32 protein-coding genes, 1 tRNA gene and 2 pseudogenes are annotated in these 41,262 nt (G+C 73.1%); 22 read left to right on the forward strand and 13 right to left on the reverse strand.

What is annotated here, in order from left to right; genetic code table 11:
* From EFE23_RS17280 to EFE23_RS17300, 5 genes and pseudogenes are all read left to right on the forward strand, one after another.
* A pseudogene (locus EFE23_RS17280) lies at positions 1-496 on the forward strand (hypothetical protein); the annotation flags it as partial.
* Positions 497-586: 90 nt separating this feature from the next.
* Positions 587-850, forward strand: a complete 264-nt coding sequence (locus tag EFE23_RS17285; protein WP_123241969.1) for a DUF6244 family protein — start codon at positions 587-589, stop codon at positions 848-850.
* Between the two features lie 285 nt (positions 851-1,135).
* On the forward strand, positions 1,136-2,980 hold the full coding sequence (locus tag EFE23_RS17290; RefSeq protein ID WP_123241970.1) for a M48 family metalloprotease: 1,845 nt from the start codon (positions 1,136-1,138) through the stop codon (positions 2,978-2,980).
* Positions 2,981-2,995: 15 nt separating this feature from the next.
* The gene (locus tag EFE23_RS17295) at positions 2,996-3,394 is read left to right on the forward strand and encodes an effector-associated constant component EACC1 (protein WP_123241971.1); all 399 of its coding nucleotides are present in this window, start codon (positions 2,996-2,998) and stop codon (positions 3,392-3,394) included.
* A gap of 220 nt (positions 3,395-3,614) precedes the next feature.
* Complete coding sequence (locus tag EFE23_RS17300; protein WP_123241972.1) at positions 3,615-4,412, forward strand: lipase family alpha/beta hydrolase; 798 nt, start codon at positions 3,615-3,617, stop codon at positions 4,410-4,412.
* Between the two features lie 142 nt (positions 4,413-4,554).
* On the opposite strand, the gene EFE23_RS17305 is transcribed toward EFE23_RS17300, so the two are convergent.
* Both EFE23_RS17305 and EFE23_RS17310 read right to left on the reverse strand, forming a co-directional pair.
* Positions 4,555-5,427 (reverse strand): aldo/keto reductase, encoded by an 873-nt coding sequence (locus EFE23_RS17305; RefSeq protein WP_123241973.1) that lies wholly within the window; start codon positions 5,425-5,427, stop codon positions 4,555-4,557.
* Positions 5,428-5,536: 109 nt separating this feature from the next.
* On the reverse strand, positions 5,537-11,317 hold the full coding sequence (locus EFE23_RS17310) for a PAS domain S-box protein (RefSeq protein ID WP_158675879.1): 5,781 nt from the start codon (positions 11,315-11,317) through the stop codon (positions 5,537-5,539).
* 230 nt (positions 11,318-11,547) lie between these two features.
* Here EFE23_RS17310 and EFE23_RS17315 point away from each other — a divergent pair, with 230 nt between their 5' ends.
* The 6 genes from EFE23_RS17315 (at position 11,548) to EFE23_RS17340 (ending at position 18,745) form a co-directional block, all read left to right on the forward strand.
* Positions 11,548-11,913, forward strand: coding sequence for a YciI family protein (locus EFE23_RS17315; protein ID WP_123241975.1), 366 nt, complete (start codon positions 11,548-11,550; stop codon positions 11,911-11,913).
* A gap of 313 nt (positions 11,914-12,226) precedes the next feature.
* Positions 12,227-13,675, forward strand: coding sequence for a pyruvate kinase (gene pyk / locus EFE23_RS17320; protein WP_123241976.1), 1,449 nt, complete (start codon positions 12,227-12,229; stop codon positions 13,673-13,675).
* The gene (locus tag EFE23_RS17325; protein ID WP_123241977.1) at positions 13,672-14,559 is read left to right on the forward strand and encodes an acyl-CoA thioesterase; all 888 of its coding nucleotides are present in this window, start codon (positions 13,672-13,674) and stop codon (positions 14,557-14,559) included. The genes pyk and EFE23_RS17325 overlap by 4 nt, the downstream gene beginning before the upstream one ends.
* Positions 14,560-14,632: 73 nt before the next feature.
* On the forward strand, positions 14,633-15,103 hold the full coding sequence (locus EFE23_RS17330) for an RrF2 family transcriptional regulator (protein WP_123241978.1): 471 nt from the start codon (positions 14,633-14,635) through the stop codon (positions 15,101-15,103).
* A 113-nt stretch (positions 15,104-15,216) separates the two neighbouring features.
* On the forward strand, positions 15,217-16,191 hold the full coding sequence (locus EFE23_RS17335; protein ID WP_123242001.1) for a sulfite exporter TauE/SafE family protein: 975 nt from the start codon (positions 15,217-15,219) through the stop codon (positions 16,189-16,191).
* 283 nt (positions 16,192-16,474) lie between these two features.
* Entirely contained in the window at positions 16,475-18,745 is a 2,271-nt protein-coding gene (locus EFE23_RS17340; RefSeq protein ID WP_123241979.1) for a rhamnogalacturonan lyase family protein, read from the forward strand.
* A 223-nt stretch (positions 18,746-18,968) separates the two neighbouring features.
* Here EFE23_RS17340 and EFE23_RS17345 read toward each other — a convergent pair whose 3' ends face one another.
* The 3 genes from EFE23_RS17345 to EFE23_RS17360 form a co-directional block, all read right to left on the reverse strand.
* Entirely contained in the window at positions 18,969-19,973 is a 1,005-nt protein-coding gene (locus tag EFE23_RS17345; RefSeq protein WP_233601034.1) for an LLM class flavin-dependent oxidoreductase, read from the reverse strand.
* A gap of 47 nt (positions 19,974-20,020) precedes the next feature.
* The gene (locus EFE23_RS17350) at positions 20,021-21,694 is read right to left on the reverse strand and encodes a glycoside hydrolase family 3 protein (protein ID WP_158675880.1); all 1,674 of its coding nucleotides are present in this window, start codon (positions 21,692-21,694) and stop codon (positions 20,021-20,023) included.
* A gap of 292 nt (positions 21,695-21,986) precedes the next feature.
* Positions 21,987-22,469 carry an Lrp/AsnC family transcriptional regulator gene (locus EFE23_RS17360; RefSeq protein WP_123241982.1) on the reverse strand — a complete coding sequence of 161 codons (483 nt, stop codon included), beginning with the start codon at positions 22,467-22,469 and terminating at the stop codon, positions 21,987-21,989.
* A gap of 102 nt (positions 22,470-22,571) precedes the next feature.
* Between EFE23_RS17360 and EFE23_RS17365 the strand changes: the two genes are divergently transcribed.
* On the forward strand, positions 22,572-23,726 hold the full coding sequence (locus tag EFE23_RS17365) for a trans-sulfuration enzyme family protein (protein WP_123241983.1): 1,155 nt from the start codon (positions 22,572-22,574) through the stop codon (positions 23,724-23,726).
* A 49-nt stretch (positions 23,727-23,775) separates the two neighbouring features.
* On the opposite strand, the gene EFE23_RS17370 is transcribed toward EFE23_RS17365, so the two are convergent.
* Positions 23,776-24,411, reverse strand: coding sequence for a transcriptional regulator (locus EFE23_RS17370; protein WP_233601035.1), 636 nt, complete (start codon positions 24,409-24,411; stop codon positions 23,776-23,778).
* 146 nt (positions 24,412-24,557) lie between these two features.
* Positions 24,558-24,641: transfer RNA gene (locus tag EFE23_RS17375), tRNA-Leu, on the reverse strand.
* 96 nt (positions 24,642-24,737) lie between these two features.
* On the opposite strand from EFE23_RS17375, the gene EFE23_RS17380 reads away from it, so the two are divergent.
* The 8 genes from EFE23_RS17380 to polA all read left to right on the forward strand — a co-directional run bounded on the left by EFE23_RS17380 (position 24,738) and on the right by polA (position 34,640).
* Positions 24,738-25,352: an ANTAR domain-containing response regulator gene (locus EFE23_RS17380; RefSeq protein ID WP_123241985.1), complete on the forward strand. Its 615-nt coding sequence runs from the start codon at positions 24,738-24,740 to the stop codon at positions 25,350-25,352.
* Between the two features lie 87 nt (positions 25,353-25,439).
* Positions 25,440-26,609 (forward strand): hypothetical protein, encoded by a 1,170-nt coding sequence (locus tag EFE23_RS17385; protein ID WP_123241986.1) that lies wholly within the window; start codon positions 25,440-25,442, stop codon positions 26,607-26,609.
* Positions 26,610-26,866: 257 nt separating this feature from the next.
* Entirely contained in the window at positions 26,867-28,027 is a 1,161-nt protein-coding gene (locus EFE23_RS17390) for a branched-chain amino acid ABC transporter substrate-binding protein (RefSeq protein WP_123241987.1), read from the forward strand.
* A 93-nt stretch (positions 28,028-28,120) separates the two neighbouring features.
* Positions 28,121-29,071, forward strand: a complete 951-nt coding sequence (locus EFE23_RS17395; RefSeq protein ID WP_123241988.1) for a branched-chain amino acid ABC transporter permease — start codon at positions 28,121-28,123, stop codon at positions 29,069-29,071.
* Positions 29,068-30,225: a branched-chain amino acid ABC transporter permease gene (locus EFE23_RS17400; protein WP_123241989.1), complete on the forward strand. Its 1,158-nt coding sequence runs from the start codon at positions 29,068-29,070 to the stop codon at positions 30,223-30,225. Before EFE23_RS17395 ends, EFE23_RS17400 begins: the two co-directional genes overlap by 4 nt.
* The gene (locus EFE23_RS17405; RefSeq protein WP_233601036.1) at positions 30,218-31,138 is read left to right on the forward strand and encodes an ABC transporter ATP-binding protein; all 921 of its coding nucleotides are present in this window, start codon (positions 30,218-30,220) and stop codon (positions 31,136-31,138) included. The genes EFE23_RS17400 and EFE23_RS17405 overlap by 8 nt, the downstream gene beginning before the upstream one ends.
* Positions 31,128-31,838: an ABC transporter ATP-binding protein gene (locus EFE23_RS17410; protein ID WP_123241990.1), complete on the forward strand. Its 711-nt coding sequence runs from the start codon at positions 31,128-31,130 to the stop codon at positions 31,836-31,838. The genes EFE23_RS17405 and EFE23_RS17410 overlap by 11 nt, the downstream gene beginning before the upstream one ends.
* A gap of 102 nt (positions 31,839-31,940) precedes the next feature.
* Complete coding sequence (gene polA / locus EFE23_RS17415; protein WP_123241991.1) at positions 31,941-34,640, forward strand: DNA polymerase I; 2,700 nt, start codon at positions 31,941-31,943, stop codon at positions 34,638-34,640.
* 67 nt (positions 34,641-34,707) lie between these two features.
* Here the strand turns inward: polA and EFE23_RS17420 are convergent, their stop codons facing one another.
* The 5 genes from EFE23_RS17420 to EFE23_RS17440 are packed head-to-tail and all read right to left on the reverse strand — an operon-like array spanning position 34,708 to position 37,425.
* Positions 34,708-35,112 carry a MerR family transcriptional regulator gene (locus EFE23_RS17420; RefSeq protein WP_123241992.1) on the reverse strand — a complete coding sequence of 135 codons (405 nt, stop codon included), beginning with the start codon at positions 35,110-35,112 and terminating at the stop codon, positions 34,708-34,710.
* Positions 35,113-35,143: 31 nt separating this feature from the next.
* Positions 35,144-35,893, reverse strand: a complete 750-nt coding sequence (locus EFE23_RS17425; protein ID WP_123241993.1) for an SDR family NAD(P)-dependent oxidoreductase — start codon at positions 35,891-35,893, stop codon at positions 35,144-35,146.
* 49 nt (positions 35,894-35,942) lie between these two features.
* Complete coding sequence (locus tag EFE23_RS17430) at positions 35,943-36,374, reverse strand: DUF3140 domain-containing protein (RefSeq protein WP_123241994.1); 432 nt, start codon at positions 36,372-36,374, stop codon at positions 35,943-35,945.
* Positions 36,361-36,579: a hypervirulence associated TUDOR domain-containing protein gene (locus tag EFE23_RS17435; RefSeq protein ID WP_123241995.1), complete on the reverse strand. Its 219-nt coding sequence runs from the start codon at positions 36,577-36,579 to the stop codon at positions 36,361-36,363. The genes EFE23_RS17430 and EFE23_RS17435 overlap by 14 nt, the downstream gene beginning before the upstream one ends.
* Positions 36,580-36,618: 39 nt before the next feature.
* On the reverse strand, positions 36,619-37,425 hold the full coding sequence (locus EFE23_RS17440) for a class I SAM-dependent methyltransferase (protein WP_123241996.1): 807 nt from the start codon (positions 37,423-37,425) through the stop codon (positions 36,619-36,621).
* A gap of 368 nt (positions 37,426-37,793) precedes the next feature.
* On the opposite strand from EFE23_RS17440, the gene rpsA reads away from it, so the two are divergent.
* Together rpsA and coaE are read left to right on the forward strand one after the other, a co-directional pair.
* Positions 37,794-39,278 (forward strand): 30S ribosomal protein S1, encoded by a 1,485-nt coding sequence (gene rpsA / locus EFE23_RS17445; protein ID WP_123241997.1) that lies wholly within the window; start codon positions 37,794-37,796, stop codon positions 39,276-39,278.
* Between the two features lie 458 nt (positions 39,279-39,736).
* On the forward strand, positions 39,737-40,915 hold the full coding sequence (gene coaE / locus EFE23_RS17450; RefSeq protein ID WP_123241998.1) for a dephospho-CoA kinase: 1,179 nt from the start codon (positions 39,737-39,739) through the stop codon (positions 40,913-40,915).
* Between the two features lie 6 nt (positions 40,916-40,921).
* On the opposite strand, the pseudogene EFE23_RS28210 reads toward coaE, so the two are convergent.
* Positions 40,922-41,262 (reverse strand): annotated as a pseudogene (locus EFE23_RS28210) (hypothetical protein); the annotation flags it as partial.

Here is a 41,262-nt window from a genome sequence, read left to right on the forward strand (position 1 = left end):
CGGCGGCGCAGCCGCCGCGCCGGGGCGGCCGGGGGTCGGGGCGTATCCGGAAGGGACGGTGCCGGCGCCGCGGACCGGCGACCTGGCCGCGGAGCTGGCCGCGGTCGGACAGCTCGCCGACGAGGCCGACCGGTACGGCCAGCAGGCCGAGGCCCTCGCCCACCGGCCCGTGCTGCTGCCCACCTGGTCGCCGCTCGGCCGGGCGGTCGCGGTGTACGCGGCCTGCGCGCTGGCCGGCTCGCTGCTGATGCTCGCCACCCTGGTCGGCTCGCCGATCCCGGTGAGCGGGCTGGACCTGGTGGCCGCGGCCGCCTGCGCGGGCGTGCCGCTGCTGTCCTTCCTGGCCGGCCAGCTCGTGCTGGCCCGCTGGGGTCGGCCGGTGCTCGGCGGCGACGCGCCACCGTCGCGGTACGTGCCGCTCGGGTTCGTCCTCTGTGCCCTGCTCTCCTCGGGCCTGTTCTGCCTCTACCTGGTGGCCTTCCGCCTGTTGTCGTGACGGACTCCGGCCCCGCCGCGGGCCGGCTCGGACCAGGATCCCGCCGCATTCCGTGGCGTAGGCTGCGGGCAGGCGAACCCGGGAGGGCCTGTGAGCGCGGCACAGATCATCGCGAGGCTGGCGGCGGCCGCCCAGAAGCTCGACGAGGCGAAGGCCAAGGCGGCCGCGGCGGCGCAGGACGCGGCCGAGGCCCGGGCGCTGGTCGCCGGGGCCCTGGAGGGGGTGGCCGCCGGTCCGCTGATCGGCGTCATCGACGCCTACCGGCAGGCCCTGGCCCAGGCGGCCCAGGGCGGCGAGCCGGCCCGCCAGCACGTCCAGGAGACCATCGGCAAGGTCCAGGCGCTGGGCAGCTGATCCGCGAGCCACAGTTACCGATCGGTATCGCAGGAAAGCGCCGACAATCGTTTCCCGGATCCGGCGACAACTATCCGACATTCGATCCGCGTGACCCGCGAATCTGATCGTCCATTGAGAACGGTGGTGGCGGCGGCCATTCGCAAACGGTAATGTGCTGCCACGTCGAAACCCGCTCTCGAGTGGTACGACGCGCCACCATTTTCGTGCATTTTCCCGACGGCCGGCCCCGCCGCCCGTCCGATCCGCCGTGCCCGTACGCCGCCGTTCCGCGCGTGTTCCGGAGTGGTCCTCGCCTTCGTCCTCGGCTGCCTGCTCGGGTTGCTGGCGGTCCTGGTGCTGCCCTGGCGGGACGCGTTCGACGAGCCGGTCAACCTGGTCACCGGCCTGGCCGGGGTGGTGCTGGCCGCCGCGTTCGTCGGGCTCGTCTACACCCTCCTGCGGGTGCTCCTGGAACCGTGGTTCCTGGCCGTGTCCGGCGCGCGTCGGCTCAGTCGCCGGGAGGAGGCCCGGCTCCGGCCCGTCCTGGAGGACTGCGCTCGGCGGCTCGACCTGCCGAACCTGCCGCGGCTGCTGATCGAGGACGACCCGGTGCTGACCAACGCCCGGGCGTACGCCCGGCACATCGTGGTGAGCACCGCGGTCCTCGCCGAGCCGGACGAGAACATCGCGGCGCTGTTCAGCCACGAGCTGGTGCACTGGCGTACGGGTGACGAGGTGACCAGCGCCTTCATCCGGGGTGTCGGACTGCCGCTGGTGCTGGTGCACGCCGTGCCCAGTTGGCTGATGCGCCGGTTCCCGCACCCGGCCACCGATTTCCTGGTGTTCCTGGTCTTCTGGCCGGTCCTGGTGACCATGCGGTTCCTCGTGCTGCCGTGCCACCGGCGCGATGTCCGGGCGGCCGAGTACCGCGCCGACGAGGGTGCCCTGCTGGCCGGGCACGGCGAGGGCATGCGGGCGCTGCTGGAGCACCGCCGCTCCTTCGAGACCGGCCGCAGCGGCTGGGACGAGGCGGTCTGCGCCACCCATCCCCCCGCCGAGCTGCGACTCGACCGGTTGGCGCGGCTCGCCGAGGAGGCCGGAGGCGTGGTGGCGGAGGGGGCCGGCGCGCCGCGCCCGGTCGACCACCTCTTCCGCGTGCCCGGTCCGGTCGGCTCGCGACGTACCGGGCTGGTGGTGGTGGCGCTGACGGTGGTGGGCTGCCTCGGCGGGGGACTGCTCACCGTCGCGCAGTGGGCGCTGTTCCGGCCGGAGGCCGCGGTCGCGGACTACTTCTCCGCGCTCGGTGACCACGACGGTCGGGCCGCGCTGCGGCTGCTCACGGCGGACCGGCGTCACCAGGTGAGCGACGTCGACCGGCTGGCCCGGATCGTCGGGGCCAAGGACTACCAGCCGCCGACCGACGTGCGGGTCACCTCGGTCGAGCGCCACGACGAGACGGCGACCGCCAAGATCTCCTTCGTGCTCGCCGGCCGCCCGGGGACCGCGGAACTGCCGTTGCGCCGCGACGACGAGGCCACGCTCGGGCTCTTCCACCGGTGGCGGATCGACCTCGGGCCGGCGTCGCTCGCCCTGCCGGCCGGGCGGTCCCGGCTGACCGTGGACGGGGTGCCGGTCGTCGGTGGTCCGGAGGGCGGCTCGGTGGCGCTGCTGCCCGGCGGGTACACGGTGGCCGGTCCGGGCAACCCGCTCAGCCAGACGCCCCCGCAGGTCGTCCTGGCCGTACCCGGCCAGGAGGAGGTGGCCGGCGCGGACCTGGTGCGGCCGTCCCTGGCGCCGGGCGCCCAGGCGGCGGCGGAGGAGAGCGTACGGGCCTGGCTGGACGGGTGCGCCGCGCAGCGGGTGGCCGCCCCGACCGGCTGCCCCTTCCAGCGGTACGGCGAGGTGAAGCGGATCAGCTGGAAGATCACCAGCTATCCCCGGCTCCGGGTGGAACTCGTCGACGGCGGCGATGGCACCACCGCCAGCGTGTCCACCGTGGACGGCTCGGAGGGGGCGGCGCGGGCGACCGGCACCGAGCCGGACTACTTCACCGGCAGCCGGCCGTTCACCGACGACGTCCCGTTCGACGTATGGGGGACCGTGACGGTCACGGACGGCAAGCTCACGTTCCGCCCCGGCGGCGAGTGAGAGGGGAGTGCCGAGGTGAGCGAAGCGTCGCTGCGGCCCGACCGGCCGGTCCGCCTGCTGCTGGCCACGCGGGCCACCCACCCACCCCGGGTGCCGCTGGTGACCTGGCTGCACCGGCGTCCGGAGTTCCGCGCCGCGGTACGCGACCCGGCGGCGGGCCGGGCGGGCGGTCGGCCCGGCTTCAGTGACGCGGTGATCATCGCGGTGGTGGCGCAGGGACTGCTGCCCGGGCTGTTCAACCTGCTGCAGAGCTGGGTCGACCAGCAGCGCCACGAGGTGAGCGTCCGGGTGCAGGTCGGGGACGCCGAGGTGGAACTCCAGGTCAACGGCCGGACGGATCCCGCGAAGCTGCTGGAGCAGGCGACCCGCGCGCTGTCCCGGACGGAGCCGGGCGGGGACCTGCCGCCCGCCTGAGCCCGGCGGTCCCGGGGGCCCGCTGCCGATCGTGTCGCGGCCGGCCGCGCACCGCGCCGGTATGCCGGTTTGCGCTTCCCTCGCGAGAACAGGTTACCGGCGCGTAACTTTCCATTGACGTGTGTGAAATCGGACACGCATCATCGTTCCCACGATCGATCGGATCCCCCCACCCGTCCCCTCCCGGCTACCCCGGGTGCCTCCCACCGGAGGTGCAGCCATGCTGCTCCGAACGATCCTGGCCGCCACCACCGCGGCCGCCGCCCTGCTCGTCCCGGCCACCGCCGCCCACGCCGCCCCGCCGCGCGCCACCACCACCAGCGCCACCACCGCCGACGAGACCAGCCTCACCGCGGCCGGGGCCAACCCGGTCATCGTCGTCGGTGGCCTGATCGGAATCTCGATAGCGTACGAGCCCATCGCCGCCCGGCTGCGCGCCGACGGCTACCGGGTCTCCATCTACCAGCTGCCCAACCTCGGTGTCGGTGACATCCGGGAGTCCGCCCGGGCCCTGTCGTCCTACGTGAACCAGGTCCGGGCGGCCACCGGGGCGGCCAAGGTGGACCTGGTCACCCACTCCGAGGGGGGCCTGGTCAGCCGCTGGTACGTCAAGTTCCTCGGCGGCGCCGACAAGGTCGACCACTACATCAGCCTTGGCAGCCCGCAGTACGGCACCTACGTCGCCAACATCATAAACTTCGTCGGCCTGGGCAGCTGCGTCGGCATCGTCGCCTGCCAGCAGATGTCCATCGGGTCGAGCTTCCTGGCCGACCTCAACGGCGGCGACGACACCCCGGGCACGGTCCGCTGGACCACCGTCCGGACCTGGCAGGACGAACTGGTCCGCCCGGTCGACAACGCCGTCCTCGCCGACGGCGCCAGCAACGTCCTGGTCCAGGCGTGGTGCCCGTTGCGGATCGTCGGCCACCTCGGCCTGGTGCTCGACGGCACCACGTACACCATCGTCCGGCAGGCGCTCGCCGACGCCGCGATCCGGCCCAACTGCTTCGCCCTCTGATCCGCCCGCCCCGGCCGGCCGCCCTCCGCCGGCGGCCGGCCGCCGGTCGGGCCGGCGCCCGGCCGGGGTTCCCGCCGGCCGACGCTGGGCGTTAAGAGGGGCCCCCTGCTCTACCGCAGGCGTTAAGAAGGGGCCCCTCCTTTCAGGCGGCCTTCGCGAGCGCCTCGAACTCGTCGTCGGTCAGCTGCACCTCGGCGGCGGCCACGTTCTCCTCCAGGTGCGCCACCGAGGACGTGCCCGGGATCGGCAGCATGACCGGCGACCGGCGCAACAGCCAGGCCAGCGCGAGCTGCGCGGGCGTCGCGCCGTGCTCGGTGGAGATCGCGTCCAGCGGGCCGCCCGGCCGGGCCAGGTTGCCGGTGGCGATCGGGAACCACGGGATGAACGCCAGGTCGTTGCGCTCGCAGTGGTCCAGCACGGCCTCGGCGCTACGGTCGGCCAGGTTGTAGAGGTTCTGCACCGAGACGACCGGGGTGATCCGCCGGGCCGCCTCGATCTGCTCCACCGTCACCTCGGAGAGCCCGATGTGCCGGACCTTTCCCTCCTGCTTGAGCAGGGCCAACTCGCCGAGCTGGTCCTCCAGCGGCACCTTCTCGTCGATCCGGTGCAACTGGTACAGCGGGATGCAGTCCAGGCCGAGGTGGCGCAGGCTCAGCTCGCACTGCTGACGCAGGTACTCCGGCCGCCCCACCGGCCGCCAGTCGCCCGGCCCGGACCGGGTGAGGCCGGCCTTGGTCGCGATCACCAGGTCGTCGGCGTACGGGTGCAGCGCCTCCTTGATCAGCAGCTCGCTGACGAAGGGCCCGTAGGAGTCGGCGGTGTCGATGAAGGTCACGCCCAGCTCGTACGCCCGGCGCAGCACCCGGACCGCCTCGGCCGGGTCCTTCGGGTCGCCCCACACCCCCGGCCCGGTGAGCTGCATCGCCCCGTATCCGAGCCGATCGACCTGCAGGTCACCGCCGATCCGGTAGATGCCCGAGGCCTTCGCGGGCTGGGTGCTGGCACTGGTCGCCATGCCGGTCCTCCTGTGCGTCGTCGTCGGCGGCGGACCCGCCACCGACCGGAGGACATTCCCCGGAATCGCCGCGCCCAACGTCCGGCCGCCGATTGTGCGTCCGGCCACCTCACCCGGTGTGCCGGAGCACGACCAGCGCCCGGTCGTCGTCCGTGGCCGGCAGGTCCCGCAGCAGCGCGTCCGCGATCGCCTCCGCCGGCTCGTCCCGCACCGCGACCAGCGCCCGGTGCAGCGCCGCCACGCCCTCGTCGTACGGCTGGCCGCGCCGCTCCACCAGCCCGTCGGTGTACGCCACCAGCAGGTCGCCCGGCCCGAACGGCACCGTGGTCACGCCCATCGGCGCGTCGACCATGCCCAGCGGCAGCGCGTGCGGCGTCGACACGGCCCGCGGCTCCTGCCCGGCCGGCAGCAGCACCGGGTGCGGGTGCCCGGCCCGCAGCACGTGCGCCACCCGGTTCGCCGGCTCGACCACCACGATCAGGCAGGTGCCGAGGAAGCCGACGCCGAGCAGCCCGGTCAGCCGCAGGAACAGTTCCTCCAGCGGGACGCCGAGCCGGATCAGGGTGTTGAGCACGGTACGCAGCTGCGCCATGTCGGCGGCCGCCTCCACCTGGTGGCCGACCACGTCGCCGACCACCACGGCGAGCCGGTCGTCGTCCCGCCGGACCAGGTCGTACCAGTCGCCGCCGAGGTGCAGGCCGGTCATCGCCGGCTCGTAGCGGGTGGCGATCTCCAGCCCGTCCGGCGTGGTCAGCGCGGAGCTGCGCAGCCGGCCGGCCAGCCGGGTCACCAGGTTGTGCTCGGCGGCGGCCAGCCGGACCCGTTCCAGGGTCTGCTCGCACAGGTCGGCGATGGTGTCCAGCAGCGCCAGGTCACCCTCCCGCAGCGGCCGCTCCCGGTACCAGCCGAAGCCCAGCGCGGCGATCGGCTGGCGCTGCGCGTCGAACAGCGGCAGCGCGACGGTGGTGACCACGCCGTGCGCGCCCACCGGGTCGGGCAGGCCGGGGAACCGGGCCGCGAAGTCCCCCCGGTTGCGCAGGATGACCCGTTCCCCGGCGTGCAGCGCGCGGACGACCGGGCGCGGGTCGTCCAGGGTGAGGTCGGTGAAGGTGGCGGCGAGGGACTCCGGCACCTCGTGGTACCAGAGCCGGACCAGCCGGCCCTCGTCCCGCATGGCCAGCCCGGGCAGCACCGCCCCGAGCGCGGTCGGCGCCGCGTCGAGGATCACGTCGATCGCCTCGCTCGTCGACCGGGTGACGCTGAGCCGGGCGGCGAACTCCGCCATCGCCTGCGCCGAGCCGGTCAGCTCGGCGCGCTGCAGGGCCTGGCTGCACAGCCCGGCCACCGCGTCGAGCAGGTTGCGCAGCGCCTCGTCGTCGGTGACCGGCCGGGCCCAGCGCACCTCCAGCGCGCCGAGCGCGCCGCCGTCGCCGTACCGCAGCGGCAGGCAGACGCCCGTCGCGCCCGCGGCGTCGCCGGCCAGCGGGAACGCCGTGTTCTCGCGTACCGCCCGGGCCAGCGGCTCGTCGGCGTCGACCGGCAGTTGCCCGGGCGGGATGTCGCCGCCGGCCACGTCGAGCCGGGTGGCGCCGGGCCGGGCGAGCGCCATCCGCAGCCAGGCGGCGTCCACCACCGCCGGGGCGACCGTGGTCACCACGTCCACGATGGCCGACCGGCCCCGGGCCGAGCTGAGCGCCCCGGCCAACCGCCCGAGCGCCTCCGCCTGCCGCAGCGCCCGCTGCCGGTCGCTGACGTCCCGCGCCACGGTGGCCACAAAGGCGGTGCTGTCCCGCCCGTCGCCGGTGGTCACCGTGAAGGTCTGATGGTCCACGTCGAGCTGCTCGCCGGTGTCCAGCCGAGCCAGGCGGCTCTCCGCCCGGTGGTGACCCGCCCGCAGGGCGGTCGGGATCAGCTCGGTGCGCCACCGCTCGCGGACGTCCGGGGCGGCGAAGTCGACAAGCGCCAGGCCGTCCACCCGGTCGGTGTCGCCGAGCCCGACCAGCGCCCGGCCGGCCGGGTTCACGTAGACCGCCCGGCCGTCCGGGGCGGCCACCGCGATGAAGTCGCCGGAGCGTTCCACCAACGCCTGGAACAGCCGCAGTTCCGCCTGGGCGGCCCGCTCCGCGCTCAGGTCCAGGGCGTACGCCAGCCACCGCAGCGGGCGCTGGTCCAGCGCGACCACGCCGATCTGCACCGGCACCCGATGGCCGTCGGCATGCCGGTACTCCTTGGCGTAGGCCCGGGCCCGGCCGGTCTCGGCCAGTTCGGTCAGCGCCCGCTCGTCCGCCTCCTCCCAGCCGGGGGGAGTGATGGCGGGCCAGGTCAGCCGCCCCTGCGCGATGTCCTCCCGGGTGTGGCCGAGCAGTGCCAGGAACGCCTCGTTCGCCTCGGTGATCCGCTCACCCTCGCCGCCGAACACCGCGAGCACGTCGGTGGCGGCGAGCCGCTCGTAGCGCGCCCGTTCCGCGCCCAGCGCCTCCAGCAGCCGGGTGCGTTCGGTGACGTCCACGACGCTGAACCCGAGCCCGAGCAGCTCGTCGGTGTCGCTGATCCGGATCGGGAAGTAGCTGGCCACCAGGCGCCGGGCCGTCTCCGGCGGGCCGGCGCTGAAGTCGACGCCGACCACCGGGCCGCCGGCGAGCGCGCGGCGCATCAGCCGCTCGATCCGCGCGCCATGCTCCGGCAGCACCTCGGTGGGCCGCCGGCCCAGGTGGTCCGCCGCCGGCACCTGGTTCATGGCCGCCAGCGCCGGGTTCACCTGGACGTAGCGTAGTTCGGTGTCGACCAGGCCGAAACCGACCGGCGCGCTGTCCAGCAACGCCCGGCTGATCGCGTCGGTCCGCCGCTGCTCGGCCCGGGCGGCGGCCTCGGCCTGCCAGGCACGTTCCCGCTCGGTGGCCTCCCGGACCGCGTCGCGCAGCCCCTCGGTGACCGCGTCCTGCTGGCGTACCGCCTCCAGGCGGCGCAGGGCCTGGCTGCCGGCGGCGGTGAGCAGGCCGCCGAGCAGCCGCTCTTCGGCGCGGACGGGGCGGCGCGCGGGAAACGCCACCCAGACCTTCCACTCCCCGGTCAGGGTGCTCAGCCGGCCGCCGACGCCGGGCGCCGATTCCTCACCGTCGCCGTCGCCGTTCGCGTCGGGCGCGGCCAGTCGGCCGGCGACCGCCGGGTCCAGCCGGTCGCGGTCGACCGGGCCGGCGGCGGTGTACGCCGCTCCGGCGCCATCTCGCCGGGCCAGGTACCCGACGCCACCGAAGACCCGCCCCAGCGCGTCCGCGACCAGGGCCAGCACCTCGGCCTCGTCGCCGGCGGTGGCGAGCCGGTCGGCCAGCGCGGCGGCGTCCCGGTGCCGCTGCGCGACGGCGCGCTCGGCGGTCACGTCGCGCACGGTGCCGACCAGCATGGTGCGGTCGTGGTCCGGGTCGGGCACCTCGATCGCCGAGACCGACACCCAGATCATCCGTCCGTCGGGCCGCTGGAACGGCACCTCGTACGCCCCGGTGTGCTCGTCGAGCAGGTGCACCAGCGCCCGGTCGAGCAGCGCCCGCTCCTGCGGGTACGCCGTCCGGTCCGGCCACCACGGGTACGGCGGCGGGTACGGCAGACCGGCCGCGCCGTACCCGGTCAGCCGCTCGAAGGTCTCGTCCACCTGGACGATGACGCCGTTCTCGTCGGCGATCCAGACCCCGTCGGTGAGCGACTCGATCACCTGGTTGGCCCACTCGCCCCGGCGCAGCCGGGCCCGCGCCCGGTCCAGGTTGGCCTGGATGCGGGCCCGCAGCTCGCTCGCCGAGAACGGTTTGACCAGGTAGTCGTCCGCGCCGGCGGCCAGCCCCTCGACCGCCGCCTCCGGTCCGGCCCGGGCGGAGAGCAGCACCACCGGCAGGTGGGCGGTGGCCGGATCGGCGCGTACCGCGGCGAGCAGGCCGAAGCCGTCCAGGACGGGCATCATCACGTCGGCCAGCACCAGGTCCGGCGGGTCGGCGCGGAGGTCCGCCAGCGCCGCCCGCCCGTCGGCCGCGGCGCGTACCCGGAACTGCGGGGCGAGCAGGTCGGTGACGTAGGCGCGCAGGTCGGCGTTGTCGTCGACCAACAGGATGCGGGGCCGGCCGGCCGGCCCCACCTCACCGGCCTCGGCCGCCGGGACGACCAGCTCGGCCGCCAGCGCGCCCGCCGCCGCCGAGGGTCCGGCCGACCGGTCCGCGTGCTCCATCCCCTCCAGCGACCCGTACGGCAGCCGGACGGTGAAGGTGGCGCCCGCGCCGGCCTCGCTCTCCGCCTCGACCGTTCCGCCGTGCAGGGTGACCAGCTCCCGGACCAGCGCCAGCCCGATGCCGGTGCCCTCGGCGGACCGGCCGGTCGGCCCGGTCACCCGGTGGAACCGCTGGAAGAGCCGGGGCAGCTGGTCGGCGGGGATGCCCACGCCGGTGTCCGAGACGGTGAGCCGGATCCACCCGTCGTCGTCGGCGACCCGGAGCCGGACCGACCCGCGCAGGGTCGCCTTGACGGCGTTGGTGAGCAGGTTGAGGACGATCTGCTCCCACATGCCCCGGTCCAGGTACGCCGGGCGCGGCAGCCGGGGGCAGTCCACCTCGAAGGCGAGCCCGGCCCGCTCCACGGCCGGCGCGAACGCGGCGGCCAGCTCCCGGGTGAACCGACCCACCTCCAACGCCACCGGTTCCGGGGTCAGCCGGCCGGCCTCCAGCCGGCTGAAGTCCAGGACGCCGTCCACCAGCCGGTGCAGCCGGGCGGCGTTGCGGTCGACCAGTTCCAGCCGCCGGCGGAGCTCCGGCGGCAGCGGCTGGGCCGGGTCGGTGAGGGCGTCGCGGACCGGCCCGGCGATCAGCGTCAACGGCGTGCGCAGCTCGTGGCTGACGTTGGCGAAGAAGGCCGACTTCGCCGCGTCCAGCTCCGCGAGGGCCTCCGCCCGCCGGTGCTCCGCCTGGTACGCCCGCGCCCCGGCCAACGCGGTGCCGAGGTGGCCGGCGAGCAGCTCCATGAAGGAGAGGTAGTCGGCGTTCACCGGACGGCGCGGGTTGAACCCGGCGACCAGCACGACCGTCGGGGCGTCCCCGCCCGGTTCCGGCACCGGGAGCACGGCCACCCGGGTGACTCCCGGCCGGTCCGGGTCGTCGGCCGGGTCGAGGGGGAGCACCCGCAACTGCCCGTCCGCCAGCACCTCGGTCAGCGGCCAGGATTCCGCCGCCCCCGGTGGGGGCTCGGCGTCGTCACCGGCGACCAGCCGCAGGCCGTCCGGCCCGGCCTGGTAGAGCCGGACGAACGGCACCGACGCGCTGCCGGCCAGGGCCTTGGCCGTCCGGCGGAGCACCTCGTCGGGCTCGGTCACGTCGACCAGCGCCGCGCCGAGGGTGGTGAGCAGCCGCAGCCGGCGGTCGCTGACCACCCGCTCGGTGGTCTCGGTGACCGCCGTGAAGACGCCGCCGGGCATGCCCGACTCGTCGATGATCGGGCTGTAGGAGAAGGTGAAGTAGCACTCCTCGACGTAGCCGAAGCGGTCGAGCAGCAGCAGCTGGTCCTGGTTCCAGGTGGCGCCCCGACCGGCCAGCACGCCGGTGAGCATGGGGCCGATGACGTCCCAGATCTCCGGCCACACCTCCGCGCCGGGCCGGCCCAGCGCGTCGCGTTTGGACGCCCCCAGGATCGGCACGTACGCGTCGTTGTGGAGCATCACCAGCCCGTCGCCCCACCACAACAGGATCGGGAACCGGGAGTGCAGGCAGATGGTCACCGCCGTGCGCAGGCTCTGCGGCCAGGAGTCGATCGGGCCGAGCGGGGTGGTGGACCAGTCGTGGGCCGCGATGGCCGCGCCCATCTCGCCGCCGGCGGCGAAGATGTGCTGCCAGCGGGAGCCGTCCGGCGGGGTGTCGCTCACCCGGGACCTCCGCTCGGCGATTGGGGGGCGCATCGGGCAGTTTCCGAACGTACCAGCGAAGTCTGGATCGTGCGTTTCTTGATCTCCCGGCCGGCCGGGCGGGCCGGAAGAACGACGCGGCCGGTCGGCAACCGGGCGGCGGTACGGGCAGTTGCGCCGAGCGACCCCGCCCGCGGGGCGCGCCGTGCGACGCTGAGCCGGAGGGCGGGACGGACGTCTGGAGGTGCGCCATGGCCGCGACGCCGCGGGTCGACTTCGCGCTCGACACGTACGAGTGCATCGTGCTCTACCCGGGGCCGTCCGGGCGGGCCCTGCCCGAGGAGACGGTGCAGCGGCTTCAGGCCGAGCACCTGCAGCACATGCAGGCGCTGCACCGGCGGGGCATCATCCTGATCGACGGCTCGGTGGACGGCCCGGCCCGCGAGCCGGACCCGCCGATCGGTTTCGGTCTGGCCCGTACCGGCTCGGTGGACGACGTGCGCAGCGTGATGGAGGCCGACCCGGCCGTGCAGGCCGGGCTCTACCGGGTGGACGTGCTGACCTTCCTCTGCCCGGCCGGTTCGCTGGAGTTCCCCCTGGCCAAGACGCAGAGCTGAGGAGCGGCCGGGCGACCGGCCGGAGCCGCGCCCCGCCGCCGGGCGTCCCGCCCGGGCCCGCGTGCGTCGGCCCCCTCGTCGATGCGGCGACGCCCGCGTGGCCGGCCTCCGCCCCGGGGTGCCCGGGAGCACCGCGTCGGCGGCTGCGGCCGGGCGGTACGATTTCCGCCGCGCGGTCGCCGATGCCCGCCGCTCACGACGTTCCGGTGCGGTGTTCCACCGCCCGCAGCGCGGATACCGCGCGTCGTCGGACAATGTTCCGCAGTCCGAAAGGGGTCGGTCGGCAGGTCGACCCGGAGGAGAGACTAGCCTGATGGGCGTGACACGCCGCGCGAAGATCGTCTGCACCCTCGGCCCCGCCACCTCGTCCCCCGAGCGCATCCGGGGCCTGGTAGAGGCGGGCATGAACGTGGCGAGGCTCAACTTCAGCCACGGCAGTCACGCCGACCACGAGGCGGTGTACCGGCTGGTGCGCGAGGCCGCCGACGCCGCCGGCTACCCGGTCGCGGTGCTGGCCGACCTGCAGGGCCCGAAGATCCGGCTCGGCCGGTTCGCCGACGGCCCGCACGAATGGCGCACCGGCGACTCCGTCGTGATCACCGGCGACGACATTCTCGGCACCAAGGAGCGGGTCTCCTGCACCTACCGGAAGCTGCCGCAGGAGGTGAAGCCGGGGGACCGGCTGCTGATCGACGACGGCCGGGTGGCGGTCGAGGTCAGCGACGTCACCGGCAACGACATCCGCTGCCTGGTCACCGAGGGCGGCCCGGTCTCCAACAACAAGGGTGTCTCGCTGCCCAACGTGGCGGTCAGCGTCCCGGCCCTGTCCGACAAGGACGCCGAGGACCTGCGCTTCGCCCTCGGGCTCGGCGTCGACCTGATCGCGCTCTCGTTCGTCCGCTCGCCCGACGACATCAAGCTGGTCCACTCGATCATGGACGAGGAGGGTGTGCGTCGCCCCGTGCTCGCCAAGGTCGAGAAGCCGGAGGCGGTCGACCACCTGGAGGCGATCGTGCTCGCCTTCGACGGCGTCATGGTCGCCCGCGGCGACCTCGGCGTGGAGCTTCCGCTGGACCAGGTGCCGCTGGTGCAGAAGCGGGCGGTGCAGCTGTGCCGGGAGAACGCCAAGCCGGTCATCGTGGCCACCCAGATGCTCGATTCCATGATCGAGAATTCCCGGCCCACCCGCGCGGAGGCCTCGGACGTGGCCAACGCGGTGCTCGACGGCGCGGACGCGGTGATGCTGTCCGGCGAAACCAGCGTCGGCAAGTACCCGGTGCTCACGGTCAGCACCATGGCGAAGATCATCACCACCACCGAGGCCGGCTCGATCGGCGTGCCGCGGCTGCAGCACGACCCGCGTACGCACGGTGGCGCGCTCACCGTCGCCGCCTCCTCGATCGCCCGTGCGATCGGCGCGAAGGCCATGGTCGCCTTCTCCCAGACCGGCGACACCGTGAAGCGGCTCGCCCGGCTGCACTGCGACCTTCCGCTGCTGGCCTTCACCCCGGTTCCCGAGGTGCGCAACCAGCTCGCCCTCTCCTGGGGCGTCGAGACGTTCCTGATGCCGTTCGTCGAGCACACCGACGACATGTTCCGCCAGGTCGACCAGGCGCTGCTCGGCCTCAACCGGGCCAACCCCGGCGACTACGTGGTGATCGTGGCGGGCAGCCCGCCCGGCACCCCCGGCTCCACCAACACCCTGCGCGTGCACCAGCTCGGCTCGCTGGTCGACGCCGCTTCCGCGCGGGCGTTGCAGTGACCGGGCGCCCGGCGGCGGCGACCGGCCAGGCCGCGGTCGACCAGCTCCTGGAGGTGCTGGACCTCGACCACACCGGCGAGATGACCTTCCGGGGGATGAGCCCCCCGGTCGGTCCGCAGCGGGTGTACGGCGGCCAGGTCGCCGGCCAGGCCCTGGTCGCCGCCGGGCGCACCGTCGAACCGGAGCGCTTCGTGCACTCCCTGCACGGCTACTTCGTCCGGCCCGGCGACCCGGCCGAGCCGATCGAGTACCAGGTGGAGAACGTCCGCGACGGCCGTTCCTTCTCGGTGCGCCGCTCGGTCGCGCTCCAGCACGACAAGCCCATCTTCTTCATGTCCGCCTCGTTCCAGCGGCAGGAGGAGGGGCTCGACCACCACGCGCCGGTTCCGCCCGACGTGCCCGGGCCGGACGAGGTGCCGACCATGACCGACCGGCTCTCCCGCTACCCGGAGCGGCTCGGCATCTGGGGGCAGATCCCCCGCCCGATCGACGTCCGCTACGTCGGCGAGCCCGGCTGGGTACGCCCCGGCGACCGGCCCGCCGAGCCGCACCAGCGGGTCTGGATGCGGATCGACGGCAAGCTTCCGGACGACCCGCTGCTGCACGCCTGCGCCCTGACGTACGCCTCCGACCTGACCCTGCTCGACTCGGTCCTGTCGGTGCACGGCGAGGTGTGGGGCCCGGGCGGGGTGGTCGGCGCGAGCCTGGACCATGCGCTGTGGTTCCACCGCTCGTTCCGCGCCGACGAGTGGTTCCTCTACGACTGCTGGAGCCCGTCCGCCTCCGGCGCCCGGGGCCTGGCCACCGGCCGGATGTTCACCACCGACGGCCGGCACATCGCCAGCGCGGTGCAGGAGGGGCTGCTGCGCCGGGTGGGCGCCTGAGGCGGTCACGCCGTGACCGATCGGCCGAGGGGCGAGGAACCGGGCGGCCGAGCCGCCGACTAACCTTGCCGGCATGCGTCTCTCCGCCCGGGTCGACTACGCCCTCCGCGCGTCCGCCGAGCTGGCCTCGGTGGCCGAGGGCGCGGCGGCCGGACGGACCCGTCCGGTGACCGCCGAACAGATCGCCCGCAGCCAGGAGATCCCGCCGAAGTTCCTGGAGAGCATCCTGCTCCAGCTGCGCCGGGGCGGCATCGTGCACGCCCAGCGCGGTCCCGAGGGCGGCTACTGGCTGGCCCGTCCCGCGTCGGAGATCTCCCTGGCCGAGGTGATCCGGGTGATCGACGGTCCGCTCGCGCACATCCGGGGCCAGCGCCCCGAGCAGCTCGGCTACCAGGGCGCCGCCCGCGCCCTGCAGGACGTGTGGATCGCCCTGCGGGCCAGCGAGCGGGAGATCCTGGAGCTGGTCACCCTCGCCGACGTGGCCGGCGGGACGCTGCCGGCCCGGGTGAACGAGTTGGCCGCCGACCCGGCCGCCTGGAGCTGACCTTCCCGCGAACGCCTCCCGTCCCACCAGTCGGATGGTGGATTGACCGGGGCGTCGGCGTGCCGCATTGTCGACCAAGCCGATAGGAGATGCCGAAAAGACAGGGGATGCCCGTGCGCAAGCTGCTGATCCTCGCTCTGGTCGGGCTCGCCGCACAGCTGGTCGACGGCGCGCTGGGCATGGCGTACGGCCTCACCTCCTCGACGCTGCTGCTCTTCGCCGGGGTGGCGCCGGCCGCCGCGTCCGCCTCGGTGCACCTGGCCGAGATCGGCACCACCCTGGCGGCCGGGGTCGCCCACTGGCGGTTCGGCAACGTCGACTGGCGGGTGGTCACCCGCATCGCGCTGCCCGGCGCGGTCGGCGCGTTCGCCGGCGCCACCTTCCTCAGCGCCATCTCCACCAGGGCCGCCGCGCCCTGGATGGCCGCCGTCCTGTTCACCCTGGGCACGTACCTGCTGGTGCGCTTCTCCCGGCCGCTGCGCGCGAACCGGGCGGCCGGCCGGCTGCGGGGCCGCTTCCTCGCCCCGCTCGGGCTCGTCGCCGGGTTCGTCGACGCCACCGGCGGCGGGGGTTGGGGCCCGGTGGCCACCCCGGCGCTGCTGGTCTCCGGCCGGCTGGAGCCCCGCAAGGTGATCGGCTCGGTCGACACCGCCGAGTTCGTCGTCGCGGGCGCCGCCAGCGCCGGGTTCCTCGTCGGCCTCGGCGCCGAGGGCTTCCTGCTTCCCACCGTGGCGGCGCTGCTGGTCGGCGGGCTGATCGCCGCGCCGGTCGCCGCCTGGCTGGTCCGGATCGTCCCGGCCCAACTGCTCGGCGCCACCATCGGCGGCGTGATCGTGCTGACCAACGCCCGCACCCTGCTGCGCGCCGGCGAGCTGGATGGTCCGCTCCCGGCGGTCGCCTACGCCCTGCTCGGCGCCGGCTGGCTCGTCGCGCTGGTGCTGGCCGGTCGGGCCCTGCGCCGGACCCGCCGGGCCCGCGCCGTGGCCGCGGCCGCCGTCACCGCCCGGTCCACCACCCCGACCGCCGCTCCCGCCCCGGTCACCCCCACCGCGGAGGCCCGCCGACTCGCCACCGCCGTCGAGGGCTGACCCCTACCCCCCCGGCCCCGTGATCTTGCACTTCGGGCCCGTGTGCTGAGGCTTTCGCCCCTTCTGTCCGGGCAGCAGGTGAAGATCGCGGGAGAGGTCGGCGTCACGGCGAGCAGGTTCGGCGGGACTGGTTGTGCGGCGGGAAAGCGTTGTCCTACCCTGACGGGGCGCGGAGCCAGCCACCGACGTCGATTTTGTCACGTCAGCGCGGCGTACCCCTTTCCGCCGGCCCGGGCAGGCCGGCGCGGCCGTCGCGTGCCTGACCTCCGCGAAAGGCATCCTCGTGCACCACATCACCCCACGGCGCCGCACCGCGCTGCTCGCCGCGGCCGCGGCGGCCACCCTCGTCGCCGGCGCCCTGACCACGGTGACCGCCTCGGCCGCCACCGCCGGTTGCCGCGTCGACTACCGGGTCACCAACCAGTGGGGCGGCGGCTTCGGCGCCGACGTCACCATCACCAACCTCGGCGACCCGGTGAACGGCTGGACGCTCACCTGGTCCTTCACCGCCGGCCAGCAGGTCACCCAGGCGTGGAACGCCACCGTCACCCAGTCCGGCGCCCAGGTCAGCGCCCGCGACGCCGGCTACAACGCCGCCATCGGCACCGGCGGCACCGCCAACTTCGGCTTCAACGGATCCTGGAACGACGCCAGCAACCCGGCCCCGGCGAGCTTCGCGCTCAACGGCGTCACCTGCACCGGCGGCACCACGCCGACCAGCGCGGCCCCGACCTCGGCCCCGCCGACCACGCCACCGCCCACCACCCCGCCGCCGACCACGCCGCCGCCGACCACCCCACCGCCCGGGGCCAAGCAGATGGAGAAGCTCGATCGGGGGCTGATCAGCGTCCGCTCCGGCAGCGGCAACCTGGTCTCCTGGCGGCTGCTCGGCACCGAGACCACCGGGGTGGCGTTCAACCTCTACCGCGGCTCCACCAAGGTCAACAGCAGCCCGATCACCGGTGCCACCACGTACCTCGACAGCGGCGCCGCCGCCGGCACGGCGTACACGGTGCGGCCGGTGGTCGACGGCGTCGAGCAGGCGGCCTCCGGCCCGGCGCTGCAGTTCACCAACGGCTACCTGGACGTGCCGATCCAGGCCCCGCCCGGCGGCACCACCCCGACCGGGGAGGCCTACACCTACTCCGCCAACGACGCCAGCGTCGGTGACCTCGACGGCGACGGCCGCTACGAGATCGTGCTCAAGTGGGACCCGTCCAACAGCAAGGACAACTCACAGAGCGGCTACACCGGCAACGTCTACGTCGACGCGTACACCCTGACCGGCAGCCGGCTGTGGCGCATCGACCTCGGCCGCAACATCCGTGCCGGCGCCCACTACACGCAGTTCCAGGTGTACGACTACGACGGCGACGGGGACGCCGAGGTGGCCATGAAGACCGCCGACGGCACCCGCTCCGGGACCGGCCAGGTGATCGGCTCCTCGTCGGCCGACTACCGCAACTCCAGCGGCTACGTGCTCTCCGGCCCCGAGTTCCTGACCATGTTCGACGGCCGCACCGGCGCCGCCCTCTCCACCGTCGACTACGACCCGCCGCGCGGCACCGTCTCGTCCTGGGGCGACTCGTACGGCAACCGGGTCGACCGGTTCCTCGCCGCCACCGCCTACCTCGACGGGCAACGCCCGTCGCTGATCATGGCGCGCGGCTACTACACCCGCGCCGTCATCGCGGCCTGGGACTTCCGCAACGGCACGCTCACCAAGCGCTGGACCTTCGACTCCAACACCAGCGGCAACGGCGGCGCCGCCGGCCAGGGCAACCACAACCTCTCCGTGGCCGACGTCGACAACGACGGCCGGCAGGAGATCGTGTACGGGGCCGTCGCCATCGACGACAACGGCCGGATCCTCTGGAACACCGGCAACGGGCACGGCGACGCGCTGCACGTCGGCGACCTCGACCCGTCCCGCTCCGGCCTGGAGGTCTTCAAGGTCGACGAGGACGGCAGCAAGCCCAGTTCCTGGATGGCCGACGCGCGCACCGGGCAGATCCTCTGGCAGACCGCGCCGAACGGCGACAACGGCCGGGGCGTCTCCGACGACGTCTGGGCCGGCAGCCCCGGCGCCGAGTCCTGGTCGGCCCGGGCGGACGGGCTGCTGAACACCAGGGGGCAGAACGTCGGGCGCAAGCCGTCCTCGATGAACTTCCTGGCCTGGTGGGACGGCGACCCGGTCCGCGAACTGCTCGACGGCACGAAGATCGACAAGTACGGTCCGAGCGGCGAGACCCGGCTGCTCACCGGCAGCGGCGTCGACTCCAACAACGGCACCAAGTCCACCCCGGCGCTCTCCGGCGACATCCTCGGCGACTGGCGGGAAGAGGTGATCTGGCGGACCAGCGACAGCGGCGCGCTGCGCATCTACAGCACACCCACGCCCACCACGCTGCGGCTGCCGACGCTCATGCACGACCCGCAGTACCGGGTCGCCATCGCCTGGCAGAACACCGCCTACAACCAGCCGCCGCACCCCGGCTTCCACCTCGGTGACGGCATGGCCACCCCGCCCGCGCCGAACATCTACCTGCGCTGACGGCGTCGGGCCCGGGTACCGGCCCACGTCCCGCCGCCGGGCCGCCAGACGGCCCGGAGAGCAGGCACCGGGTCGCCGGCCGCGGAATCCGCTCCGCCGGCGACCCGGTGCACCACACCGCGGCATTCCCGACCCGTCCCGACCGGGAATGCCGTACCACCACCGGGGACAAAGCTACGCGCACCGCGCGACGGCCCGGTGACGTGGCTATGAAGAGCGTGTTTCAGCGGCGCAGGCCGCCGGCCACCCGTTCCGCGATCAGCTCGAACGAGCGGACCCGGTCGGCCACGTCGTACACCATCGTGGTCAACATCAACTCGTCCGCGCCGGTCCGCTCCAGCAGCGCGCCGAGCTGCCGGGCCACCGTCTCCGGCGAACCCGTCGCCTGCCCCTCGCGGCGCTGGGCCACGAACTCCCGCTCCAGCTCCGAGTACGGGTAGGCGGCCGCCTCCTCCGGCGTCACGAGCGGCTCCGGCCGACCCGAGCGCAGCTTCAGGAACGACAACCCGGCCGGCCCGGCCAGCCACTCCGCCCGCTCGTCGGTCTCCGCGCAGACCGCGTTGACCGCCACCATCGCGTACGGGCGCTCCAGCCACTGCGACGGCCGGAAGCTCTGCCGGTAGAGCTGCAGCGCGGGCAGGGTGTTCTGCGCGCTGAAGTGGTGCGCGAACGAGAACGGCAGCCCCAGCAGGCCGGCGAGCTGGGCGCTGAACCCGCTCGACCCGAGCAGCCAGACCGCCGGCGACTGCCCCCGGCCGGGGGTGGCGGTGATCGGGCCCGGCTCGGCGCCGCTGAAGTAGTTCATCAGGTCGGCCAGCTCCCGGGGAAAGTGCTCCGCCGACAGCCCCTCCATGGTCCGGCGCAACGCCAGCGCGGTGACCTGGTCGGTGCCCGGCGCGCGGCCGATGCCCAGGTCGATCCGGCCCGGGTGCAGCGCCTCCAGGGTGCCGAACTGCTCGGCCACCACCAGCGGCGCGTGGTTGGGCAGCATCACCCCGCCCGAACCGAGCCGGATGGTCGAGGTGTGCGCCGCGAGGTGGGCGAGCAGCACCGCCGGCGCGGAACTGGCGATCGCCGGCATGTTGTGGTGCTCGGCCACCCAGAACCGGCGGTAGCCCAGTTCCTCGGTGCGGCGGGCCAGCTCGGTGGTGTGCCGCAGCGCCTCGCCGGCACTGCCGGTGGCGGCGACCGGGGCAAGATCAAGAACAGACATCGGTACGTCGATCACGGCACAGACCAACCCGCCAGCCGCCGCGTTTGTTCCGCGAGCTGCCGTCAACCCTGGCTGTGGTAGCCCATGCCCGACCCGAAGGGGAAGAGCACCGTGCCGCCGTCCGGGGTCCGGATGGTGACCGGCAGGCGGCCGGTGGGCTCCGCGCCGACCAGGGTGTCCGCGATCGCGGCGAGCGAGACGTCCCGATAGCCGTACGCCGCCAGGTAGGTGGGGGCCGACGGGAAGTAGGCGATGTCGTAGGGCCCGCCGACCGCGACCGTCACCACCGGCTTCCCCGTCGCCAGCAGCGCGTTGACCAGGTTCTGCTGGGTCACGTCGCCCCAGGCGTTGTTGGTGAGCACCACGGTGACGTCGCTCGCGCCCGCCGCCGCCACGACCTGCGCGATCGTCTGCGGATCCGGCGACCCGGTCCACATCGGCGTGGCGACGAGTCCCTTGGCCGACAACTTGTCCGCCAGGGACGGGACCCCGTTGAAGCCCCAGCCGGTGACCAGCACGTGCCGGCCGGAGTTCGCCGGCAACGGCAGCACACCGGCCTGGTTCTTGAGCAGGGTCATCGAACGCTGCGCGGCGGTGGCCATGGTCTGCTGGTCGGCGGCGGTGCCGACCCGCGAGTCGACGGCCTGGCTGGTGGTGAACGGGTGGTCGAACAGCCCCAGCTCGGCCTTCAGCCGCAGGATCCGGTACACCGACTCGTCGATACGGTGCCGGCTGATGGTGCCGTCGCGGACCGCTCCGGTCACCGTGGCGATCGCCGCCGGCGGGTCGGTCGGCAGGAGCAGTTCGTCGTTGCCGGCCCGGATGGCCCCGAGGATCACCTGGTCCTGCGGGATGTCCTTGAGCGCGTCGGCCCGCAGCGCATCGGTGACGATCACCCCGTCGTACCTCAGCGTGTCGCGGAGCAGCCCGGTGATGATCGGCTTGGACAGGATCGCCGGGGTCCGGGTGGGATCCAACGCGGGCACGATCACCGCCGTCGGCATGATCGACTTCACGCCGGCGGCGATCGCCGCCCGGAACGGCGGGATGTCCGTCCGCAGGATCTCCTCGCGGGTCTCGTTGACGACCGCGATCCCGGTGTCGGGGTTGGCCTCCGAGCTGCCCAGGCCGGGGAAGTGCTTGGCCGTCGCGGCCACCCCGTTCTCCTGGTACCCGAGGACGGCCGCCGCGCCGAACGCGGAGACCACCTCGCTCCGGTCGCTGAACGCACGGGTCCCGTCGGCCGTGTTGCGGGGATTGGTGTTGACGTCCACCACCGGTGCGTGGTCCATGTTGATCCCCATCGCCCGCAGCTGCCGACCGGTCGAGGCGGCCGTCGAGTACGACAGGCCGCGGTCGAACGTCGCGCCGATCGCCATGTTCCCCGGGGAGATCGCCGACGGTGGCGGGATCCGGGTGACGACGCCGCCCTCCTGGTCGGTGCTGATCTGCACCGGCACGCCGTCGTCGGCCAACGCCGCCCGCTGCAACCCGTTGGACAGCAGCGCGACCTGCTGCGGATTGTTCAGGTTGTTGGTCTGCGTGAAGTAGATGATGCCGCCCGGGTGGAACTTCGCCAGCAGCTCCGCGCCGTTGCGCACATCGCTGCCGTAGAGCGCCTGGTTGGCCGCCACGTCGGTCTGATTCGTCGTGGTCGCGGTGTCGCCGTTCACCTGCAGGACGAACATCTGCCCGATCTTCTCGGCCAGGGTCATGCCCGCCATCGCCGCGCGCACCCGCCGATCCACCGGGTCGCCGCCGGCCCGGCCGCCGTCGTCCCGGTGCGCGACGGCACCCGGGCCGGCGCCCAACCCGGCCGATCCGCCCGCGGCGAGAACGAGGCCGCACGTGGCGACCAGAACGACGGGAATCCGATGGACGGCTCCGGTGAACCGACGGAACATGCCGCTGCCCTCCAGCGATCAGTGGCCCCGACTGTCGGCGTCCCTCCCGTCGCACCTTGCCGCGTAGGACGTGAATGTGATGCTTTGTCGGTTTCGAATCACCCAGGCGGGGTGATACCGGCGCTCAACCCATGCCCCGCGCCTGCTCGAAAATCAAACTCGTCTGCGTGTGCTGCACCGCCGGATCCACCGCCAGGTGATCCAGCACGAAGTCCCGCAACGCGTCGCCCGACGCCGCCCGCACGTGCAGCACATAGTCCTCCGCGCCCGCCACGTGGAACACCGACACCACGCCCGGCAGCCGCACCGACCGGGCCCGGAACGCGTCCACCGCCGCCCGCTCGTGCGCCGCCAGTCGCACCGAGACCAACGCCTGTAACGGCAGGCCCACCGCCGCCGGATCCACCTCCGCGTGGAACCCCCGGATCGCCCCGCACTCCCGCAACGCCCGGGTCCGCGCCAGACACGTCGACGGCGCCACCCCCACCCGCTCGGCCAGGGCATTGTTCGGCAACCGGCCGTCCGCCGCCAACTCGGTCAGGATCGCGCGGTCGATGTCGTCCAGGGCCGCGAACGACGGCCGCACATCATTCGGTGCGAGAGGCATCCCAGCATCATCCACCGAACTTCACGACACCGAAAGGCCCTGATGTAGAATCTTCTTCGTCTCTCTTGCCTCATGATGGCCTCATGTTCGACGCTTCCGCCCATGACCTCCGTGGACACCAGAGCCGTGCACGCCGGGCGCGACGACCTCGCCGGTCTCGGCGTCCACGTCCCACCCATCGACCTCTCCACGACCAACCCCCTCCCGTCCGTCACCGACGGCGGCGACGCGTACGAGACCCTCGCCACCGGCGGCACCCTCCCGGCCGGTGCCAGCGCCGTCTACCAGCGGCTCTGGAACCCCACCGTGGCCCGCTTCGAAACCGCCCTCGCCGAACTCGAAGGCACCGCCGAGGCCGTCGCCTTCGCCAGCGGCATGGCCGCCCTCACCGCCACCCTCCTCGCCGCCACCCGCGACGGGAAACGCCACATCGTCGCCGTCCGCCCCCTCTACGGCGGCACCGACCACGTGCTCGCCACCGGCCTGCTCGGCACCGAGGTCACCTGGGCCCGACCCGACCAGGTCGCCGCCGCGGTCCGCCCCGACACCGCCCTCGTCGTCGTCGAGACCCCGGCCAACCCCACCCTCGACCTCGTCGACATCGCCGCCCTCGCCGCCGCCGGCCACGCCCCGCTGCTCGTCGACAACACCGTCGCCACCCCGGTGCTCCAGCAGCCCGCCCGGCACGGCGCCGCCCTCGTGCTGCACAGCGCCACCAAGAGCATCGGCGGCCACGGCGACGTCCTCGCCGGCGCCGTCGCCTGCGACGCCACCTGGGCCACCCGACTGCGCCAGGTCCGCGCCGTCACCGGCGCGATCCTCCACCCGCTCGGCGCCTACCTGCTCCACCGCGGCCTACAGACCCTGCCCCTGCGGGTCCGCGCCCAGCAGGCCGGCGCCGAGAAGATCGCCGCCTGGCTCGCCGGCCACCCCGCCGTCGAACGGGTCCACCACCCCTCGCTGCACGACCCCGCCGGGCTGGTCGGCCGCCAGCTGTCCGGCACCGGCAGCCTGCTCGCCTTCGAGGTACGCGGCGGCGCCCCCGCCGCGGCCGCCGTCGCCGGCGCCTGCCAGCTGATCACCCACGCCGTCTCCCTCGGCGGCGTCGACACCCTGATCCAGCACCCCGCCTCACTCACCCACCGACCGGTCGAGGGCGACGCCAAGCCGGGCGGCGGGCTGCTGCGGGTCTCCGTGGGGCTGGAGGACCCGGAGGACCTGCGGGCGGACCTGGAGCGGGCTCTGTCGGTGATCTGACGGCCGGCGCTCCTCGGCCACCGGTCGCCCGCGCCGAGGCGGGCCGGCGTCAGGACTTCGGGCCGACGTGCCGGTCCAGCGCGGCTACCGCGTCGCGCCGGGCGACGGAAAGTGACCACTTCAGGTTCATTCGCCAGGGGATGTTCAGCAGGTCCAGCGCCCATTGGCAGAGGCCCATGATGTCGGTGGACCGGTTGGAGAACATGTATCGCGGATAGACGTACTGCTTGCCCCGGACAGTGACCCGATTCGTGAAGCGGCTGCCGTCGGAGTGAAAGAGGCCGCGTATGAAGTCGCCCGGATGGGCGGTCACGATCTCCCGTTGCCAGTGAACCAGTTCGATCGAGCGCGCATGTTTCTTGCCGGGGCCATGCTGGGGAAAAAGGCAGGGCCAGTGCGTCGCCGTGCTCTGCACGGCGACGCACCCGCGCTTCTGGACGCGCTGGACCTTGTTCGCCAGCACCGCCAGCATCGCTTCAGCACAGCGATCGATGAGGTCGGGCCAGGTATCGGCGCAGTAGATGCGGAGAACGGGCACCCGGTCGGTGGTGACCAGATGACCGTCCCCCAGGTAAAGGCCGAGTAGGTAGGCATAGGCCGCCGGATCGGGTGGACTTTCTGGCTGTGGCCGACAGCGGAAGCAGCGAACCGCGCTGCCGACGACGGCCCGCTCGGGCCGATCCACGCACCAGTGCCAGACGGTGGCGTAGGGAAGGGAGAGTGTGCGCGCTACCGACCGGATGTTGTGGCCCCGGTCACGGAGAGCGCGGGCGCGCGCCCGCATTTCGGGAGGATGCACGCCAGCATCATCGAACAGGTGTATGACAAAAGTGCCGGGAGCGGGACTTGAACCCGCACGCCCTTTCGGGCAGATGCTTTTGAGGCATCCGAGTCTGCCGATTCCTCCATCCCGGCGTTCACCCCTGCGGAGGGTGTGGCTCACTGTACCCGACTAGGCTCATGCGGGAGCATGGGTGGTAGCCGTGCCGAGATCGATGGTGGGAGTGGCTGGTGGCCGAGACGGAGACCGAGCGCAGGCGCGTACTGATCGCCGAGGACGAGGCGCTCATCCGGCTGGACCTGGCTGAGATGCTGGTCGAAGAGGGCTACGAGGTGGTCGGCGAGGCCGGTGACGGCGAGACCGCCGTCAAGCTCGCCGAGGAGCTGAAGCCGGACCTGGTCATCCTCGACATCAAGATGCCGATCATGGACGGGCTGGCCGCCGCCGAGCGGATCGCCGGCGCGCGGATCGCCCCGGTGATCATCCTGACCGCGTTCAGCCAGCGGGACCTGGTGGAGCGGGCGCGGGCGGCCGGCGCGATGGCGTACCTGGTGAAGCCGTTCCAGAAGAGCGACCTGGTGCCGGCGGTGGAGATCGCGCTGTCCCGCTACTCGGAGATCGCGGCGCTGGAGGCGGAGGTCGCCGGCCTGACCGACCGGCTGGAGATCCGCAAGACCGTGGAGCGGGCCAAGGGCGCGCTGATGACCACGTACGGGATGACCGAGCCGCAGGCGTTCAAGTGGATCCAGCGCACGGCGATGGACCACCGGATGACCATGAAGGAGGTCGCCGAGCGGATCCTCGCGGAGACCGCCGGCGGCGAGGTGGCCCAGCCGGCCTCCTGATCCCGTACGACCCCCCCCCGGCGCGGCCGTCCGCGCCGGGGCGGAGACGGGTTCCGCGCGTCGTCGGTGGTCGATACGATCGCCGCCATGCGGCGTGGCGTGGCGGTGCTCGGCCTGCTCGTCGTGCTGCTCGCCGCCTGCCGCTCGACCGGCCCGGCGGCGTCCACGCCCGCGCCCGCCCCGCTGCGGCCGGCCTGGCAGCCGGTCACCCTGCCGGTCCCGCCCGGCCCCTCCGGCCGGCTGACCCTGCGCGACGTCACGGTCTGTGACGGCCGCTGGTTCGTGGTGGGCGCGGTGGTCGACGCGGCGGGCGCCACCCGGCCGGCCGCCTGGAGCAGCCCTGACGCGGTCGCCTGGACACCCCTACGGCCGGTGCCGCGCACCGCGTACGGGGTGGAGAACCTGCTGACCGCGGCGGGCTGTCGAAACGGCCGGCTGGCCGCGGTGGGCGGCAAGACGGGCGGGGTGCACGGCAATCCGCGGATCAGCACCTGGCGGGAGGTGGCCGACGGTTCGCTGGTGGAGGTGCCGGCCGAGTTCGAGGTGTTCGGCGGCCCGGACGCGGTGAATGTGGGGCGGATCGCGGGTGGCCCGCGGGGGTGGCTGATCTCGGGTAACCGGGCCACCGGGGCGGCGGCCTGGGTCTCCCCGGACGGGAGGGACTTCCAGCTGGTCAGCGGGGTGCCGGAGGTGGCCGCCGACGCGGCGGGTCGGCCCTGGGCGGCGGACGGCGTGGCGGTGCCGTCGGGTTGGCTGCTGGTGGGTTCGGTGCTGGCGTCGGGGCGTACCGGGTCGGAGCCGGCGGTGTGGAGTTCGGCGGACGGGCGGAACTGGCGGCGCGCGGTGCTTCCCGCCGGCGCGGACGGGGCGGACCTGCAGCGGGTGGTCCGGGTGGGGGAGCGGACGGTGGCGGTGGGCCGGCGCGGCGACGGCCTGGGCGCCTGGCTGGGCGAGGGCGGCGGCTGGCGGCCGGGCGGGGCGTTCGGCGGTGCGGGGACGGACCGGCCGGGCCGGGTGTGGGGGCTGGCGGCGCGGTCCGACGGCGCGTTCGCGGTGGTGGCGGGCGGGGCGGCGGGTGCGGGCTGGTTCTCGCCGGACGGCGGGCGGTGGTCTCCGGTGGTGCTGCCGGTCGGGGTGGCGGCGGCGGCCGACCGCTCGGTGGCGGTGGCCGGGGCGGGGGAGTCGGTGGTGCTGCTGGTGGACGGCGGTGGCCGGGCCGCGGTGTGGGTGGCGCGCGGGCCGTGGAGTCCCGGCTGACCCTCCCACCAGCGTGTTTCCGGCGGGTGTCGGATGTCCGATTTTCCCCTGGACGGACCGCGTGTGTTACAGCACATCTGTGAATCCGGCCACTCAACGTAACGGTTAGGTCAACCCCGGTTCGCAGGTCTACCTAAGCGCTCCCAGGTAGGATAACGTCCCGCCCCAGACCGGGATCGCGGTCGGTCCGGCCTGCCCCCGCAAGGTCCAATTCGTCGTGGGTGGTCCGGGCCTTCGGACGGAGGAGGGTACGAGCCGTGAGGCAGAAGCTCGCACGGGTGCTCGGTGGCGTCGCCATCGGCGCGCTCGTTTTCAGTGGCGCGGCCTGCAAGGCCGACAGCGGTAGTGAGGCCGGCGGCAGCAAGGCCGCCTGCGACCTGAAGATCGGCTTCTTCGGCGCGCTGACGGGTGACGCTGCGGGTCTCGGTATCCACATGCGCAACGGCACCCAGCTGGCGATCGAGCAGTACAACAAGGAGAACAAGGACTGCCAGGTCAAGCTGGAGCAGTACGACTCGCAGGGTGACCCGGCCAAGGCCCCGGCGCTGGCCCAGCAGGCGGTCGGCGACAGCAAGGTCGTCGGCATCGTCGGCCCCGGCTTCTCCGGCGAGTCCGAGGTGGCGGACCCGATCTTCGACGCGGCCGGCCTGCCGACCATCACGCCGTCGGCGACCCGTCCGAGCCTGAGCACCAAGAACTGGAAGGTCTTCCACCGCGGCGTCGGTAACGACACCTCCCAGGGCCCGGCCGCCGGTCGGTACATCAAGGACGTGCTGAAGGCTGAGAAGGTGTACGTCGTCGACGACCAGTCGGCGTACGGCGCCGGTCTGGCCGACGAGGTCAAGAAGGTCATCGGCACCCCGGCCGGCTACGACAAGATCCAGGTCAAGCAGACCAACTTCTCCGCCGTGGTCACCAAGATCACTAGCAGCGGCGCGTCCGTCCTCTTCTTCGGTGGCTACTACACCGAGGCCGGCCTGCTGCTCAAGCAGCTCAAGGGCGCGGGCTGGAAGGGCACCATGGTCGCCGGTGACGGCGTCAACGACTCCAACTTCATCAAGGTCGCCGGCCAGCAGGTCGCCGAGGGCACCGTCCTGACCTGCCCGTGCGCCCCGGCCACCAAGGCCAAGGGCACCTTCCCGGCCGACTACAAGACGGCGTTCAACGTCGACCCGGGCACCTACGCCGACGTGTCGTACGACGTGACGAAGATCATGCTCGAGGGCATCAAGGCCGGCAAGTCGAGCCGGGCGGACCTCAACGCCTTCATCAACAGCTACAACGGCACGGGTGCCGCCACCGGTGTCACCTACAAGTTCGAGTCCAACGGTGAGCTGGACCCGGCCCAGGTCATCGTCTGGGCGTTCAAGGTGAACGCGGGCCAGGTCGTCCCCGACATCGAGATCCCCAAGGCCTGACCGGTACGTCCGGTCCCGCCACGGGACACCAGGCGTGCGGCCGGGAGATTTCCTCCCGGCCGCACCGCTTGGCCGCACAGTTGGAGCCCCCACTTGAACTTCGATGAGCTCTTCGGGAACTTCCCGACGCTGACCATCACCGGGCTGGAACAGGGCGCGATCTACGCGCTCGTCGCGCTCGGCTACACCCTGGTGTACGGCGTGCTGCGCCTGATCAACTTCGCCCACTCCGAGGTCTTCATGGTCGGCACCTTCACCGCCCTGTGGACCTGGGAGGCGCTGGGTTACAACCAGAACAGTTCCGCCCCCGCGTTCGGTCCGCTGATCGTGGCGGTCCTCGCCGGCCTCGCCGTCGCGATGGTCGCCTCGGCGTCCACCGCCGTGGTGGTCGAGCTGGTCGCCTACCGGCCGTTGCGCCGCCGCAACGCCCCGCCGCTGGCCTTCCTCATCACCGCGATCGGCGCCTCGTTCGTGCTCTCCGAGTCGTTCGGCATCGGCACCGAGCGGGCGCCGTTCGGCATGCCGGACCTGATCCCGCAGAAGCCGGTGTTCACCCTCTTCGGGGCCGAGGTCACCAACCTTCAGCTGCTGATCCTCGGCGTCACGCTGATCATGATGATCGGGCTGGACCAGTTCGTGAACCGTAGCCGGCTCGGCCGGGGCATCCGCGCCGTCGCCCAGGACCCGGACACCGCCGCCCTGATGGGCGTCAACAAGAACCGGGTGATCCTGCTGGTGTTCGTGCTCGGCGGCCTGATGGCCGGCGTCGCCGCCCTGCTGTGGGACGTCCGGTTCGGCTTCACCAAGTTCAACGTCGGCTTCCTGATCGGGCTCAAGGCCTTCGCGGCCGCGGTGCTCGGCGGCATCGGCAACCTGCGCGGCGCGCTGCTCGGCGGCCTGCTGCTCGGGGTGGTGGAGAACTACGCCTCCGGCCTGTTCGGCGGAGACTGGAAGGACTTCACCGGTTTCGTGCTGTTGATCGTGCTGCTGATGTTCCGGCCCACCGGCCTGCTCGGCGAATCTCTCGGGAGGGCGCGCGCATGACCGCCACCTCGGAAAAGACGGGACGCATGGCGGCGTTCCGCACCCGCTGGGACGCGATGCCGAAGCAGGTCCGCTGGGTCGGCCTCGCCGCGCTGGTGGTCTTCCTCTACATCCTGCCCAACCGGTGGTTCTACGAGTACCTCGGCTTCCCGATCGGCAGCGACTACTTCGCCTTCTACACCACCCGTTCGGACTTCGCGACGGTGCTCTTCGACACCGCCGTCTTCGTCCTGCTGGCGGTGGGCCTGAACGTGGTGGTCGGTTTCGCCGGCCTGCTCGACCTGGGCTACTTCGGCTTCTACGCGGTCGGCGCGTACACGGTGGCGCTGCTGACCTCGCCGGAGAGCCGGTTCGGGACGAACTGGCCGTGGCTGGCCGCGGTGCCGGTGGCAATCGCCGTCGCGATGATCTCCGGCGTGATCCTCGGCGGCCCGACCCTGCGGCTGCGCGGCGACTACCTGGCGATCGTGACTCTCGGCTTCGCCGAGATGATCCGCCTGTACGCGGCGCGCAACGAGGGCATCGCGCAGGGCCAGCGGGGCATCCCGCAGATCCCGCACCCGCCGGGCACCGGTGCGGACGGCAAGGCGCTGTTCGGCGTGGAGAGCTCCAAGCCCTACTACTGGCTGATCCTCACGGTGATCATCGTGATCATCTTCGCGATGCGGAACCTGGTCAACAGCCGGGTCGGCCGGGCCTGGGTGGCGATCCGCGAGGACGAGGACGCCGCCGAGATCATGGGTGTGCCGACGTTCAAGTACAAGCTGTGGGCGTTCGCCATCGGTGCGGCGGTCGGCGGGCTGACCGGCGCGATCTTCGCCGGTAAGCAGACGTTCATCAACTCGGACAGCTTCCTGCTGGAGAACTCGATCCTGGTGCTCGCCGCGGTCATCCTCGGCGGCGCGGGCAACATCAAGGGCGCGATCGTCGGTGGCGCGATCACCTGGTACCTGCCGGAGTGGCTGCGCGGCGTGGGCGACCTCATCGGCGTCGAGTTCGACGCGGCCGAGTATCGGATCCTGGTCTTCGGCCTGGTCGTCATCGTGATGATGATCTTCCGGCCGCAGGGTCTGGTGCCCAACCGGCGGCGGGCGGCCGAGTTCGCCGACCGGCGCAAGGAAGCGGTCCCCCAGGAGGCGGTGCCCAGTGAGTGAGCCGCAGATGCACAGCGAGCGGGACGAGACCAGCGAGCGGGACATCGCCGACGACGGTCGCAGCACGGTCGGCACCCCGCCGGAGAAGGGCGCGGACACGCCGGTCGAGCCCACCCCCGGCGAGACCGCGCCGGCCGGGCGGGAGCCGTTGCTGGAGGTCGACCACGTCACCCTCCGCTTCGGCGGCGTGGTCGCGCTGAACGACGTCGCGTTCACCCTCTACCAGGGGGAGATCCTCGGCCTGATCGGCCCGAACGGCGCCGGCAAGACCACCTGCTTCAACGCGATGACCGGCGTCTACCGGCCGACCGAGGGCGAGATCCGGTTCAAGGGGCAGCGGACCAACGGCAAGCGCCGGTCCTGGATCACCAAGGCGGGCATCGCCCGCACGTTCCAGAACATCCGGCTCTTCCCGGAGATGACCGCGCTGGAGAACGTGATGGTGGGCGCGGACGCCCACCACAAGACCAGCGTCATCTCCGCGATGCTGCGGCTGCCCCGGCACTGGCGGGAGGAGCGGCAGGGCCGCGACAAGGCGTACGAGCTGCTGCGCTTCGTCGGCATCGAGCGCCGCGCCGGGGACCTGGCCCGCAACCTGTCGTACGGCGAGCAGCGCCGGCTGGAGATCGCCCGGGCTCTCGCGACCGACCCCACCCTGCTCTGCCTGGACGAGCCGGCCGCCGGCTTCACCCCGGCGGAGAAGGAGGAGTTGCTCGGCCTGATCCGTAAGATCCGGGACAACGGCACGACCGTGCTGCTCATCGAGCACGACATGCGACTGGTCATGGGCGTCACCGACCGGATCGTCGTGCTGGAGTTCGGCAAGAAGATCGCCGAGGGCCTGCCGGCCGAGGTCCGGGAGGACCCGAAGGTGATCGCCGCGTACCTGGGGGTGCCGACCGATGCTGCTTGAGATCAAGGACCTGACCCTGCTGTACGGGCGGATCCAGGCGCTGCACGGGATCAGCCTGACGGTCAACGAGGGCGAGGTGGTGGCGCTGATCGGCGCGAACGGCGCCGGCAAGACCACCACCATGCGGGCCATCTCCGGGCTGCGCCCGGTGGCGTCCGGCTCGATCGTCTTCGACGGCACCGACGTCACCCGGATGCGGGCCGACCTGCGGGTGGTCCGGGGCATCGGGCAGGCGCCCGAGGGCCGGGGCGTCTTCCCCGGCATGACCGTCATGGAGAACCTGGAGATGGGGGCGTACACCCGGCGGGACCGGTCGGGCATCGCCGAGGACATGAAGATGGTCATGGACCTCTTCCCCCGGCTCGCCGAGCGGCGCAAGCAGCACGGTGGGACGCTCTCCGGTGGTGAGCAGCAGATGCTGGCGGTGGGCCGGGCGTTGATGGCCCGCCCGCGGCTGCTGCTGCTCGACGAGCCCTCGATGGGGCTCGCGCCGATGCTGATCCAGCAGATCTTCGAGATCATCACCCGGATCAACGAGCAGGGCACCACCATCCTGCTGGTGGAGCAGAACGCCCAGCAGGCGCTCTCCCGCGCCCACCGGGGCTACGTGCTGGAGACCGGTCGGATCGTCAAGGAGGGCACCGGCCGGGACCTGCTGCACGACCCGGCGGTCAAGGAGGCGTACCTCGGCGTGGCCTGAGGCGTACCCCCGACGGCCGGTCGTCCCCACCCGGGGCGACCGGCCGTCGCGTTCGCGCTGCCGTCCGCCGGGTTGTCGGCCCTACGGGCTAGAGTCGCTGCCGTGACAGCTACGACCCCGCGCCTGCTCCTCGTCGACGGACACTCCCTGGCATACCGGGCGTTCTTCGCCCTGCCGGTGGAGAACTTCTCCACCACCACCGGGCAGCCCACCAACGCGGTCTACGGCTTCACGTCAATGCTGATCAACGTGCTCCGCGACGAGCAGCCCACCCACATCGTGGTCGCCTTCGACGTCTCGCGCCGGTCCTTCCGCACCGAGAGGTACGCCGAGTACAAGGCCGGCCGCAGCGAGACCCCGACCGACTTCAAGGGCCAGGTCAGCCTGGTCAAGGAGGTCCTGGCCGCGCTGCAGATCCCGGTGGTGGAGAAGGAGGGGTACGAGGCGGACGACGTCATCGCCACCCTCGCCTGCCAGGCCCGCGACCAGGGCATGGACGTGCTGATCAGCACCGGCGACCGGGACGCCTTCCAGTTGGTCGGGGACCAGATCACGGTGCTCTACCCGCGCAAGGGCGTCTCCGACCTGGCCCGGATGGACCCGGCCGCGGTCGAGGCGAAGTACGGCGTCGGCCCGCAGCGCTACCGCGACCTGGCCGCGCTGGTCGGCGAGACCAGCGACAACCTTCCCGGCGTCCCCGGCGTCGGCCCGAAGACCGCGGCCAAGTGGATCAACATGTACGGCGGGGTGGAGGGGGTCGTCGCCCGCGCCGACGAGATCAAGGGCAAGGCCGGCGACAGCCTGCGCGAGCGGCTCGCCGACGTGATCCGCAACTACGAGATCAACTGCCTGGTCGCCGACCTGGAGCTGCCGATCCGCCCCGAGGACGCCCGCTGGCAGGGCTGGGACCGGGAGGCCGTGCACCAGGTCTTCGACACCCTGCAGTTCCGCATCCTGCGCGACCGGCTCTACCAGTACCTGGAGGCGGTCGAGCCGGAGGCGGAGGCCGGCTTCGAGCTGGCCGGCGCGGTGCTCACCGAGCCCGGCGCGCTCGCCGGCTGGCTGGAGACGCACGCCCCGGCCGGCACCCCGGTCGGCCTGGCGGTCAAGCTCGACACCGGCCCGAACCGGCGGCACACCGCGTCGGTGACCGGGCTCGCGCTGGCCACCGCCGGCGGCGCGGCCGCCTGGGTCGACCCGGCGACGCTGGACCCGAAGGACGAGGGCGCGCTAGCCGGCTGGCTGGCCGACGACGCCCGCCCCAAGGTGCTGCACGACAGCAAGCCGGCGGTGCTGGCCTTCGCCGCGCACGGGTGGGACCTGCAGGGCATCGCCCGGGACACCCAGATCGCCGCCTACCTGGCCCGCCCCGACCAGCGCTCCTACGACCTGACCGACCTGGCGCTGCGCTACCTGCACCGCGAGCTGCGGGTCGACGCGCCGGAGACCGGCCAGCTCACCCTGGACGGGCTGGGCGACGACGGCGAGGCCGAGCAGAACCTGATGCTGCACGCCCGGGCCACCCTCGACCTGGCCGACGCCATCGACGCCGAGCTGTCCCGCGACGGCGAGCAGTCCGCCCGGCTGATGGCCGGCGTGGAGCTGCCGCTGATGCGGGTCCTGGCCACCATGGAGCGCACCGGCATCGCCGCCGACACCGACTACCTGTCGGAGCTGGAGGCGCACTTCGCGGCCGAGGTGAAGGCCGCCGCGCAGGGCGCGTACGCGGAGATCGGGCGGGAGTTCAACCTCGGCTCGCCCAAGCAGCTGCAGGAGATCCTCTTCGGCGAGCTGGGGCTGCCCAAGACCAAGAAGATCAAGACGGGCTACACCACCGACGCCGACGCCCTCCAGTGGCTCTACGCCCAGCAGCCGCACCCGGTGCTGGCGCACCTGCTGCGCCACCGGGACGTGGCCAAGCTCAAGTCGACGGTCGACGGGCTGCTCAAGTCGGTCTCCGACGACGGCCGGATCCACACCACCTTCAACCAGACCGTCGCGGCGACCGGCCGGCTCTCCTCGACCGAGCCCAACCTGCAGAACATCCCGATCCGCACCGAGGAGGGGCGGCGCATCCGGCGGGCCTTCGTCGTCGGCGCGGGCTACGAGTGCCTGCTCACCGCCGACTACAGCCAGATCGAGATGCGGATCATGGCGCACCTGTCGTCGGACGACGCGCTGATCGAGGCGTTCAACTCCGGTCACGACTTCCACGCCGCCACCGCCTCGTCGGTCTTCGAGGTCCCGGTCGACCAGGTCACCGCCGACCAGCGCCGCAAGATCAAGGCGATGAACTACGGCCTGGCGTACGGGCTGAGCGCGTTCGGTCTGTCCCAGCAGCTCGGCATCACCGCCGAGGAGGCGCGCGGGCTGATGGAGAACTACTTCGCCGGCTTCGGCGGGGTCCGCGACTACCTGCAGGAGGTGGTGGCCCGGGCCCGGCACGACGGCTACACCTCCACCATCCTGGGCCGCCGGCGCTACCTTCCGGACCTGGTCAGCGACAACCGGCAGCGCCGGGAGATGGCCGAGCGGATGGCGCTCAACGCCCCGATCCAGGGTTCGGCGGCCGACATCATCAAGGTCGCCATGCTGCACGTGGACACCGCGTTGCGCGAGGCGGGGCTGCGCTCCCGGATGCTGCTGCAGGTGCACGACGAGCTGGTCTTCGAGGTCGCCCCGGGCGAGCGGGAGACCCTGGAGGCCCTGGTCCGCAAGCAGATGGGCGAGGCGTACCCGCTGTCGGTGCCGCTGGAGGTCTCGGTCGGCGAGGGCCGCGACTGGAACAGCGCCGACCACTGACCGACCTGCCGTTCGTCACCGTCGTGGACGGGTGCCGTTCGCTCCGAACGGCACCCGTCCACGACTGTCAGAGCGCCGGGCCGGTCGACGAGGCCCGGGGCGGGTTGTCGGCGCCCGCGAGGGCCGCGGCGGCGTCGCGCAGGGCGGCGGCGAGCCGGTCCCGGACCGCGAGCTGGGCGGCGATCCGGGCGTCCAGCACGGCCAGCCGCTCCCGCCCGACCCGCAGCCCGGCCGGTGACGGCGGCGCGGCCGCCACGTCCCCGTCCAGGCAGGGTAGGAAGACCTGGACGTCGTCCAGGGTCAGCCCGGCGCCGAGCAGGTGCCGGATGTTGCGGACCCGGGTGACCGTCGACTCGTCGTATTCGCGGTAGCCGTTCGCCGCCCGCGCCGCCGCGATCAGGCCCTGCTCCTCGTAGTGGCGCAGGGCACGCGGCGTGCACCCGGTCACCCGCGCCAGCTCGCCGATCCGCACCCGACCCTCCGTCCCGTGTCGACTCCATCCCTCAGGCGACCAGCGCTCCGCCGTCCACCGGCAGCACGACGCCCGTGACGAAGGCCGCCGCCGGGTCGCTGAGCCGCAGGATGGCCCACGCTACGTCCTCGGGCCGACCGATCCTCCCCATGGGCGTGTGGTCGAGCTGCCAGCGGCGTACCGCGGCGCGCTGGTCGGGGGAGAGGCCCTGGTGTTCGCCGATGGGCGTGTCGATCGCGCCGGGGGCCACCGCCACCACCCGGACGCCGCGCGGGGCCAGCTCCACCGCCCAGCTACGGGTAAGCGAGTCGAGGGCGGCCTTGCCGGCCGCGTACACGGAGCTGCCCGGCCAGGCGCGCTGGCCGACGGTGGTGGTGACGTTGACGATCACGCCGCGGCTCGCGGCCAGCGGCTCGACCGCGGCGTGCGCCAGCCGGATCGGCGCGAGCAGGTTCGTGTCGAGCTGGCGGCGGGCCGCGGCCTCGTCCAGCCCGGCCAGGGGGCCGCCGCCGGCGATCCCGGCGTTGTTGACCAGGACGTCGAGGCGGCCGTACCTCTCCAGGGCGGCGCCGACCACCCGGGCCGGCGCGTCGGCGTCGGTCACGTCGGCGACGAGCGGGGTGATCAGGGGGTGGCCGGCGGCCGTCTCCGCGAGTGGCGTGGCGCGCCGGCCGACGGAGAGGACGCGGGCGCCGGCCGCGGCGAAGGCGCGGGCGGTGGCCCGGCCGATGCCGGTGCCCGCGCCGGTGATCACGACGGTCCGCTGCTGTTCGTCGTTCATGCCGCCGATCGTCCGACCCTGCCCTCAGTGGCAGGGTCAAGCGCCCGGGTCAGCGGCCCGGCCCGCGGCGCTCCTTCGGCGGGGCGCCGTGCCGCTGCAGGGCCTTCCGCGACGGGCCGCCGGGCGGCGGGAGCGGTGCCTTGACCGGGTCGTGGCCCCAGTTCATCAGGGAGTACCGCCACCGGGTCCGGCGCACGTCGCCGCTGGGTCGCTGGGCCATGTGCCGGCGGACGTACCCGACGACCTTGCGCATGTGCTTGTAGTCGGCTGCGGTGAGCTGGTCGCGCTTGCGGCGCAGCAGGTCGATGATCTTCCGGCCGGACTCGTGGCCGACCGACTCACCGCCCCCGGTGCCCTTCTTCCGCCAGCCCACGTGCTTGGACTCGTCGGTCTCCAGCCACTTCTGGAGTTCGCCCGGCTTCATGTTCACCGCGTCGGTGAACTCCCGGTACGTCTGCTGCGGATCGTCACTTCGGCTCATGCCGCAGCACCTCCGGTCGGTGGGCGACGTCCCGGCCCGAGTCGTCGTTGCGGATCCGGTACTGCGGTTCGTCCGCCGAGGCGTTCACCGCGTGCCCGCGGACGTGGGTGCGTTCGGTCAGCTTCTCCTTGACGACGCCGTACGCCCGGCCGCTGTGGCTGGCCCAGGAGACGTGGTCGCCGGTGCGGAACTCCTTCTCGGCCATGCCCTCCGGGTACCCGGGCCGGCCGGCCGGAAACGGTCGCTACCGGTCCGCCGGCTTCTCCGCCACGAAGATGGCGGTGCCGGGGAAGAGCCGGCCTCGCAGCGGGCTCCACTGCCCCCAGATCCCCTCGTGCCCGGCAGGCCACTCCGGCTCCACCAGGTCCAGCAGCCGGAACCCGGCGCCGACCAGCTCCCGGATCCGGTCGCCGAGGGTGCGGTGCTGTTCGACGTACGTGGCCACGCCCTGCTCGTCCTGCTCGACGTAGGGGGAGCGGTCGAAGTACGAGTGCACGGCGGTGAGCCCGCCCTCGCCCGGGTCGTCCAGGAAGATCCAGCGCATCGGGTGGGTGACCGAGAAGACCCACCGGCCGCCAGGGCGCAGCACCCGGGCCACCTCCCGCATCGCGCCCGCCGAGTCGTCCACGAAGGGGATGGCCCCGAAGGCGGTGCAGACACTGTCGAAGGCACCGTCGCCGAAGGGCAGGGCGAGCGCGTCGGCCTGCACCAGCGGCACGCGTACGCCGGTCCGCTCCGCCGCCTGCGCGGCGTGCCGCAGCATGCCGGCGGAGAGGTCCAGGGCGACCGGGTGGGCGCCCGCGGTGGCCAGCCACCGGGCGGCGGCCGCGGCGCCGCAGCCCAGTTCGAGGATCCGGCGGCCGGCGACGTCGCCGAGCAGCCGGGCGTCGGCCTCGCGGAGCCCCTCGGGGCACCAGACGAAGTCCGCGTCGCCCAGGAACGCGCCGTGCTCGGCCTGGTAGTCGTCCGCGTCGGCGTCCCACCAGCCGCGGTTGGCCCGGCGGATCACGGCGGCGTCGACCCGGCGGCGGGTCACCCTGTCCTCGTCCATCCGCTCACGCTAGGGCCTGGGCCCGCACGGCCCCGCGCCGGCCCGCTGGACGGGTGTGGCGGGAGTGACGGATGTGACGGACGAGACAGGGATGGGCCCCTTACCGCGCGAAATCTCCGCTTTCGCAGCTGACGAGGCGGCGGAGACCCGGGAGGGCTTGCACGCTGTGGTAATGCAGCGGGTAGGCTAGACGATGCGCTCGCGGATCGTGTGCCTCGGCAGGGAGCAGGTGTGCGGTCACCGGAGCCACTAATGATCTTCTCTTGGCGATCGTTCGGTGTGCCCGGTGACGGATCCGCTGGCGCGGACTGAGTCACCGCGACACCCAGCGTCCTGTGACAACCCATCCGACCGGAGCAACCGCCCACATGACGAGCAGCATCGAGGCCACCTCGAGCGCCAACAAGGTCACCCACGACGACCTCGGCTCTGAGGAAGCTTTCCTCGCCGCGATCGACGAGACCATCAAGTACTTCAACGACGGCGACATTGTCGAAGGCACCGTCGTCAAGGTCGATCGGGACGAGGTCCTGCTCGACATCGGCTACAAGACCGAGGGTGTCATCCCCTCTCGGGAGTTGTCGATCAAGCACGACGTGGACCCGGCCGAGGTGGTTTCCGTCGGTGACCACATCGAGGCCCTCGTCCTCCAGAAGGAGGACAAGGAGGGGCGGCTGATCCTCTCGAAGAAGCGGGCGCAGTACGAGCGGGCCTGGGGCACCATCGAGAAGATCAAGGACGAGGACGGCGTCGTCCGCGGCTCGGTCATCGAGGTCGTCAAGGGTGGTCTCATCCTCGACATCGGCCTGCGCGGCTTCCTGCCCGCCTCGCTCGTCGAGATGCGGCGGGTGCGTGACCTGCAGCCGTACGTCGGTCGCGAGCTCGAGGCCAAGATCATCGAGCTGGACAAGAACCGCAACAACGTGGTCCTGTCCCGCCGGGCCTGGCTGGAGCAGACGCAGTCCGAGGTGCGCACCGAGTTCCTCAACAAGCTGCAGAAGGGCCAGGTCCGCAAGGGCGTCGTGTCCTCGATCGTCAACTTCGGCGCGTTCGTCGACCTGGGCGGCGTGGACGGCCTGGTGCACGTCTCCGAGCTCTCCTGGAAGCACATCGACCACCCGTCCGAGGTTGTCGAGGTCGGCCAGGAGGTCGAGGTCGAGGTCCTGGACGTCGACCTGGACCGCGAGCGGGTCTCGCTGTCGCTGAAGGCGACCCAGGAGGACCCGTGGCGTCAGTTCGCCCGCACCCACGCGATCCAGCAGATCGTGCCGGGTAAGGTCACCAAGCTGGTGCCGTTCGGCGCGTTCGTCCGGGTGGACGACGGCATCGAGGGCCTGGTCCACATCTCCGAGCTGGCCGAGCGCCACGTGGAGATCCCGGAGCAGGTCGTCCAGGTCGGCTCCGAGGTCATGGTCAAGGTCATCGACATCGACCTCGAGCGTCGCCGGATCTCGCTGTCGCTCAAGCAGGCCAACGAGGGCTTTGTCGAGGGCGAGGAGCACTTCGACCCGACCCTCTACGGCATGGCCGCGACCTACGACGAGCAGGGCAACTACATCTACCCGGAGGGCTTCGACCCGGAGACGGGCGAGTGGCTCGAGGGCTACGAGAAGCAGCGCGAGACGTGGGAGCAGCAGTACGCCGAGGCGCGCCAGCGTTGGGAGGCGCACACCAAGCAGGTGCAGTCCTCCCGGGCCGCCGACGCCGAGGCCGCTGCCAACCCGGCTCCGGCCGTGTCCGGCACCACCACCTCGACCACGGCCCCGAGCCGTCAGGCCGAGGAGCCGGCCGGCACCCTGGCCACCGACGAGGCGCTCGCCGCGCTGCGGGAGAAGCTCGCCGGCGGCAAGTGATCCCGTGACGACTCCCGCTCGGCGCGCCTGACGTCGCGCGGAGCCGTCGCCGACCACGACGGGCCCCGTCCCCGCGATCCGGTTCCACCGGGTCGCCGGGGGCGGGGCCCGCGCGCGTCTCCCGCCCGGCCATCAAGCCGCCCAAGCCGCCCCGCCGGCGCCTCCCACCCGGCCGGCGCCCCGCGGGCGCCTCCCACCACCCTTGATCGACTCGGGATGCGGCAGGTCGGGCTGTCCCGAGAACGGCAGGGACCGGTTTGCGGCAGTACGAGCTGATCTTGGTGGGCCGCGCGTCCGGGTGCGGGCGGCCACCGCCGCCGCGGCCCTGATCGCCGCCGGTTGCCCGCAGGCCGGGGTGTCCGGTGACGGGCTGGCGCTCGCTGCGGCACGGGCGGGTTGTTCGAGACGGGGAGCGGCCGGTATTGGCGGGCGGCGCGGTGATCAGGTTGACTGGTCGCGTGCTGAAGGTGGGTTTGACCGGTGGGATCGGCTCGGGCAAGAGCGCCGTGGCGAACCGGCTCACCGCGCTCGGCGCGGTCCTCATCGACTCCGACCGGATCGCCCGTGAGGTGGTCGCCCCGGGCAGCGAGGGACAGGCCGAGATCGTCGCCGCCTTCTCCGACCGGGTGCTCGACGCGCAAGGCGCGCTGGACCGGGCGGCGCTGGGCGCGCTGGTCTTCAATGACGAGGCCGCCCGCCGCCGGCTGGAGGCGATCACCCACCCCCGGGTCCGCGCCCGCGCCGCCGAGCTGGCCGCGGCGGCGCCCCCGGACGCCGTGGTGGTGAACGACGTGCCGCTGCTGGTGGAGGTGGGGCTCGCGCCCACGTACCACCTGGTGGTGGTGGTGCAGACGGCGGTGGCCACCCGGCTGGCCCGGCTGGCCCGGGACCGGGGCATGGACCGCGCGGAGGCCGAGCGGCGGATCGCCGCGCAGGCCGACGACGCCCGCCGGCAGGCGGCGGCCGACGTGCTGCTGACCAACGACGGCACGCTCGACGAGCTGCACGCGGCGGTGGACGCGCTCTGGCGCGACCGCCTGCTGCCCTACGAGCGCAACGTCCGCGAGCGCCACGCGGTCCGGCCCGAGCGGGTGGTGCTCACCGAGCCCGACCCGACCTGGCCCCAGCAGTACGCCCGGCTGGCGGCGCGGATCCGGCACGCCGTCGGTGCGGACGTGCGGGTCGACCACATCGGCTCCACCGCGGTGCCCGGGCTGGCCGCCAAGGACGTCATCGACATCCAGCTCACCGTGTCCTCGCTGGCCGAGGCCGACGGGCCGCTGGCCGAGCGGCTCGCCGACGCCGGCTTCCCCCGGCTGCCCGGCGACTGGTGGGACAACCCGCGCCCGGCCGGCAGCACCCGCTGGGAGAAGCGGCTGCACGGCAGCGCCGACCCGGCCCGCCCGGTGCACCTGCACCTGCGCGTCGCCGGCTCGCCCGGCTGGCGGTACGCGTTGCTGATGCGCGACCACCTCCGCGCCGATCCCGCCCAGCGCTCCGCCTACCTGCAGGTCAAGCGGGAGCTGGTGGCCGCCGCCCCGGACAGCGCCAGCTACGGGACGCTGAAGGATCCCTGGTTCGACGAGGAGCACCTGCGCGCCGAGGAGTGGGCCGCCCAGACCGGCTGGCGGCCCTGACGCCGGTCACCGGCGTCCCGGCTTCGCCGCGGCCCGGCCACCGGCACCGGGCAGCGCCGGCACCCGGCCGGGGGTGAGGTCGAGCTGCGCCCAGACGCCCCGCCCGGTCCGCAGTTCCAGCCGGCGGAGCAGCCCGCCCCGGTCGACCCAGTAGCGCAGCGCCGTGCCGCCGGTGCGTACCTCGATGACGTCCACCGTGCGGTCGGCCGTCCGGTCTTCGCGCAGCCGGACCGCCGACCGGGCCGGGGCGGGGGTGGCGCCGGCGCGCAGCGCGGCGGCCAGCAGCCGCTCCAGGTCGTCCCCGGGTGGCCGGGCGGCCGACCAGGCGAGTCCGGCCGGCGGCACGG

It is taken from the genome of Micromonospora solifontis (assembly GCF_003725545.1).
Taxonomy (GTDB): domain Bacteria; phylum Actinomycetota; class Actinomycetes; order Mycobacteriales; family Micromonosporaceae; genus Micromonospora; species Micromonospora solifontis.

Bases quoted from the DNA above. Each gene is read 5' to 3' on its own strand.
- EFE23_RS17300 (WP_123241972.1), top strand. From the start codon at position 3,615: ATGCTGCTCCGAACGATCCTGGCCGCCACCACCGCGGCCGCCGCCCTG.
- EFE23_RS17305 (WP_123241973.1), bottom strand. From the start codon at position 5,427: ATGGCGACCAGTGCCAGCACCCAGCCCGCGAAGGCCTCGGGCATCTAC.
- EFE23_RS17315 (WP_123241975.1), top strand. From the start codon at position 11,548: ATGGCCGCGACGCCGCGGGTCGACTTCGCGCTCGACACGTACGAGTGC.
- pyk (WP_123241976.1), top strand. From the start codon at position 12,227: ATGGGCGTGACACGCCGCGCGAAGATCGTCTGCACCCTCGGCCCCGCC.
- EFE23_RS17330 (WP_123241978.1), top strand. From the start codon at position 14,633: ATGCGTCTCTCCGCCCGGGTCGACTACGCCCTCCGCGCGTCCGCCGAG.
- EFE23_RS17360 (WP_123241982.1), bottom strand. From the start codon at position 22,469: ATGCCTCTCGCACCGAATGATGTGCGGCCGTCGTTCGCGGCCCTGGAC.
- EFE23_RS17365 (WP_123241983.1), top strand. From the start codon at position 22,572: ATGACCTCCGTGGACACCAGAGCCGTGCACGCCGGGCGCGACGACCTC.
- EFE23_RS17385 (WP_123241986.1), top strand. From the start codon at position 25,440: ATGCGGCGTGGCGTGGCGGTGCTCGGCCTGCTCGTCGTGCTGCTCGCC.
- EFE23_RS17400 (WP_123241989.1), top strand. From the start codon at position 29,068: ATGACCGCCACCTCGGAAAAGACGGGACGCATGGCGGCGTTCCGCACC.
- EFE23_RS17410 (WP_123241990.1), top strand. From the start codon at position 31,128: ATGCTGCTTGAGATCAAGGACCTGACCCTGCTGTACGGGCGGATCCAG.
- EFE23_RS17425 (WP_123241993.1), bottom strand. From the start codon at position 35,893: ATGAACGACGAACAGCAGCGGACCGTCGTGATCACCGGCGCGGGCACC.
- EFE23_RS17430 (WP_123241994.1), bottom strand. From the start codon at position 36,374: ATGAGCCGAAGTGACGATCCGCAGCAGACGTACCGGGAGTTCACCGAC.
- EFE23_RS17435 (WP_123241995.1), bottom strand. From the start codon at position 36,579: ATGGCCGAGAAGGAGTTCCGCACCGGCGACCACGTCTCCTGGGCCAGC.
- EFE23_RS17440 (WP_123241996.1), bottom strand. From the start codon at position 37,425: ATGGACGAGGACAGGGTGACCCGCCGCCGGGTCGACGCCGCCGTGATC.
- rpsA (WP_123241997.1), top strand. From the start codon at position 37,794: ATGACGAGCAGCATCGAGGCCACCTCGAGCGCCAACAAGGTCACCCAC.